The 57,671-nt window shown below is 57.9% G+C and carries 49 protein-coding genes and 1 tRNA gene (2 of these 50 cut by a window edge); 27 read left to right on the top strand and 23 right to left on the bottom strand.

Going from position 1 to position 57,671, the window contains the following annotated elements:
- A protein-coding gene (locus Enr8_RS10175) for a tetratricopeptide repeat protein (RefSeq protein WP_146431063.1) crosses the window boundary here: on the bottom strand, positions 1–1,221 show its start. It extends 3,039 nt beyond the left edge of the window; the window shows 1,221 of its 4,260 coding nt (coding positions 1–1,221); the start codon lies at positions 1,219–1,221; its stop codon lies off the left edge, out of view.
- Between the two features lie 1,049 nt (positions 1,222–2,270).
- Here Enr8_RS10175 and Enr8_RS10170 point away from each other — a divergent pair.
- The 15 genes from Enr8_RS10170 to Enr8_RS10100 all read left to right on the top strand — a co-directional run bounded on the left by Enr8_RS10170 (position 2,271) and on the right by Enr8_RS10100 (position 22,016).
- Entirely contained in the window at positions 2,271–3,266 is a 996-nt protein-coding gene (locus tag Enr8_RS10170) for an exosortase/archaeosortase family protein (RefSeq protein ID WP_146431061.1), read from the top strand.
- Positions 3,267–3,315: 49 nt separating this feature from the next.
- Positions 3,316–5,742 carry a polysaccharide biosynthesis tyrosine autokinase gene (locus Enr8_RS10165; RefSeq protein WP_146431059.1) on the top strand — a complete coding sequence of 809 codons (2,427 nt, stop codon included), beginning with the start codon at positions 3,316–3,318 and terminating at the stop codon, positions 5,740–5,742.
- Positions 5,743–5,757: 15 nt separating this feature from the next.
- Positions 5,758–6,561 (top strand): exosortase-associated EpsI family protein, encoded by an 804-nt coding sequence (locus tag Enr8_RS10160; RefSeq protein WP_146431057.1) that lies wholly within the window; start codon positions 5,758–5,760, stop codon positions 6,559–6,561.
- A gap of 12 nt (positions 6,562–6,573) precedes the next feature.
- A complete protein-coding gene (locus Enr8_RS10155) occupies positions 6,574–8,106 on the top strand; it encodes an MraY family glycosyltransferase (protein ID WP_146431055.1) in 1,533 nt (510 codons plus the stop codon).
- 8 nt (positions 8,107–8,114) lie between these two features.
- A complete protein-coding gene (locus Enr8_RS10150) occupies positions 8,115–9,389 on the top strand; it encodes a glycosyltransferase (RefSeq protein ID WP_146431053.1) in 1,275 nt (424 codons plus the stop codon).
- 8 nt (positions 9,390–9,397) lie between these two features.
- Positions 9,398–10,711: a glycosyltransferase family 4 protein gene (locus tag Enr8_RS10145; protein WP_246120055.1), complete on the top strand. Its 1,314-nt coding sequence runs from the start codon at positions 9,398–9,400 to the stop codon at positions 10,709–10,711.
- An 8-nt stretch (positions 10,712–10,719) separates the two neighbouring features.
- Positions 10,720–11,910, top strand: coding sequence for a glycosyltransferase family 4 protein (locus Enr8_RS10140; protein WP_146431049.1), 1,191 nt, complete (start codon positions 10,720–10,722; stop codon positions 11,908–11,910).
- 306 nt (positions 11,911–12,216) lie between these two features.
- Complete coding sequence (locus Enr8_RS10135; protein ID WP_146431047.1) at positions 12,217–13,353, top strand: O-antigen ligase family protein; 1,137 nt, start codon at positions 12,217–12,219, stop codon at positions 13,351–13,353.
- Positions 13,350–14,483 (top strand): glycosyltransferase family 4 protein, encoded by a 1,134-nt coding sequence (locus Enr8_RS10130; RefSeq protein WP_146431045.1) that lies wholly within the window; start codon positions 13,350–13,352, stop codon positions 14,481–14,483. Before Enr8_RS10135 ends, Enr8_RS10130 begins: the two co-directional genes overlap by 4 nt.
- On the top strand, positions 14,477–15,685 hold the full coding sequence (locus tag Enr8_RS10125) for a glycosyltransferase family 4 protein (protein ID WP_146431043.1): 1,209 nt from the start codon (positions 14,477–14,479) through the stop codon (positions 15,683–15,685). Before Enr8_RS10130 ends, Enr8_RS10125 begins: the two co-directional genes overlap by 7 nt.
- 85 nt (positions 15,686–15,770) lie before the next feature.
- Positions 15,771–16,949 carry a glycosyltransferase family 4 protein gene (locus tag Enr8_RS10120; RefSeq protein ID WP_146431041.1) on the top strand — a complete coding sequence of 393 codons (1,179 nt, stop codon included), beginning with the start codon at positions 15,771–15,773 and terminating at the stop codon, positions 16,947–16,949.
- Entirely contained in the window at positions 16,946–18,481 is a 1,536-nt protein-coding gene (locus Enr8_RS10115) for an oligosaccharide flippase family protein (RefSeq protein ID WP_146431039.1), read from the top strand. The genes Enr8_RS10120 and Enr8_RS10115 overlap by 4 nt, the downstream gene beginning before the upstream one ends.
- Position 18,482: 1 nt before the next feature.
- On the top strand, positions 18,483–19,646 hold the full coding sequence (locus tag Enr8_RS10110; protein ID WP_146431036.1) for a glycosyltransferase family protein: 1,164 nt from the start codon (positions 18,483–18,485) through the stop codon (positions 19,644–19,646).
- A gap of 106 nt (positions 19,647–19,752) precedes the next feature.
- Positions 19,753–20,856: a glycosyltransferase gene (locus Enr8_RS10105; protein ID WP_186767551.1), complete on the top strand. Its 1,104-nt coding sequence runs from the start codon at positions 19,753–19,755 to the stop codon at positions 20,854–20,856.
- A gap of 2 nt (positions 20,857–20,858) precedes the next feature.
- Entirely contained in the window at positions 20,859–22,016 is a 1,158-nt protein-coding gene (locus Enr8_RS10100) for a glycosyltransferase family 4 protein (RefSeq protein ID WP_146431033.1), read from the top strand.
- On the opposite strand, the gene Enr8_RS10095 is transcribed toward Enr8_RS10100, so the two are convergent.
- From Enr8_RS10095 to Enr8_RS10080, 4 genes are all read right to left on the bottom strand, one after another.
- Complete coding sequence (locus Enr8_RS10095; RefSeq protein WP_146431031.1) at positions 22,013–24,055, bottom strand: acyltransferase family protein; 2,043 nt, start codon at positions 24,053–24,055, stop codon at positions 22,013–22,015. The genes Enr8_RS10100 and Enr8_RS10095 overlap by 4 nt on opposite strands.
- A gap of 135 nt (positions 24,056–24,190) precedes the next feature.
- Entirely contained in the window at positions 24,191–24,589 is a 399-nt protein-coding gene (locus Enr8_RS10090; protein ID WP_146431029.1) for a hypothetical protein, read from the bottom strand.
- A gap of 54 nt (positions 24,590–24,643) precedes the next feature.
- Positions 24,644–25,051, bottom strand: coding sequence for a hypothetical protein (locus Enr8_RS10085; protein WP_146431027.1), 408 nt, complete (start codon positions 25,049–25,051; stop codon positions 24,644–24,646).
- A gap of 16 nt (positions 25,052–25,067) precedes the next feature.
- Entirely contained in the window at positions 25,068–26,120 is a 1,053-nt protein-coding gene (locus Enr8_RS10080; RefSeq protein ID WP_186767550.1) for a polysaccharide biosynthesis/export family protein, read from the bottom strand.
- Between the two features lie 1,208 nt (positions 26,121–27,328).
- Here Enr8_RS10080 and Enr8_RS10075 point away from each other — a divergent pair.
- From Enr8_RS10075 to Enr8_RS25360, 4 genes are all read left to right on the top strand, one after another.
- The gene (locus Enr8_RS10075) at positions 27,329–27,910 is read left to right on the top strand and encodes an RNA polymerase sigma factor (protein WP_146431022.1); all 582 of its coding nucleotides are present in this window, start codon (positions 27,329–27,331) and stop codon (positions 27,908–27,910) included.
- 171 nt (positions 27,911–28,081) lie between these two features.
- A complete protein-coding gene (locus tag Enr8_RS10070; protein WP_146431020.1) occupies positions 28,082–29,932 on the top strand; it encodes a protein kinase domain-containing protein in 1,851 nt (616 codons plus the stop codon).
- A 308-nt stretch (positions 29,933–30,240) separates the two neighbouring features.
- Entirely contained in the window at positions 30,241–33,504 is a 3,264-nt protein-coding gene (locus tag Enr8_RS10065; RefSeq protein ID WP_186767549.1) for a right-handed parallel beta-helix repeat-containing protein, read from the top strand.
- A 462-nt stretch (positions 33,505–33,966) separates the two neighbouring features.
- Complete coding sequence (locus Enr8_RS25360; RefSeq protein WP_186767548.1) at positions 33,967–34,107, top strand: hypothetical protein; 141 nt, start codon at positions 33,967–33,969, stop codon at positions 34,105–34,107.
- Between the two features lie 151 nt (positions 34,108–34,258).
- Here the strand turns inward: Enr8_RS25360 and Enr8_RS10055 are convergent, their stop codons facing one another.
- From Enr8_RS10055 to Enr8_RS09995, 13 genes are all read right to left on the bottom strand, one after another.
- A complete protein-coding gene (locus tag Enr8_RS10055; protein WP_146431014.1) occupies positions 34,259–35,014 on the bottom strand; it encodes a tetratricopeptide repeat protein in 756 nt (251 codons plus the stop codon).
- A complete protein-coding gene (locus tag Enr8_RS10050; protein ID WP_146431012.1) occupies positions 35,014–35,616 on the bottom strand; it encodes a hypothetical protein in 603 nt (200 codons plus the stop codon). Before Enr8_RS10050 ends, Enr8_RS10055 begins: the two co-directional genes overlap by 1 nt.
- Positions 35,617–35,639: 23 nt before the next feature.
- Complete coding sequence (locus Enr8_RS10045; RefSeq protein WP_186767547.1) at positions 35,640–37,475, bottom strand: type II and III secretion system protein family protein; 1,836 nt, start codon at positions 37,473–37,475, stop codon at positions 35,640–35,642.
- Between the two features lie 156 nt (positions 37,476–37,631).
- Positions 37,632–38,033 carry a DUF192 domain-containing protein gene (locus Enr8_RS10040; RefSeq protein ID WP_146431008.1) on the bottom strand — a complete coding sequence of 134 codons (402 nt, stop codon included), beginning with the start codon at positions 38,031–38,033 and terminating at the stop codon, positions 37,632–37,634.
- Between the two features lie 4 nt (positions 38,034–38,037).
- The gene (locus Enr8_RS10035; RefSeq protein WP_146431006.1) at positions 38,038–38,952 is read right to left on the bottom strand and encodes a type II secretion system F family protein; all 915 of its coding nucleotides are present in this window, start codon (positions 38,950–38,952) and stop codon (positions 38,038–38,040) included.
- Positions 38,953–38,961: 9 nt separating this feature from the next.
- Entirely contained in the window at positions 38,962–39,819 is an 858-nt protein-coding gene (locus Enr8_RS10030; protein WP_146431004.1) for a type II secretion system F family protein, read from the bottom strand.
- Positions 39,816–41,201 (bottom strand): CpaF family protein, encoded by a 1,386-nt coding sequence (locus Enr8_RS10025; protein WP_146431002.1) that lies wholly within the window; start codon positions 41,199–41,201, stop codon positions 39,816–39,818. The genes Enr8_RS10030 and Enr8_RS10025 overlap by 4 nt, the downstream gene beginning before the upstream one ends.
- A gap of 4 nt (positions 41,202–41,205) precedes the next feature.
- Positions 41,206–42,432: an AAA family ATPase gene (locus Enr8_RS10020; protein ID WP_146431000.1), complete on the bottom strand. Its 1,227-nt coding sequence runs from the start codon at positions 42,430–42,432 to the stop codon at positions 41,206–41,208.
- 13 nt (positions 42,433–42,445) lie between these two features.
- Positions 42,446–43,495: a TadE/TadG family type IV pilus assembly protein gene (locus Enr8_RS10015; protein WP_146430998.1), complete on the bottom strand. Its 1,050-nt coding sequence runs from the start codon at positions 43,493–43,495 to the stop codon at positions 42,446–42,448.
- Positions 43,496–43,497: 2 nt separating this feature from the next.
- Positions 43,498–45,312, bottom strand: a complete 1,815-nt coding sequence (locus Enr8_RS10010; RefSeq protein ID WP_146430996.1) for a CpaB family protein — start codon at positions 45,310–45,312, stop codon at positions 43,498–43,500.
- A gap of 19 nt (positions 45,313–45,331) precedes the next feature.
- Positions 45,332–46,183: a TadE family protein gene (locus tag Enr8_RS10005; protein ID WP_146430994.1), complete on the bottom strand. Its 852-nt coding sequence runs from the start codon at positions 46,181–46,183 to the stop codon at positions 45,332–45,334.
- Between the two features lie 24 nt (positions 46,184–46,207).
- Positions 46,208–46,612 carry a prepilin peptidase gene (locus Enr8_RS10000; protein ID WP_246120025.1) on the bottom strand — a complete coding sequence of 135 codons (405 nt, stop codon included), beginning with the start codon at positions 46,610–46,612 and terminating at the stop codon, positions 46,208–46,210.
- A gap of 119 nt (positions 46,613–46,731) precedes the next feature.
- On the bottom strand, positions 46,732–47,082 hold the full coding sequence (locus Enr8_RS09995; RefSeq protein ID WP_146430990.1) for a Flp family type IVb pilin: 351 nt from the start codon (positions 47,080–47,082) through the stop codon (positions 46,732–46,734).
- A gap of 348 nt (positions 47,083–47,430) precedes the next feature.
- Between Enr8_RS09995 and Enr8_RS09990 the strand changes: the two genes are divergently transcribed.
- Together Enr8_RS09990 and Enr8_RS09985 are read left to right on the top strand one after the other, a co-directional pair.
- Positions 47,431–47,901, top strand: coding sequence for a Fur family transcriptional regulator (locus Enr8_RS09990; RefSeq protein ID WP_146430988.1), 471 nt, complete (start codon positions 47,431–47,433; stop codon positions 47,899–47,901).
- A gap of 197 nt (positions 47,902–48,098) precedes the next feature.
- Entirely contained in the window at positions 48,099–48,575 is a 477-nt protein-coding gene (locus Enr8_RS09985; protein ID WP_146430986.1) for a hypothetical protein, read from the top strand.
- 283 nt (positions 48,576–48,858) lie between these two features.
- On the opposite strand, the gene Enr8_RS09980 is transcribed toward Enr8_RS09985, so the two are convergent.
- Complete coding sequence (locus Enr8_RS09980) at positions 48,859–49,302, bottom strand: Fur family transcriptional regulator (RefSeq protein WP_186767546.1); 444 nt, start codon at positions 49,300–49,302, stop codon at positions 48,859–48,861.
- Between the two features lie 283 nt (positions 49,303–49,585).
- On the opposite strand from Enr8_RS09980, the gene Enr8_RS09975 reads away from it, so the two are divergent.
- Positions 49,586–49,777 (top strand): hypothetical protein, encoded by a 192-nt coding sequence (locus Enr8_RS09975; protein WP_146430981.1) that lies wholly within the window; start codon positions 49,586–49,588, stop codon positions 49,775–49,777.
- 505 nt (positions 49,778–50,282) lie between these two features.
- Here the strand turns inward: Enr8_RS09975 and Enr8_RS09970 are convergent.
- Entirely contained in the window at positions 50,283–51,128 is an 846-nt protein-coding gene (locus tag Enr8_RS09970; protein ID WP_186767545.1) for a type II and III secretion system protein family protein, read from the bottom strand.
- 616 nt (positions 51,129–51,744) lie between these two features.
- Between Enr8_RS09970 and Enr8_RS09960 the strand changes: the two genes are divergently transcribed.
- From Enr8_RS09960 to Enr8_RS09955, 3 genes are all read left to right on the top strand, one after another.
- Positions 51,745–52,365 carry an arabinan endo-1,5-alpha-L-arabinosidase gene (locus tag Enr8_RS09960; RefSeq protein ID WP_146430976.1) on the top strand — a complete coding sequence of 207 codons (621 nt, stop codon included), beginning with the start codon at positions 51,745–51,747 and terminating at the stop codon, positions 52,363–52,365.
- A gap of 159 nt (positions 52,366–52,524) precedes the next feature.
- Complete coding sequence (locus Enr8_RS25775) at positions 52,525–52,668, top strand: hypothetical protein (protein ID WP_222434840.1); 144 nt, start codon at positions 52,525–52,527, stop codon at positions 52,666–52,668.
- Entirely contained in the window at positions 52,665–53,126 is a 462-nt protein-coding gene (locus tag Enr8_RS09955; RefSeq protein WP_222434839.1) for a class I SAM-dependent methyltransferase, read from the top strand. Before Enr8_RS25775 ends, Enr8_RS09955 begins: the two co-directional genes overlap by 4 nt.
- Here Enr8_RS09955 and Enr8_RS09950 read toward each other — a convergent pair.
- The 3 genes from Enr8_RS09950 to Enr8_RS09940 form a co-directional block, all read right to left on the bottom strand.
- Positions 53,123–53,599: a hypothetical protein gene (locus tag Enr8_RS09950; RefSeq protein WP_146430974.1), complete on the bottom strand. Its 477-nt coding sequence runs from the start codon at positions 53,597–53,599 to the stop codon at positions 53,123–53,125. The two genes, Enr8_RS09955 and Enr8_RS09950, sit on opposite strands and share 4 nt — an antisense overlap.
- A gap of 10 nt (positions 53,600–53,609) precedes the next feature.
- Positions 53,610–54,014 (bottom strand): hypothetical protein, encoded by a 405-nt coding sequence (locus Enr8_RS09945; protein ID WP_146430972.1) that lies wholly within the window; start codon positions 54,012–54,014, stop codon positions 53,610–53,612.
- Between the two features lie 1,272 nt (positions 54,015–55,286).
- Positions 55,287–55,360: transfer RNA gene (locus Enr8_RS09940), tRNA-Met, on the bottom strand.
- Positions 55,361–55,662: 302 nt separating this feature from the next.
- Here Enr8_RS09940 and Enr8_RS09935 point away from each other — a divergent pair.
- Positions 55,663–57,186, top strand: a complete 1,524-nt coding sequence (locus Enr8_RS09935; RefSeq protein ID WP_146430970.1) for a CehA/McbA family metallohydrolase — start codon at positions 55,663–55,665, stop codon at positions 57,184–57,186.
- Positions 57,187–57,418: 232 nt separating this feature from the next.
- Positions 57,419–57,671, top strand: the 5' portion of a protein-coding gene (locus Enr8_RS09930) for an alpha/beta fold hydrolase (RefSeq protein WP_146430969.1). 629 nt of this gene lie beyond the right edge of the window; the window shows 253 of its 882 coding nt (coding positions 1–253); the start codon lies at positions 57,419–57,421; its stop codon lies off the right edge, out of view.

The raw sequence follows: 57,671 nt of genomic DNA, 5'->3' as shown, positions 1-57,671 counted from the left end.
CAGATGGTAGCCCTGTTTGGCGATCTCGGGCGATTCGATCAGCCCCGGCAGGCACTGGTCGAGGATGTTCACCGCGTCGCGCCATTGTCGCTTCGCGATCGCAACCCGCGCATCCAAGAAGCGGGTGCGAGCCGGTTCGTAATCGGCGTCATGCAGCGACTGAATCACTTTTTCGGCTTCTGCAATCGCTTCGTGGTCGAGCAGCGAGTTGCCCAGCGCCCAAACCAGGGCCGGGTTGCCTGCGTCGCACTGGATCGCTTTTTTCAGCCACTTCGAGGCCTCGGCGGGGTTTTCGGCGGCGGCCTCGATCTGAGCCAACAGCAGATACGAACCGGCCGAGAGCGGGGCGACTTTGATCGCCTGATCGGCCAATTTTCGGGCCGCTTTAAAATCACGTCTTGCCAGCGCCACCGAGGCGGCCAGGCGAATGGCGTCGACGTTGTTGGGATCTCGTTGGGTCGCCTGTTGGGCGTCGGCGCTCGCCTGGGTCAGCACCGCGTCGGCGCCAACGGCTCCCTCCGCCGCGGTCTTCGTCACCGCCGCCTGCGTCGCCTCGGATTCACGATACTGCAACCGCCAAGAGCCGCGCAGCACCAGGGCGTCCGCGTTTTCGGGATTGTCGGCGACGACCCGATCGATGGTCGATTCGCTGCCGGCTGGATCGTCGAGCCGCAAACGCTGCAGGGCAGCGAGTTGTTGATAGGCGACGACGTTGGCCCCGTCGATCTGAATCGCATCTTCGCAGGCCGCCGCGGCGGATCGCCATTCCCCATTGGCGCTGTAACAGGCCGAGAGCAGCAAATGCGTTTCCGAATCGTCGGCGGAAGCGGCGATGATCTGTTCGAGTTGTTCCTTCGCATCCGAAAACCGCCCCAGGGCGAGTGACGCTTCGGCCAGATGTTGGCGGGCGGAAATCCGATCGGGGTCGCGACGCAGCGTTTGCTCCAAGACCCCAAAAGCTTCGTTCCAGCGACCTGATTGGGCGAGCAACTCTCCCAGTTTCTGCATCGCCTCGGTGTCGTCCGGCGCAACCTCGAGATACCGGGAGAGGTGATCGATCGCCTCGGCTGAATTGCCAGCGTCCTGAGCATCTTTGGCATGCTGCAGATAAGCGTCGGATTGACGCGCGACCTGGTACGCGTTTAAACCATAAACGGCCAGCGATGCGACTGCGAGTCCCGCCAGCAAGATCAAGAGAAGTCGATAGTTAATAGAACGCATGTAGGGTAACGGCTCGATAATAGAGGGCGACGCGTCGGTGACGGTAGAAGCTGTTTCCCCTCCAATTGGAGATGGACGAATTACCTCCCGGATTGGAGGTGTGGGCAGTTTAGGGGGTTGCGGGGCGGATATCTAGTGCGAGATCGATTGATCCGAAAACTTCGTAGCGCCGCGATATCCTCTCGATTCTCGCAGACGCATTGTAGTCACAGTTTTCCAAGACAAGGAAAGCGAGGCGAGAAAGCCGGATCCGGATTCATGTTTTTCAAGAGACGAAGTCGAACCTGCTGCGTTGGGCGCCGGCAATTTCTCGCTCGAGATGCGCCGTGAGAAATGCGACCAGGCGGATTTCGGTTTGCGGGTGGAGCGTTTCATCCGCTGCACGACGCGGTAGCTCGGCGGGCGGTTTGCATGGATCTTCCGAAAAGAGCAGAGCGGCGAAACGAATCGGGGCAGCGAGCGATTCCCCACATCGGATGTTCTTGATTCATGCTGTAGTCGGGGGCGACTACAAACATAAGAGGTGGTGCAAGTAACGACGGCATTTAATTTCGCGCAATACTCTTCCCTAGCACATTGACTTTATCCGTTTAGTGCTTATCCTCAAAGCCTAAAGCCGTGTCTCAGTAGCCCCAGGCGCATTAGCCAGCCTCTATCATCAAGCTATCGTGACACCCGCCCTAGCGCTCGTTGGATCTGTTGTTTGGGCAACTATGGTGGGGAAGAATTTGAACTTCCAATCACGTCAACTAGCGAAGGGAGATTCGTCAATCGCACTAGGATGGTGATGCGGATGATAATCCGCCGTGGCGAATCGGAACAGGGATATTTCACTTCGCAAATTGCTCGTTGACGCGTTTGACCCTTAGCGTCGGTCACTTGGTTTTGCAAGCTAACTGCAGGAGCACTTGTTGTGCAGGGCAGGTAGGTTGATTATCGCCGATATTCGAACCTGCTGAGTTTCCCTGCGAATTGTCGGTTGTTCCCCCACCAACGGACTTTGTCAGGGTCGCTCGTTTCGCTTTGAAACGTGCGGCGCCGGGATATAGATGAATAGACTGTTAAAACCGCTCGCAAGAGTCGAGCGTTTTCGAGATTCCGATCACGATGTGCGACCGCCGGGCGGCGTGCAAGCGAGGTTGGAAGGTCCGGCGTTTCTATCGGTAATTATCGGTATCGCAGTCGTTCTGCTTTGGTCTTATGCAGGATCTTTTTACAGCTTGGGCCAACGCTGGCTGAGCGAGCCCGATTATTCGCACGGTTTCGTCGTCCCCCTCTTTTCGATTTTCTTGCTGTGGCGTCGTAAAGAATTGCTGACGCTGACGCCTACCGTTTCGCCGAGCGCCGTGCTGACCGGATGCCTGTTGGTGGTGCTCGCTGGGCTGATGCGATGGGTCGGCATCTATCAACAGTTTGACTTGCTTGGTCCCGCTTCGCTGTTGCCGGCGCTGATGGGCGTCTGCCTGGTGATCGGCGGGTGGTCTTGGGGCAAATGGTGTTGGCCGGCGGTTTTCTTTCTGCTGTTCATGATTCCGCTGCCAGGTTTCATTTCTGGCCAGCTCAGTCATCCGTTGCAGCGCATCGGCACGATACTCAGCACGTTCTCTTTGCAGACGCTAGGCATCCCCGCCATTGCCCGCGGCAACGTCATTTACTTGACCGAAGCGCGGATCGGCGTGGTCGAAGCTTGCAGCGGTTTGCGAATGCTTAACGTCTTCTTCGCGATAACGATCGGGGCTTCCCTTATTCTGAAGCGTCCGCTGTGGGAAAGAGCGGTGCTCGTGTTGAGCGCTCCTTTGATCGGAGTCGTCACCAACGTGATGCGCATCACGATCACCGGCATTGCCCATGAATTTTTCAGTCGCGAGTTGGCCGACCACTTGTTTCATGATCTGGCCGGCCTGCTGATGATGCCAATCGCCATCGGCCTGTTGATCGTCGAAGCTTGGCTGCTCAAGCGACTCTGGCTTGAGGAAGAGGTGGATGCCAAGGTCGATTTAGGGTTTGGCGATCGTAAACGACTACACGCGAGCGAAGCGACCTGACGCGGAATGCATTTAATCAACTTTCGATACTAATACGTTGTCGAAAATCATGGCGATAGAACCCAATTCAGATCGAGCGGGCGATTCGGACGAACCAGTTCGTCGAACGGATCGCGCCTATACGGATCGCGCCTATGACGTCTCGCCGGAACCGGTCGCTGCGTATATGCGACGCCAGACGATGCCGATGGGAGAAGAGCCCGAGGATCGCACGTATGCCGCGGTGATGCACTCTTTGCGGCGACGCTGGCCGCTGGCGACCGGGATCGGCATGATCCTGGCGGTGTTGGCCAGCAGTTACGTTTGGAACATGCAGCGCAACGTCTATCGGACCTCGGCGCTGGTGCATATCGCCTCCGATCATACGCCGCTGGTCTTCAATACGGTCGATCGCGCCGGTCGCAATCCGTATGAAGTGTTCAAGAGCACGCAGCAGCAGATGATCACCACCCGGTTTGTGCTCAACAACGCGCTCTCGCAACCGGAGATCGCCGAAATGCCGGTGGTTCGCAGTCAGGTCGACCCGGTGAAGTGGCTCGGCGGTCAGTTGCAGATCTCGTTTCCCGGAGAAGCCGAAATCATGCAGGTTTCGATTCAAGGGGGAGATCCGGCGGTCTTGGCCAAACTGGTCAACAGCGTCGTCGACTCTTACTTAGACGAAGTCGTTATGGCCGATCGCAACCGGCGGCTCGATCGTCTCGCCGACCTTGAGAAGCAACAGGGCGCCCAGGAAGACTTGATCCGCAAGTCGGGGGAGTCAATTTCGAAATTGGTCGAAGCGCTCGGCACCAGCGATGAGGATCAACTGACGATCGCCCAGCAAGGCGTCATCGCGGACCTCAACATGACCCGCAATCAGTTGACCAAGGTGCGACTGGCGCGGATCGCCGCCAGCGCCGAACTCGGATTGCTGCAATCGCGTTTGCAGGCCGAGGCGGAAACGCCGCTCATCGAAGAGGCGGCCGAAGCGGTTGCGTTTGATCCGGCCGACGTGAAAGAGGACGGAGACGAAGCGACCGACGGCGACGTCGAGCTGGCGGAAATTACGGAGCAGGCGGATGGCGTTGCGACGAAGCTGCGCGACTATCCCGACACCTACGTGATTCAAGCGATGGCGACCGATCCCGAAGCGTCGCCGTTGCTCAATAAAATCGATCGCCTGGATGCGAAGGCGGCCATGGTCGAAACGCGGTTCGACGAAGAGACCGCCAAGGCCGAGTTGCCGGAAATTCGCGCTGAGTTGGCCGAACTGCAAGAAAAGCTGGAAGCGCGCAAGGCGGAACTTCGCGAAGAGCTGCGGGCCATGCGCAGTGGCGAAATGCCTCAATCGACCGAAGAGCGGATGGAGTTGCTGACGCTGCAGATCGTGCTGGCCGATGAGCAAGAGAAAGAACTGCAGAAGTCGCTTGATAAGCTGGATGGCGAGGTTCGCAACTTCGGACGCAAGTCGATCGTGCTGGAAATGGAGCGGTCCAAACTATCGGCTCACAAGCGGATCAGTGAGCGTCTGACCGAAGAAATCTTGCAACTGCAAGTCGAAATCAACGCCGATCCGCGGATCCGCTCGCTGAGCGCCGCGGTCGAGCCGAAGAGCTTTGAGCACCAGTCGAAAATGCCCAAGGCGATGGCGGCCGGCGCCTTCTTTTTCCTGTTGCCGGTCTGCGGGCTGGTGTGGCTCGACGTTCGCAAGCAGCGAATCGGTTGCATCAAAGATTTGAGCCAAAGAACGGGCGTCTCGATTCTGGGGGCCGTGCCGCCGACGCCGCGGATTGGCGCCCTGCGTCGTCAATCCGAGATCATTTGGCGGGAAAAACTGAACGACTCGATTAGTTCGATCGCGGCGACGCTGATTCGCAAACAGCATCGAGAAGGTCTGAAGACGGTGGTGGTAACCAGCGCCGTAGAGGGCGAAGGGAAGACGACGCTCGCAAGTCATCTTTCGATGTCGCTTGCCGCCGGCGGCAACCGCGTGTTGTTGATCGACTTTGACCTGCGGCGACCCTCGTTGGACGAGCTGTTCGAGGTCGACGCGACGCCCGGCATTTGCGAAACGCTGCGAGGCGAAGTCGCCTGGACCGACGCAGTCAAACCTACCGAGGCGGCTGGCGTCTTTCTGCTGCCGGCCGGACATTGGCGAGGGCATGTTCTGGAAGAGCTCGCTTCGCATCGCATCCAAAAACTGTTTGATGAATTTCGCAGCCAGTACGACTTTGTGCTGGTCGACACCAGCCCGGTAGTGCCGGTCGTCGACGCCCGCTTGGTCGCGCAGCATGCCGATGGCGCGTTGTTGTCGCTGATGCGAGACGTCAGTCGCTTGCCGCTACTGGAATCGGCCTGCGAAATCCTGGAGTCGTACAACGTTCCGGTGTTGGGCGCCGTGCTGACGGGCATCGAAACCGAGACCTACCGCGCCAAGACGCGTCGAGTTGATGCGGCACGGAGCGAAAAACCTAGTCAGCCGCGAGCAGGGAAGTAAGAGGCGACCCCACTTATGAAAATCTTGCAATATCGAATACCTGGTCTGCTGATCCTGTTGGTAGCGGTCCAACTAGTGTCGGTCTTAATGTACCGGCAGTATTCGCAAGTGAGCGTCCGACCTCTGACGCAATCGTTGGAAGGATTGCCCGACGTTTTGGACGGTTGGTCGGGAGAATCGGCCGAGAGCGATCCGAATCTGTTGCGGGCGATCGACGCCGACGATTTGATCAATCGCCGGTATCAGAAGGATATCGAGTGGCCGATCGCGCTGCACTGCGCGACGTTTTACTCGCTCGACCACTGGATGCCGCATACGCCGCTAGAGTGTTATCCCGGCGCCGGTTGGCGCTTAAAGCGAGATGCAGTCGTCCGTGACGAAACGAATCCCGAGCAAGCGATGCATTGGGTCGAGTTCGGCAACGAAACGGGTTCGGTGCAAGTCTTGTATTGGTATCAGCGCGGCGAAGACGTTTACTTCACCCGGGAAGGCGCCCGGGACTCGCGTCAAAATATTTGGGGACTAGAGACTTGTCCTCCGTTGGTGAAAGTCATTCTACAGACGGATGGTCGAGCCGGCGAAAAGGGGAAAGAGAATTTGCTGAAGCTGTCCGGAACTATCCGGCAATGGATTAAAGATCATGGATCGTCTCCCGCAATGTCGTCTGGCGACGCGCTGACGGTCCGCCGCTCTCTCATGCCGGGTGGGCATTCCCGCTCAAACCCACCCACCGACGCCCCTGTTGTTGTCGCAAGAGAAGCTGGTCTTGGTGCGTCGCATTTTGCGATGGTCCCATACCACGAATGGATTTGTAATTAGGGAGAATGAGCCATGAGCATCGCCATCTCGATCGTGACCATATCGCTGTTGGTCGCAATGTTGGCGACGCCGCTGGTCGCAAAGTTGGCATTTCGTTTTGATTTGCTAGATCGACCGGACGGCCACCGCAAACTGCATAGTAAGGTGACGCCGCTTGGCGGGGGGATTGCCGTGCTGCTTGGCTACGGCGCCGCCTTGGGATTGATTTTTTACTACTGCGTCGCCGATGGAGTCGCAGGGTTCGACGTCAAATCGTTCATCGGCTTGATCGTCGCCACCATGGCGATCGCGGTGATCGGCGTCGTCGACGACAAATGGGGAATTCGCGGACGCCAGAAATTGGCGGGACAAATCATGGCGTCGCTGGTGGCCGTCGCATTCGGCTTGAACATTCAATCGGTCCAGCTGTTTGGGATTCCGGTCGAACTGGGGATTCTCGCGATTCCATTTACGGTCGGATGGCTGGTCGTCACGACGAACGCGTTGAATTTGATCGACGGCGTCGACGGACTCGCAACGACGTTAGGCATCGTTTACTGTCTCGCCTTCGCCGCGATGGCCTGGCTGACAGGCAACGTATTTGACGCCTGCTGCGGTCTGGCGCTGGCGGGAAGCCTGGCCGGTTTTGGCGTTTTCAATCTGCCGCCTGCTCGCATCTTCTTGGGAGACGCTGGCAGCATGCTGATCGGTTTCACACTCGGCATCTTGTCGATTCGTAGCAGTCTGAAGGGGCCGACCAGCTTTGCGATGGTTGCTCCTTGCCTGGTGTTGGCGATTCCGGCGTTCGACGTTTGCATGGCGGTCTTGCGCCGCAAACTGACTGGCCGCAGCATCTATGCGACTGATCGCGGACACCTGCACCACGTCCTGCAGCGGCTTAACTTTGGACCGCGCAAAACGGTGCTGTTTGTCGGCGGCTTGGCGGCAATTTGCTCGCTAGCTGCGGTCGTCAGCGTCTTGATGCATAACGAGTGGCTGGCGGCGGCCGTCATGTTGGGCATCCTGGCGGGACTCGTTTTGTCCCGCACCTTTGGTTTCCATGAGTGCAAGTTGCTGCTGACGCGTTTTGGTCGTGCGGGCGGATCGTTGCTGGCGTTCGGTTCGTCGAAGCCGCCGGTGGCCACGCCGATCGTCACGCAGATGAATGGCCGACTCGAGTGGGAACGACTGTGGTACGCCCTGGTTGAGTTCTCGCAGGTTTGCGGCATTCAGACGATCCAGTTTAACGTCAGCTCTCCTTCAATAGGCGAAGAGTACCACGCCAGTTGGGAGAGTCCCCACAAGCTGGCGGCCGATCAGCGTCAATGGCGAACCGAAATCCCATTGTTCGCAGACGATATCAACGTCGGCCAGTTGGTCCTGACCGGACAAGCCTTAGATGGAGCGACATTCCAATGGTTGAGCGAACTGCTGGAAGGGCTGCGGCCGTTTGAGATGCAGATGCGCGACCTGCTAGAGATGGATCGATTCGATGGACCGGAGACGGAGACGTCCGCTTCGCCCCCGCTGGTGCGGTCCAACAGCCAATCGACGACTCCTGTCTAGGACAACCGGTGACCGCTTTGTCGTTTCAATCGAATAGCGCCCTTCCGACCGTTGGGAGTCCCGCGCCCACACAGGAGATCGCCGAGGAAGGAACTGTCCATTCTGCGCGACGACCCACCGTCGTTCACTTGGGCAAGTATTATCATCCTTCGCGAGGCGGCATCGAAACGCATGTCCGCGATCTGGCCCGAGGATTGGTTCGCAACGGTTACGCGACGAAAGTGGTGTGCATCAATGATCAGTCGGCTGATCCGCGGCGTCGCTTCGGCGTAATTACGAGAACGCCTGACGCCCGGACCGAGGATGAAGGGGTATCGATATTTCGCGCCGGACGAATTGCGAACGTCATGCGGCTCGACGTTTGTCCGCGGTTGACGTGGGCTCTCCGTCAAGAGATCGAAGGTTGCGATCTGATTCATCTGCATCTTCCTAATCCAACCATGATGATCGCCTTGGCCAGGCTTCGTCCTCAGGTACCGGTCGTCGTGACGTGGCATAGCGACATCGTCCGGCAGCGAATTGCGGCGAAAATTTTGTATCCGCTAGAGTCGTGGACCTTAAGAAACTGCCGTCAAATTCTGGTTTCCAACCCGCGGTATGCGGAAGGTTCGGAGTCGCTTCGACCCTATGCCGACAAATTGAAGGTGGTCCCCTTTGGCATGCCGCTCGAGCGGTACCTTTCCCCTTCGCCCGAAGTCCTGTCGCGTGCCGATCAGTTGCGGGCACAATGGCCGGGCCCCATATGGCTGTCGGTCGGACGACTCGTCTATTACAAGGGGATGCATGTCGCGATCGAGGCGCTGCGCGATGTACCTGGGACGCTGGTGATCGTTGGCTCGGGGTCGAAAGAAGCGGAACTACGTGCGTTGGCCGAGAAACAGGGCGTGCAGGATCGGATCGTCTGGATGGGCAACGCCGATGACCAGACGCTGCAGGCCCTTTACCAAATCGCGACGGCGCTATGGTTCCCCAGCATTGCCCGGAGCGAAGCGTTTGGGCTGGCGCAAGTCGAAGCGATGGCGTCGGGATGCCCGGTCATCAATTGCGAGATCCAGCACTCCGGCGTTCCCTGGGTTAGCGCCCATGGCGAGTCGGGGCTGACCGTGCCGGTCGAATCGGCTGAGCAATTCGCCGCGGCCGCGAATCAGATTCATAGTTCCGAGACGCTACGTGCCGAGTTGTCGAGCGGCGCCCGACGCCGCGCCGAGGAACTCTTCAATCTGCAGGCGATGGTCGATCGCACTGGTCGTGAGTACGAGACGCTGCTTAGGAAACGATCGTGAGTCCGCACATGTCCAGCGTTTCCCGCAACCCTTCGCCCCGAGTCCTTTACGTCAATGCGTCCGCAGGACTAGGGGGCGCCGAGCGCGTCCTGCTCGGGCTGCTCAAAGCCTGCGGATCGGCGTTCCCGGATGCGGAAATCACGCTGATCCTATTCGAAGATGGTCCCCTCAGGGAACTTGCCGAGCCGCTGGTAGGCGAGGTTATCATCGTACCTCTGCCCGAGCGTTGGGCGCAGTTGGGCGATGGGGGACGCTCAGGAAGTTCCTGGATGTCGCGAGTCTCTTTTTGGACGCGACAGTTCTCCTCGGGGACGTTCTCTCTGTGGAAGTGGGGCCGCGACTTTCGCAGGAGAGTCGCGAAGCTGCGGCCAGAGATATTACACTCCAACGGCATCAAGGCGCATCTGCTGACGTCGCTCGCGCGTCCCCGCGGGTGTTCGCTGGTTTGGCATCTGCACGACTTTGTCGGCGAGCGTCGATTGGCAAAGCGATTGTTGCAAGTCGCGGCGAAGCGGCTCACCCTGGGATTGGCGATCTCCGAAGCGGTAAAGGCCGATTTCGAGCAGTCGATCGGCAAACAACGTGTCGAGGTTCTCTTCAACACGGTCGATACTGAGAGGTTTGTTCCGCAAGGCGGGGACGAAGTGCGAACACGCTTGGTTGAACTCTCCGGGGCAGAGGGCCCGGCGGATGACTCCGTGGTCTTCGTCGGTTTGATCGCCACCTACGCCAATTGGAAAGGGCACTTCCTTTTTCTCGACGCGATCGCCCAATGTCAGCATCGAGCCCCGGAACAGAATGCCTGCTATTTCATCATTGGCGGGCCGATTTATCGCACCGAGAACTCGCAAGTAACACGTGAGGAGTTGCACCAACATGCGGCGGCGCTGGGGATCCAGGATAAGGTAAATTTCGTTCCGTTTCAGGATGCGATGCCGGACGTCTACGCGGGACTAGACGTGGTCGTGCATGCGAGCATTCGGCCGGAGCCGTTTGGCCTGGCGATTGTCGAAGGGATGGCTTGCGGCAAGGGAGTCATCTCGACGGCACTGGGCGGAGCGGCGGAGATCTTTGAGGACGGCGTGGAGGGTATCGCATTGTCTTCCTGCGACGTCAATGCATTGGCAGCGGCGCTGGAAAAGGTCGTTGGCGATTCGAAGCTGCGAGCCGATCTTGGGAAGAATGCCCGGGGGGCCGTCGTTGAGCGGTTCGACCAACGACAACTGCCCGTAAGACTTCTCGCGACCTATACGAGACTTCTTGTCGCGGGGGATTTATCTTCTTCCGAACTTGACTACTGCAGCGCGACTCAGGGAGAGTGAGGACGACCATGGACCACCCGCAACACGAGACGCAACCGCTGAAGGTCTTGCACGTTTACTCCGGTAATATGTACGGCGGGATCGAGACGGTTCTTAGTACGTTGGCCCAAAATCGCGTTGCCGCTCCGCAGATGAAACCAGAGTTCGGGTTGTGCTTTTCCGGACGACTGCGGGAGGAATTGGAGGAGGCTGATTGCGTCGTCCATGATCTTGGCCCGATCCGCATCAGTCGTCCCTGGACGTTGCTGCGCGCCCGACGTCGGTTGGTGCGATTGCTGCGACAAGGAGAGTACGACGTGGTGGTTATGCACGCCTGTTGGGTTCAGGCGCTTCTTGGCGCGACGGCGCGGCGACTAAGTCCGGTAGTCTATTGGGGACACGACATTAGCTATGGCGAGCATTGGCTCGAGAAATGGGCAGCTCGCTGCCGCCCGACTTACGTGATCGCCAACAGCGAAGCGACGCGCGAGTCGATCGAGAAACGCCTGTATCCAGGCACCCCAGCCAGTATCGCACGCTACCCCGTTCTGCGTTCCGATGGATTTGGCGCGGATGATCGCAAAGCGATTCGCAAAGAGTTCGACTTGGACGACGAGACGCCGGTGATCATTCAAGTGGGGCGTCTTGAGTCGTACAAGGGGTTGCATATTCACCTAGAAGCGTTGGGTCAGCTGCCGGCAGATGAGCCCTGGGAGTCGTGGGTCGTGGGAGGTCCGCAGAAGGCGGAAGATCACGAGTATCTGTCGAAGCTAAAAGCCATCGTGGAAGGTCATGGCCTGACCAATCGCGTCCGGTTCTTGGGACAGCGATCGGACGTCGCACGAATCTTGCGTGCCGCCGATCTGTTTTGCCATCCCAACGTACGGGCAGAGCCATTCGGCGTCGTTTTCATCGAAGCGCTTTTCGCCGGCCTGCCGGTGGTGGCGACCAACATCGGTGGCGCCAAGGAGATCGTGACGGACAACTGCGGCCAATTGGTCGCTCCAAACGACGTTAATGCTCTGGCAAAAGCGCTGAACGAACTGGTGCAAGATCTGGCACTCCGCAAGTCGCTTGGCGTCAACGGCCCGAATCGGGCGACGGAGTTGTGCGATGTTGGCGCGCAGATATTGAAACTTGAGAAGGTTCTTCGGTCGGCGGCGAGTTTAGAACAAGACGGCCTGCGTCGCGCGCCGGCGGCGGTGACCGGCGCTCCGTAAGCCGATCGTGGCGACGTGCGCCTTACGGAGATACTCTCCGGTAATCAAATTTGGGCAATGGAAAATAGTCTGACGATACGCAGAGAAAACTCGGATACGAAGCTCGTCGCGCCTGTTGGCCTAGCGTCGAAGGATCGGGCGCTGCGCTGGTTGCTTGGCTTTCTCGCTTTGACGATTGTCTGCCAACTGGCTCTTTTGCTTCCCGCGCTCGGAGCAGGACGCATTATTTTTCGCTCAGCCGTATTTGGGGCGAGCTTGCTGCTGATCGGACTTCCTGGGAACGGCCGATGGCATCCAGCGGCGGTAATGGTACCGGTCATTCTGGTGATCCTGGGCCTCCAACTGTTCCATCCCAATACCAACACGATTACCTCGGCCCTGGCCCAGATCGGAATCAACTTTGCTATTTTGGCGCCGTTATTGTGGGTTGCGCGACTCCCAATTCGGGAACAGACTTTCACCAAGCTAATCGGTGCATTTTGGGCCTTTCACTGCCTCAGTGCGTTTGTCGGACTTCTGCAGGTCTATTTTCCGGGAAGATTTCAGCCCCCGGTCTCGCAGGTGATTGGTGAACTGTACCACGACTCGTTGAAGATTTCGCTGAATAGCGGCGCCGACGTTTTTCGTCCGATGGGACTAACTGATATGCCAGGGGGCGCTGCGACTGCAGGCATGTATTCGACGATATTCGGACTTGTTTTTTTCTTGACCGGGAAAAGTACTTGGGTTCGTGGCGTCGCACTTGGGGGAGTTGCGATCGGCCTGTTCTGCATCTATCTGAGCCAGGTCCGATCGGTTCTGATCATGACCGGCATTTGTTGCTGCGTCTTTCTGGCATGCATCGCGTATCGCGGGGATTGGCGAAAAGCGTTATTCGCCGGCGGCATGTTCGTCGCCGTTTTGCTTTCCAGCTTTGCTTGGGCGGTCGCCGTGGGGGGCGAGGCGGTCACCGATCGGCTATCGACCTTGGTCGAGGCCGATATGGGAGAGGTCTACTACTCGAATCGAGGCCGTTTTTTAGAGACGACGGTGAATGATCTGTTGCCGCAGTATCCACTGGGCGCCGGCTTGGGGCGATGGGGGATGATGCACCGCTATTTCGGCAATTCCTACGACCCGAACTCGCCTCCTCTCTGGGCGGAAATCATGTGGACTGGCTGGCTGCTTGACGGAGGAATACCGCTGCTGCTGGCCTATCCTGCGGCGATCGCGATTGCCTGCTGGTTCGCATGGCGGACGGCGATCTTCTCGGCGTCTGGACAGTTGTCGACGCAAGCCGCCGCTATTTTGGCCTACAATGTCGGCGCAATTGCAATCACGTTTAACTATCCCTACTTCATTGGACAAGGAGGCCTCGAGTTCTGGCTGCTCAACGCAGCCCTATTCGGAGCGGTCCAACATGCAAAAAAGCGGGCCGCTTGGGAGGCGTATCTAGCGTCATGAACTCACATTTGATCGTCACCGGAGACTTTGTGCGGACTGGAGGAATGGATCGCGCCAACTATGCGTTGGCCGACTATCTTTCTCGCACCGACGACGTTGTGCATTTGATCGGACATCGCGTCGATCCTACGTTGGAAGAGCGCCCCAACGTGGAGTTTCATCGCGTACCGAAGGTTGCCGGGTCCTATTTTCTTAGCGCTCCGCTCTTGAATCGTTATGGACAAGACTGGTCGCGACGCTTGGGAGCCAGAGAGGGGTTGACGCTGGTCAACGGCGGCAACTGTCTGTTGCCGGCCGTCAACTGGGTGCATTACGTTCACGCCGCCTACACGCCCAAGCGGCGCGGTTCGTTCCCTCGCCGGCTGCTGCAACGCTGGAAGATTCGTAAGAACGAACGGACCGAGCGAAACGCGCTGGCGATGAGCAAGCTGATCATCGTTAACTCCGAGCGGACGAAGACCGATCTGATTCAGCGGCTCGACATCCCCGAGGATCGGATCCGATTGGTCTACTACTCGGTCGACCTGGACGCCTTCTATCCAGCCGACGTAGGCGAACGCGCCGCGACGCGGGAAGAATTACAATGGTCCAGCGACAGAAAGTACGTCTTGTTCGTCGGTTCGCCGAGCGATCCTCGCAAAGGGTTCGAGACGGTGCTCGAGGCCTGGAGGTCGTTGGACTCCAAGGCTCACGACGAATTGACGCTGGCGGTGTTCGGGCGATTTGAGCCAAAACTGGAGCAAGAGATCAACGCGGCGGGGCTGGGAAGCAGCATTCAGTTTTATGGTCTCCGGTCCGATCTCGGGCGCATCCTGCGGGCGAGTGACGCGCTCGTGTCGCCGACTCGCTACGAAGCGTACGGCCTTGGGGTGCACGAAGCGCTTTGCTGCGGATTGCCGGCGTTCGTGTCGTCTGACGCCGGGGTGGCTGAGCGCTATCCAGAATCGCTTAGCGAGTTTCTCTTATCCAACCCCGCCGACGCGGTGGAGTTGACGCGTAAACTGCAACAATGGCATGCCGTCCCCGAGGCGAATCGCAGCGAGTGGCTCGGTTTGGCCAATACGCTGCGGAGCTATAGCTGGGACGACGCCTCGCGGATCATTCTGGAATACTCGCAGTCGCTATGTTAAACGTTGATGGAGAAAACCGAAGTCGCCTGCGAATCGTGCTGGTGATGATTGAGCCGCCGCTTCCTTTCGGAAACGCCGCCGGCCGCTGGTTCTACGCGCTGCTGAAGGGATTGGTCGAGCGTGGTCACCACGTCACGGCGCTTGCGGCCTGCAGCAATCCGGACGACATCGAGCGTTCGCGGGAATTGTTTCCGGCGCCTAAGTACGATCTGCGGCTCTTTCGATTTCCGCACCGACGCGGCCTGGCGACGAAGATGATGACGATTCGCCGGCCCTATTCGTACATGTTCTCGGACGAGCTGATCGCCAACTTGCGGCAGCGGCTGGCCGAGGGATACGACGTCTTGCATATGGAGCACCTCTGGTGCGGATGGCTGACGCCGGAGGACGCCGCCAAAACTCTGATTAACATTCACTATCTCTTTTCGATCGACTTGGCGGAGATACCGCGACAAGGTTGGCGGCAGTGGATCGACCATCAATTGATGTTGCGTGGCGAACGAATGCTGCTGCAGGGGCCTGCAAAGTTCTTGGCTCTCTCCGATCGGATCGCCGGCGCGATTCGTGATCGTTACCCGGCGGCCAGCGTCGACGTTGTGCCGTTAGGGATGGATCTCGACAAGTACGATTACATCGCGGACGAGGAGCGAACGGCCCAGCCGGTCATCAGCGTGATCGGCTCGATGGGGTGGTATCCTTCGCGCTCAGCGGCCGAACGCTTGCTCCGCGACCTCTGGCCGCGGATCAAAGAGCGCGTTCCCAATGCCAAGGTGCAGATCGTTGGTTGGGAAGCCCGCAGCGCCTTGGCGGAGTATCTCGACATGCCCGACGTTGAAATTCATGAGAACGTGCCGGAGATTCTTCCCTATTTTCGTCACACGGCCGTGCTGCTCTACGCGCCTGGGCGGGGGAGTGGGATGAAGGTGAAGGTCTTGGAATCGTTTGCGCTGGGCGTTCCGGTGGTGACGACGTCGGAAGGGGTAGAGGGTATTCCCGTCGAAGACGGCGTCCACGCGTTTGTGACCGGCGACGATGACGAAGAAGCGATGGTCGAGCGAACGGTGCAGTTGCTGCAGAGCGTCGAACTGCAAAACCGCCACCGCCAAGCGGCCCGGCAACTGCTAGAAGAACGCTGCAGCGACTCGGCGGCGCTCGATTGTTTGGAAGCGGCGTACGCCCGCTTGATAGCTACGCCTGCGTAGCTTCCATCGCCGGTCGCAGCTACAGATTTTGCAACAAGTTAGACATCATTGCTCCCCAGGAAAGATCGCACGGCTCACTGAGTTCATGGTACCGACGACCCAATCAGCTGCCGAAGTAATCCGAGTCGGATTCAATGCGAATTTGCTCGTCCATCCGTCGATGCGCGGGTGGAATCGCTATGCCGTCAACCTGTTGGAGAACCTACCCGGCGCTGGCGTCGAGCTTGTACTCTATTCGATGGAGCCGATCGCCGGGGCATTTCGCAGCCGGCTCGAGAGCGATGCCATCGCATTCTCCGTTTCCGGGAAGATGAGCTATTTCGGTTGGGAGCAACGCTGGTTGCCGCGTCAATTGCGTCGCGACGGGATCGACGCGTTTCACTCCCCGTTTCATTTCGGCGTGCCGTTGCTTAGTCCTTGCCCCTGCGTGGTGACGTTGCATGACGCGATCGGCCAGCGGCGGTGGCCAGCCATTGGCGGATGGCGAGGCCTCGCGAACGTGCGACAATGGCTCAATTTCGGCTCCCACGAAATTGCACGTCGTAAATCGACGAAGGTCATCACGGTTAGCCGCTTTTCGCAGCAAGAATTGGTTCGCCGCTTAGGCATCGACGCCGCCAAGATCATTGTGATTCCGGAGGCGGCGGATCCAACCTTCGCCGCGATCCCAAGCGAAGAGTTGGTCAAGTCAACGCTGCAGAAGTTTGAGCTCCCCAAGCCCTACTTCTTCTACATTGGCGGATTTGACGCCCGCAAGAATCTTCCTTTTTTGATTCGTGCGTTTGCGGCCGCTGAGATGTCGGGCGTCGACCTGGTTCTGGCCGGTGGCGACACTACACGTCAGGAAGAGCTGCGCGACCTGTCCGACCAGTTGGATGTATCGCATCAAGTCCGCTTTATCGGACGCGTCGATGATACCGATTTGCCGGCTCTCTACCGAGACGCGTTGGCGTTCGTCTACCCAAGTAGGGAAGAGGGGTTCGGGCTGCAGTTGTGCGAAGCGATGGCGATGGAAAGTCCGATTTTAGCTTCGAACGCGACAAGTCTGCCGGAGGTCTTGGGAGACGGGGGCGCCCTATTCGATCCGACGCAGCTAGATCAGCTGCGAGATTGGCTGCGCCGGACGGCTACGGATCCGGTGCTGAGGAAGGAACTTGCCGCGAAGTCGCGCTCGCGAGGCGCAGATTTCTCGTGGCGACAGACCGCGCGAGAAACCGCATCGGTCTATCGATCGATCGTCGCTTCGGCCGGAGGCGCGCGATGAGTCGTACGCAGCGGTCAATTTGGAATTTCGTCACCGGCGTCGGCTCCAGCGTTTTGACGATGCTGGTCGGTTTTGTCTCAGTGCCGTTGTTGATTTGGCTGTTGGGGGATGAGCAGTTCGGCGCGTTCCGCGCCGTCGCTGATTGGCAGATGATGTTGGGATTCTTGGAGCTAGGATTCGCTCAATCAGTTCGCGCAATGTTTGCGGAAGCTGCTGGCGAGGATTCTAAATACGATGCGCAAGATGTAATGGAATACGGAAGGTGGATTTACTATCGTCTTTCGGTCGTACTGTTCATTGCGGTCCTCGTTCTTGCCGCAGCGATTCCCTATCTGGTTATCGTTTCGCCCGAATACATCTGGGATCTGCGCCTTGGCGTACTCTCGTTTCTCCCTCTGGCATTCATTACCCCGTTGGCGCTCTATTTGTATTTTGCAGATTCGCGACAGCATGGTTACCTAATCAATTTTGGGCTCACATTCCAACTGTTGCTGATCACTGCCTTGTCGCTGACGTTTGCGTATTTTGACTACGGAATCGTTGGACAGTGTCTGGCGTTCACGATCGGTCATATGGTATTGCCGATCGCCATTTGGCGTACCTTTCGGCGAAAACTTCAAGAGACGTCATGCACCTCGGTATCGAATCCAGAGTCCCGAGAGTTGGTCCGAAGCAAGCTGCGGGAACTCAATACGGCGTCCATGTTGATGCAATTTAGCGGCAAGCTAGGCATGGAGTCAGACCGGATACTGGTCGGGTTTTTGCTAGGGGCGACGGCCATCGTGCCGTTTTTCGCAACCCAGCGACTTCTGCAAGTGGCGCAGCACCAAGTGTTGATGTTGGGCTCCTCGAGTTGGGCGGCGCTTGCGGAGCTTCACCATCAGGGCGAGCGACTTCGATTTAATCAGCGATTGATTGAGTTGACCAGTTTTACGGCGGTCCTTGCGCTGGCTTTTTGTATTTCTATCGGCGTCTTCTCCCACGAGTTTGTAGCCCTATGGGTTGGCGAAGAGCAGTTCGCTGGTTGGAGCGTGGTCGTTGCGGCCGCCACCATCGCATTCTTTCAGCCCGTCGTTGCTCAGTGGAAGTGGGCTTTCGCGGCCACCGGCAAGACGCCCCTGTTAGTAAGAATGAGTCTGACTTGGCTGGTCGTAAACGTAACGCTCAGCATTTCGCTGACCTATTCTTTCGGCCTGGCCGGACCGTTGATCGGAACCGCCGTCGCTAACACGTTCGTCTATTTTCTGGGATTGCCGTTCCTCCTCAAATCGGAGTTTCAGACGCCGCACGACGCGATCGTTTGGGCGGCGGCGAAACCATTGCTCCTCGGCATTCCCTATGCGGCGATCATCTGGTGGCTCGCACAATTTCGCCCCGACCCCGGTTGGATTGAACTCGCCGTATCGATGGCGGCGACGGCCAGCCTCTATCTGTTGGCCTGCTGGTTCCTGATCTGGGACGCAGAGATCCGCGAGATCTGGAGGAGCCGACTTCGCGGTCTTATCATCCGAAAACAAACAGCCGTTGAGTAGCATGAAACGCGCTACCGAGCAAAACAATTTGAACGTGCCGCTGCACATCATCACTGGTCAATATCCCCCGGCGTCAGGCGGCTTGGCGGACTATACACAGAGGCTCGCATTCGGGGTGTCGGAGTCCGGTGGCGACGCGATCGTATGGTGTTGCAATGCGAGCGTTTCGGAAACGCCTGCAGGCAAGTCTCTTCGGGTTTGTCGTCCCGCCGCTTCGTTCGGCTTTTGCGGAATTCTCAAACTCAATCGGGCGCTTGCGAAGTTCGATCGACCTCGCCGCCTGCTTGTTCAGTGGACGCCTCAGCTCTATGGCTGGCGAAGCATGAACGTGCTCTTTTGCCTCTGGGTTTTGGTTCGCGGACGCGTCTATCGCGATGAAGTCGAAGTGATGGTGCACGAACTTTTCCTGCCGCTTGTCGGTTCGCTCAAACAACGTGTTGCTGCGATTGTACAGCGGCTTATGGTGCTGATGATGCTACAGGGCGTTTCAAGCGTTTGTACAAGCACTTCCGCCTGGACGCCGGGGATCAAGCGGTACCTTGTTGGACGGCCGATCAACGTCACAACGCTGCCGATTCCCTCAAATATTGAGCTTGTTCAAGATAGCGATGAGGTGAATCGGCGACGATCCACCTTTCAAGGCCAACAAATCATCGGACACTTCGGTACGTGCGGAGATCTGATCGCCGAACATCTGGAGCCAATCATTCAATCCGGTTTGGCCGAATTTCCGGATGCTGTGTTTTTGTTGTTCGGAAGGAACAGCGATCGCTGGGCGAGCCAGTTAAGTTTAGGCGATCAAGCGTCACGCAAGCGAATCGTCGGTTTGGGGGAGTTGCCCGAGCGCGAGATATCCTTGTGGCTGCAGGCGTGCGACGTCATGGTGCTGCCCTATCCGGATGGCGTAACGACGCGACGCGGCACAACGATGGCCAGTCTTCAACATGGTTGTTGCGTCATTACCAATGATGGGCCGCTCACGGAAGGTTTCTGGCGAGAGCAGGATGCGCTAGTCTTGGTCGAAAAACCAGATTCCGTTCAATATGTGAACACTCTTCGCACGCTCCTCTCCGATACCGACTCGCGAGCCCGTCTCTGCAAGCAGGCAAGACGCTTCTACGGTAAGAATTTCTCGTTGAAGCACACAACGGAACGTTACGTTTAGACCAACTTTACTTTTGTCACTAGGACGCAACGTCCGCGCGATATTGAGCTAATCCATGTCCTCTCCATTTAAAGTCCTTTCCATCGGTCATTCCTACTGCGTAGCGATGAACCGAGGCATTCTCCGCAAGATCGCCGAAGATCCGGACTTTGAGGTCACCGTCGGCGGGCCCGCCTATTTTCATGGCGACTTGCGGCCGATCGAGTTTGAGCCGGAGCCCGAAGGTTCGCAGTTAAAGACGGTCGCAATCCCGACGCGCCTGTCCAAATACATCCATCTGTTTTGGTATCAGGGAAAGACGCTGCGGCAGTTGGTGCGTAGCAACGATTTCGACGTCGTGCACGCCTGGGAAGAGCCGTATATCTACGCCGGGTATCAAGTTTCGCAAAGTTGTCGCGATCAGCCGGCCCGCTATTGTTTTCGGACCGCCCAAAGCTTGAATAAACGATATCCGCCGCCTTTCAATTGGTTTGAAAAATCGGTCTTGCGGCACGCCAGCGGCTGGATCGCCGGCGCCAGTCTGGTGCACCAGCAGATGCTGGAGCGCGGATTTTCAGAATCGACCGGTACGATCTTAAACCTGGCGGTCGACACCACCGCTTTTCGACCTCTCGCCCCCGAGCACAAATGTCAGGTCCAACAGGCGCTTGGACTGCAGGGGCCGGTAATAGGATTCAACGGCCGACTCGAAACCGACAAAGGGATCGAGATCTTGCTGGCGGCGCTCGAAAAAATCAAGCACCGGACGTGGTCTTGCTTCTTCATGGGAAGCGGACGCTTGGAGGGGATGATTCGCCAATGGGCGGAAACGCATGAACTGACCAAGCGGATCGCCATCAAGTTGATTCCACATTCCGAAGTTCCCGACTATCAAGGCGCGATGGACATCATGGTCGCGCCGAGCCAGACCATGCCGAATTGGAAAGAGCAGTTTGGCCGGATGTTGATCGAAGCGTTCGCCGCCGGCGTTCCGGTGATCGCCAGCGATAGCGGAGAGATCCCATTTACTGTCGGTGACGCGGGGATCATCGTGTCTGAGAAAGATGTCGATGGGTACGCCGCCGCGATCCAGCGCTTGTTAGACGACGATCAGCAACGTCAGACGCTGATCGACAATGGTCTAAAACGGGCAGATCATTTCAGCGTCAACCAAACCGCCGAACGCTACAAGCAGTTCTATCGCGAACTAGCCAGCCGGGAGAAGGTGTGATCTTGTCTACGTCCAGTACCGAGTCGGCTTGCCTTGACCTTGGCATCCTCTGCGACTTTCGAGAAGAAAAATGGGCGAGCATGGACCTGGCGGCGGAAATGCTTGACCAGGAAGTCGGCAACCTCCCGAATTGCGATTGGCGGCCTGAGCGGATCGTGCCGAAATATCAGCCTCGGTTTACGTGGGCGAAATCTCTCGTCGGCGAAAAACGAGCCAGGAACATTGATCGGCTCTATAACCGCATGCGGGTTTATCCGCGACAGCTGGCGAAACTACGTCCTTACTCGTTTTATCATGTTTGTGACCACAGCTACGCCCACCTGTTGCACGGGCTACCGGCCGGCAAAGCGGGCGTGTTTTGTCACGATCTCGACACATTCCGTTGCCTGATTCAGCCAGATCGAGACCCGCGCCCGTGGTGGTTTCGCCGCATGACCCAATCGATTCTCGACGGGATGCGGAAAGCGGCGGTTGTGTTTCATCCCACCATGCAGACAAGGCGTGAAATTCTCGAGCATGGGCTGGTTCCTGCCGAAAAGCTCGTCTTTGCGCCCAACGGAGTCGCCAGCGAATTCAACGCAGAGGGACGAAAGGAGGACGGCGAACTTCTGCAGGCCGAATCCCCTTACTTGCTAAACGTCGGTAGCTGTATACCCCGGAAGCGAATCGATCTCCTGCTGCGAATATTCGCGCACGTTCAGCCGACGTGGCCCGGTTTGCGTCTCCTTCAAATCGGTGGCCAATGGACGGTGGAGCACGAGACGCTGCTCGATGAACTACAGATTCGCCCCCACGTGACGCAATTGCGTGGGATGACGCGCGAACAGCTCGCCGAATACTATCGCCAGGCGGCAATCGTCGTCCAGCCAACCGAGGCGGAAGGCTTCGGCCTGCCGATCGTCGAAGCGATCGCTTGCGGCGCACTGGTGGTCGCCAGTGACATACCGGTGCTGCGCGAGGTGGGAGGGGAGGCCGTGACTTACGCGCCGGTTGGTGACGTAGAGGAATGGGGCCGCGCGTTGATGAACGTGAAGAACGGTCAATGCGCCGGCAGGTCTCAACGACAGTCGCAGGCCGAGAAGTTTACTTGGCAAGCCCAGGCGGAGATCATTGTGGGCGCTTGTGATCGACTAGCAAGTGATGTCGGTGGCCAGCGCTAATTCGCCCTTGGCGATTCCTTCAGCTGTTTTGCAAATTGGTCAAAAAAGTCGGTCAACAGATATCGCGAACCGTAAACCGAGAGATGATCCTCATCGTGATAGAGTGACGTGGAGCCATCAAATATCTTCGAGAATCCGTTGTCGTCAAAGCAATATGGATTGGGATCGAGCACGTTGACTCCTTCCGATTGAAGATGCTCGATAATTCGGTTCGCGTTAGCGTGTCGTTCACGATTCCATTCTCTTGACGTGCCTCTTGCGTCACCGATTCCAAATGCTTTCGCCAACACAATTTGCCGGTTCGTATCGTGCGGTTGTAACGGCACCTGTTTCATGATCCAGACTCGGACGCCGGCGATCTTCAATTCTTCGACCGTCCGCGTCAAGCTCCGCTCTACGGCTTTCTCGGACAAATTCGCTTCACCTGGCAGGGATTGACCGTCGTGAAGAAGATGACCCGTTTCGCCGGTTAATTCGCCTTTGATATAGAGGGTCCATCTCCCGATCAAAACCACGTCGGAAATGTCGTGTTCTTGAACATAGCGAACGACCGCTTGCTTCCACTGTTCTCTGTTTTGTCGCTCGGTTTCCGAATTTCCTTGGCTCCACGAGTTGATCATAAGAGGCGTTCCCCCCCGTGCAGCGATTGCGGCGGACATGCCATTTGTTTTGAACGCGTCATCCAAGACGCCCAGGACTGCGCCTAGGTGGCTATCTCCGCAGAAGACGATTTTTGGGGCTCCACTTGTGCGGTCGCCTATGATCGGCAGTTTCCCGCTCTCGGCCTCCGCCGTCGTCGAGTCAAGATTGATGGGGATATCGGTGCTGGCGAAACCTGCTTCCGGAAATTTACCCGGAAAGCCTTGGGACATAATTACGAAACTCGCAACGATCACGATCGCGCCGATCGAAGTTGCGGCGCCCATGAAATACCCATATGCGGGAATCCCCGGCTTCAGTTGGCGAATGGGCGTTTCGACAAATCTCCACGAGAGAACCGCGAGGGCGAAGCTGGCGGCCAGCACCGCGACCGCCACAACAATTCCTGGGTCGCCCAACCAATACCGGTAAAACGCAAACAGCGGCCAATGCCAAAGGTAGAGCGAGTAACTGATCAAGCCGACGAACACCAGTGGTCGGGTCGCCATCGCTTTGGCTGGCCAAGTGAGCTGTTCGGAGTTCACGTAGATCAGCGCCGCGGCCGCCAGACAAGGGACGATCGCCGTAAGGCCGGGGAAGGGCATCTCCGCCGTGTAGAACCAACCGGTTCCTAGAATCGCTCCTAACGAGATCCAACTGCATGCGGATAGCACCCGCGGACTGACCGCAGAAAGTCGCGGCAAAAAGCAGATCAGGCCGCCGAGTAGCATTTCCCAAGCCCGAGTCGGCAACAGATAGAACGTCGCCGCCGGCGAACGATTGACGAAATATTGGCTGAGCGCCAACGAGACGACCGCGATCAAGACCAAAACCGCAAAGGCGCCTTTGCGGAAGAAACGATGCAGCAGCATCAGCAGGATTGGATAGCCGATGTAGAACTGCTCTTCCACGCCCAGCGACCAGGTGTGGAGCAGAGGCTTGACATCCGCTGGGCCGGCGAAGTAGCCGGTGTTCCGCCAGAAGTAGACGTTCGACAGCATCAACTGCTGGGCGATCGCCGATTCGGCCAGTTGCTTAAATTCAGGCGATAAAAGCAGAAAATAACCGGCCGCCAAGACCAACACGACCATCACGGTCGAAGCAGGCAAAATTCGGCGAATCCGCCGAACCCAAAAATTCTTCAGGCTGAAGGTTCCAGCGTCCAGCTGCTTTAGCACGAGCCCGGTGATCAGAAAACCGGAGATCACAAAGAAGACGTCGACGCCAATAAAGCCGCCCGAGAAACCGAGCCCCGCGTGAAACAGCAAGACCAGCGTGACGGCAAGCGCCCGTAACCCGTCGACATCGGGGCGATATTTGAAATCTCGCGTGGCGGCGTCAGTGCGATCGGACTGCGGTGCTGAATCCGCAGCCGTGGTATGGGGTGCCGTCGTCGCCATGGTTTGCTGCTGATCGCCTCAATTCGGTGGTTTACGAATTGAGTATTGTAGCCGCTTAGCCCATGGTCCTTCTAGTAATTGACTGGCAGTTTCGTGGCCTGGCAGGCGTATGCAAGTAGTCGCGGATTGGGATGCCTACCGGCCAATCCCCAACCCACCTCCTTGCAAGTTGCCACCGCCAAAATACCCCCCCAGATTTTGGAACATCGAGCGATGTCCGGTGGGACTCAGCAGCGAGCTTTCGGCCTGGTTGATTTCACGCTGCTGCTTGTTGACTTCGTCGCGTAGTTGCGTGATGCGTCGCGATTGGTTGTTGTAGGCTTGCCGGATCTGATTTTCGGGACGGACGATGCGGTAATAGCTGAGCGCCGGATCGTACCGCGAGCTGCCCAACAGCAGGTACGGGCTGGTCGTCGGCAGCCGACTCGGTTGAAGGCGTGCCGGTTGCATCACGTCTTGCCCAAAGGACGCCTGGGCGGCGACCAGCAACAACAGTGACGCGATCGGCGCCAGGACTAGGACGTTGCGATTCATGCGAGTCGTTCCTTTCCGTGGGGCGAAGGAGATTCGGGAATTCGAGGGGCGTCGCTACGGTGCGATCGGCGTCTGGATGATCTCGACATCCATTTCGATCGTTTCGGCCGGTATCGGCTGGACGTACGAAGCTTGGAAGGGCCGCCATTGCGGCTCATAGTAACCATAGCCCGTGCCGCCATGCGGCGGACCGATCGGGTGCGCAAAACAATGTTTCGGCCAACGCATAATAAATCGCGTTGCGTGCTTGGCGTATTTCAGCAAGTAATTGGGGTGGTGCGGGCCGTCGCAATTATACCCGCTCGATCCGCACGACGCACAATCGGCGCCGCAGGTCAGCAGGGACGGAGCGGCCGGTTCTGATGCAATAACCAGGCGTTGCCCGCCAGGCTGTTGAGCTTGGACGAGGCTCGCCGTACCAAGCAGGATGGCAAAGCCGATCGCAGGAACAATTCGATTCATCATTATCCTTGATTTCCTAGAAGCCAAATCCATTGTTCGAGTTAGGATTGTCGATCTGCTGAACCGTGCGGGTTCCTAGCAGCACGACCCCCAGCACGCGTTCCACCGGCGAGATCAGTTTCGCCAACGCGTTGTCGACCGAGATCATTCGATCCGCTTCGACATAGATGCGGTCGCCGGGCAAAATCTGGTAGTTGGTCGTGGTGATCCCTTCGGCGACGATCTCGCTCCAGTGGACGTCCAACACCTGGGCGCACTGAGTACCGGCCGGGGCAGGGCGGACGACCCAGATATCGCGTGACGACACCTCAGACAGTCCCTGCACCTGGGCGATCGCATCCAAGACCGTCTCATTGCCGGTACAGGGCAAGCGAACGACACGTTCGCCGTAGCCGCCGCCGTCCATGACGACGTAAAAGGTCTTGCTGTTGTACGAGAGAACGTCGACGTAGAGTTCTGGCTGATGAATGTAACGCGACAGGTGCGCTTCAATCAGTGATTTGATCTCTTCCAGGGTCATCCCGGCGACGTAGACGCTGCCATAGACGCCCAGCGAAACGGTACCATCGGGGCGAACCAGATGCTCGCCATTGATCGCCTGTTTGCCGGCGACGTCGGGCAAGATCAACGTGACTTGCGGCTCTCGCAGACCAAACCGATCTTTAAGCGCCTGTTGCACCAATTGCTGGGCTTCGTCGACGGTTCGGCCGGCAACTTCATAGGCGCCGTAGTAGGGGCCCAGGTCGACGGCGCCGTTGGCGCCAACCAGGTAGATGGCGTTGATCGTCTTGAAGGCCTGCTCAAACTCGACGGCGGCTTGGTATTCCAGCGGGCTCGTCTCTTGCTCGACATCGGGCTCCAGCGGCAGACCGCGGGCGATTTGAACCAAGATTTGATCGCCAGCCTGTAGCGTGCTGCCGGGCGGACGAATGTTGTTAACCGCCTCGATCAACAAGATATCGGGCGCCGCGACGCGGTATTCTGGGTGGGTCGTCATCTCCAGCTCTCGCGGCACATCCAACAGCGGATCGCTGGGATGCGAGTGGTGAGCGAAAGAGGTGCAACCCACAGAAGTCGATAGCAATGCTAGCGCGAGTCCCCACGCGATTGGTATGTTGGCGTATCGAGGGGTCGAATTGGTGTTGTTCATAGTCCGAATCGATGCTGGCCAGCGGATGTGCTAGTAACGGCATCACTAGTATTCGGCAAACTCGGCGCAGGCCCTTTAGTTGAATTGTTCGTTACGGGCGACGAAATGGGAAAAGATTGCGCAGTCGGCAAGGTTTAACAGGCGCCTGCTGGGTGGATCTTTTGGCTGCTAGCGGCAGGGAGTAACCCGACGGCGTTTCGACGAGCGACTCGCGACGACGAAATACGCCTGGCTAAAGAGCCAAGAGAATCTCACCGAGAAACAGCAGTCGCAGTTGGACGAAGCATTCAGCCTGGGGCAAGGCCTAGGCGTACAAAGAAATGCTCCGCGATCTATGGCATCACGCCGACGCTACCTCGGCGACCGCCTACTTCGAAGACTGGTATCGCCGCGTGATCCACACCAAACTAAGGTCCTTCGGGGTTTCTTGTGGGTCGCCGCAAAAAGTGGGGATCTCATCAACAAAGGCAGGGCTACCTTCATCTGCGCCGACCATCAATCGCCTGTGAGGGCGAGCGATCGACGGTCGGCTCCGACGAAGGCGGCAACCACCGTTATTTTCCGAGTAAATTCAAGAGCCCAGCCACTTACTGGCGAAAGCTTCAGGCAAGCGATGGCGACGAAAATGCCTCCCATGCTTGATCGAAACTGGTCATCTGTTCAGACTGGCGACCCACAATAAAGTCGGATGGACCTCTTTTTTCCACTGCGGCGGACTGCAACTTTGCCCATGAAGAAGCCGGATGGGCCAAAAAAAGCTCGACCAACTCGTACACTCAGACGCGTAATCTGGGTAAAATCTGTCGGATCTAATACTGGCTACTACACGTTATTATTGCGACAGACTCACGGGTGAACCACTCGCGATTTACGGCTAGCAGTCCGTTGATTTTCTCGACGGACTGCTTGATCGCACGGATGCGCTCGCAAAATAACGACGTAAGTCGTTATTTTGCGAGCCGCGAAGAGCTATGCTCTGAGCCTGGCGAGGTTGAAAAATGCCACGATGGCATTTTTCAACAGGCAGCCTAGAGTATCGATTCTGCCAAGAAACGGATCGCAACTTTCCGACATTCGATTTGTGCCAGTCGATAGCGTCAAGAGAGCGTCAATAGGGTGCTACCATTTTGGATTCGACGTCTACCAGTCTGTTAGCGAGAGCCACTCTTCATGGCGATGGCGAATCTTGGCAGCGTTTTCATGATGTCTACGCGCCGCTGATCCGAAATTGGTTGTCGCGGCAAAACGTTTTTGGCAGCGATGCAGATGATTTGACGCAGGATGTTCTGATCGTTGTCCTGCGCAAGTTGCCCGCATTTCAACACAATGGCCGCTCCGGCGCATTTCGCCGCTGGTTGCGTTTGATCGTCGTGAATGTTGTGCGGGATTCGATCAAAAAGAAACGAGTTCAAGTGAGTTCACATGAAGGCGTTTCGCATCTTCTTAGTGAACTCGAAGATGAATCCAGTTCGATCAGCCAACAATGGGGTCGTGAGCACGATTTGGAAGTCACCCGGCGGATGCTTGACCAGCTGAAAACGTCTTTCGAACCGAAGACCTGGGAGGCGTTCGACCTTCTGACTCGTGAAGAACTCCCGGCAAAAGAGGTTGCAATGCGGCTGTCGATCTCTGTCGCCAGCGTTTACCAAGCCAAGTCTCGCGTGCTTTCCCGGCTCCGCCAATCCGCTGGCGATTTGCTTGAAGAGTAGAGAATTCACCGCAAATCCCCGCTCCGCTTCGCAAGCATTTCTTTGCTGACCCGCAAAATACTTTGAATATTGCTGTCAGACTTTTTCGCTTGCTTCCATCTATGGGTGCAAGCCGGTCGAATAGGCTCGAAACACTTCCCGAATCGACTTCGCTCGGAACGGAGAAACCGCATGTTGGCTGAAGACATCACGACAGATTGCCCCGATGCGAGAAAGTTGAGTGACTTTTTGCTGGGGTTGTTGAGTGATGAAGAATCATCGTTGATCTCCCAGCACATCGATCAATGCGATGTATGTTGCAAGGCGCTCGAGCAAATCCCCGATGATCACCTGGCGTCACTTGCGCGCCGAGCCACGCAAGTCGATGTCGAGACGCTGCACAACTGCAGTGGCGACACTGACGCATTGGGCGGAACGATCGCAGCCAAGGCCGGCGCGCAGCAACCGAATCAGTTTCCCGCTGAGCTAATCGACCATCCGCGTTACCGACTGATCCAGCTGATCGGTTTTGGAGGCATGGGCGAAGTCTATCGTGCCGAACATCGAGTCATGAATCGTGAAGTGGCTTTGAAGGTCGTGCGAAAGGATTTGGTTTCCAGCCCCGAAGCGATCTCGCGATTTCGCAACGAAGTTCGTGCGGCTTCGATGTTGTCGCACCCGAACATCGTCACCGCGCTGGATGCCGAGAGAATCGGGCAAAGTCATGTTTTGGCGATGGAGTTGGTCAACGGATCGAACCTCGCCGAAGTTGTCGCGGAAAACGGGCCTCTTGATGTCGATAAGGCCGTCGACATGATCCGTCAAATCGCGAGCGGACTGGATCACGCGCATTCGCATCAGATGGCGCACCGCGATTTGAAGCCGATGAATGTGCTGCTGGATCGCGATGGTCGAGCGAGAATCCTCGATTTTGGGCTCGCGACGGTTCGGCAAGATCTCGATGGCAGCGGCGAGCTACCGCAAGCATCCGTCGGGCTGACGTCTTCGATGATGCGGATGGGCACGCCCGATTACATGTCGCCCGAGCAGGCAAAGGACCCGCGCAGCGCCGATATTCGGTCGGACATTTACAGTTTGGGTTGTACGTTCTTCTTTCTGCTGTTCGGTAAGCCGCCGTTTGACGAAGCGACCGCGATCGAGAAATTGTCGTCGCATCTGCTTGTGGAGCCAACGATTCCGGAAAGCCTTCCGAGCCATATCGCCGACGTCTTACGAAGAATGTTGGCGAAGTCGCCCGAACAGCGATACCAAACGCCATCACAGCTATTGCAGGCACTCGATCAACTCTCAGCGGCGCCGATTCCTAGCAAACCAATCAGAGCGGCCCGTGTACCCAAGCCACTTGTGCAATCTGTATTGGCTGGGATCCTGGCACTTGTCGCGCTCGGATCAGTTGGATTGCTGGTGAACAACTTCCGTTCAGATCCTAACGCACTCGGTGTTCCCGCTTCGCCCACCGCGACGCAACGCGTTTTGGTCGTCGCGCCCATGCTGACTTACTTGCCTGACTATACCTCGGTAAAAGAAGCCCTCGCAGACTTTCCGAATATCGAAGTGGTGACGGCGTCCGACGAACTGAATTTTGAAGCGGAAGGCGATAACGCTCAGCTGATTTCGGTTCAAGCCGACTTAACGCTCGCCCAAGTCGACGCTCAGCAATTCGATGCGGTCGTGTTTATTGGAGGCGACATCAAGACGTTACTGGTTGACGAATCAGTGCGGTCCCAAGTCGAACGAATTGTCGGAGCGATCCGCCGCAAGCAAGGTATCGTCGCAGGCATCTGCGGAGGAGTCCACGTGCTGGGCCAGCTTGATGAACTGACTGGATTCCGAGTCGCGGGTAACAGATTACCGGAAGTACCTGATCTCGAGGCCGCTCGAACCATCGCAGACTTCCGCAAACAGGTTGTTGCCGACCGAGGCGTTGTCACAGCGACTGATCCCGAATGGGTAGATCGATTTGCGGGCGAACTGGTCCGCAGTATGGGTGGGTCCCAATCGAAGAGTAACACAGCTGACTAGTGCTGCATCTATCTCAATTTTGGGGTCGCGACGAAAGTAGCTCGGCTCTCCGAGCCGAGACTTCACGACTCGGAGAGCCGTGCTACAAAAAATGCCAAGCCTAATATTTTGAATTGACAAGCCGGCAGTACGTTTTGCGGAAGAGTAGCCTGACCACTTTTCTGCACGGCCTCCTGTTCCGCAAGAGATTGATTCAAAGAGCGACGCCAGTCAGCGCGCTCTCAAACGAGACTAAAGCACGGAGCAAACCAATGCGCCGATTTCGGCTGCGACGGCGCGTTTCGATATCGCTGTTGAGCCTAGGACTGATGTCGCTGTGCACCTGCGTATGGCGGGCCCAGCGCGATGATTCACGGCAACTTTCCGCTTTTATCTTCCCGTCACAATCGGAGTCTACGATGCTCTTTTCACGCTCGCGAAAAACAAAAAACAATGCCCCATCCTCAAGAAACCGAAGACTGGGAATTCTTCAGAAACTGGAGGATCGCCAGTTGCTTGCGGGGGATGCGTATCCTGATTCGCCCATGGAAGATCAAGCAGCCGAAGTCGGCTCGCCGATTGCCGGTGATACGAGTGCTGGTGACTCCGGCTCGGGGGCAACGCAAACAGAGGGCACGTCCATCGATGGCAGCCAACTCTCGCTTAACGCTCCCAACCTTCCAGCGACACCTGCGTCCGGCGGAGCATCCTTGCGAGTTGCAGCGGACGGATCGGCAGAATTCGCCTCCATCCAGGAAGCAATTGATGCTGCGTCGGCCGGTGACACCATCACCATCGCCGAAGGTACCTACGCCGAGGCTTTGACGATCAACGGTAACGACCTCACCGTCGTGGGAGAAGGAAATGTGACGATCACCGACGGCGGCGCGGGCCACGGGATCTACGTTGGTGGATCGCGGATCGAAATCAACGGCGTCACAGTGTCCGGAGTCTTGAGCGAAGGGACGAATGGCTATGGAGCTAGCGGTGTCGTGATTGCTGGTCAAGACATTCGCTTGATCGACGTGAATGCGAACAACAACGGCACAGCTGGTTTCCAAACGCTCGAGTCGGCATCGAACGTCTTGATTCAGGGAGGCGTAGCCTACAACAATTCGTACGCCGGACTTGCGTTGGGGGGTGGCAATCACATCACGGTTCGCGGCACCGAATTCTACAACACCGGGACGTCTGATTCTGGCGAAGGCAACTTTCAGTACTACGGAATCGTGGCGGACAATACCGGGAACGTTCAACTCGTCAACGGAACGCCGACATACATCGAAGACCAACTGCCGATGTCCGACATACGACTGGAAGAGATTAACGTTCACGACCACCTTCGATACGGCATCCGCATTTCGGCCGAGAACGGGTCACTCAGCACTCGTCCCAGTGGCCGCATCGACACAAGCAACTTCGCGCTCGTTGATTCGCTGATCACCGACAACGGTTCGGAAACTTCGTCATGGGTTGGCGGCCTGTATCATCATGGTGGCGTTCTGCTGCAGCACATTCAAGGCGGTTTCGTTGCCGGAAACGTCATCCAAGGAAACTACACCTGGGGGGTCGACGTCTACAACAGTTCTAACGTTGCGTTCGTCAGCAACATGATCGTCGCCAACAATCGCGGCGACGCGACGCCTGACGTGACGATCCAATCGGCTGGCTTGGAAATCAACGGTGGCCAAAGCAATCAAGTCATCGGCAACGTGATTGCTGGACATAACGCCGGGGTGTTTTCCAGTTGGATTCCCGATACGGGCGATGACTTTTCGACCGAGTATGCGGTCGGTTCGATCGTGATTCGCAATAACATCATGGCGGCGAACGCAGAAACCGATTTCGAGCTGATCGTTCCAGAACGGATCGACCGGACGATCGAAAACAACTTGATTCAATCCATGCCTGCGTGGTTGATCCAATACATCGAAGACGACGCCGTCCCTGGCTTCACACAGAACAACTATCTGTCGGTCGATCCGCTGTTCGTTGACGTGGCAGCAGGCAACTTTGCGTTCCAAGATGGAAGTCCGGCGAATGAGATCTTGGCTGGTGCGACGCTGGCTGATCCTGGTTCTGGTAACACGGATCCAGGTTCAAACACTGACGATTCATCACCGCAAACCATTCGGCAACTGATTCTTGGGCATAGCCTGATCAATCACTTTGTCGATGGCGACGACCCGCAAAACATGGGTGGCACTGCTGTGCCGTATTGGATTCACCAATTCGCATCGGCCGGCGACAACACTTATTTAGTCGATGGCCAATGGTACTCGGCGGAGTCCTTTAATAGCGGCCAAGAATTGTCGGTTCAGTGGGGATTCCAAGGCGGAGCCGAAGGCGTCTGGGATTCTGAAACGCCACTGGGCGCCGCAGATTTCCAATCCGTTGTGCTCTCGCCGTACAACTACATCCAGCAGCACGCGCCGGCTGACGACGTAAGCGAGTACTTGCCGCTGATCGATTACTTGACGGCAGCTGAGCCGGGTATTGAAGTTCAGATCTATGAAGGCTGGCCTGACATGTCGCCATTCCTCACAGCCTTCCCGGCGACCGATGCCGAATTCGCCAACTACGCTGAATACTCGCTGGGCGATTATCAAGCGTGGTTCGATACCCTGATCGATTCGCTTCGCGCGGCCCGCCCCGATGTGACATTCCGTCCGATCGAAGTAAACGAAGCACTGATCGGATTGCTGAACGATAGCGAGCTTGGCTTGCAAGGACGTCTGTCCGGCGTAACTCAGACCGACTTGTTCTCCGACGACGCGCCACATGGAACGGAAACGACTTACTTCTTGGCTGCGATCGCGACGTACAGCGAGAACTTCGGCCAGCCGATTCCTGCGGACTATGTAGCACCCGAAAGCATCCACCCGCTGGTCCGGGCGAACCTTGCCGACATCAGTGAGTTCATTTTCCAAACCGTCACGGATGGCTCATCAACAGGAATTGGCGATCCGTCCGATGATCCGGGAACAGGCGATCCCGCCGTGGACGCTGGTTTCGGAGATTACTTGTTGACGCTTGAGAACGCGATTGCCGAAGGAACTTCTGCGGATCAAGCCAGTGTCCGGGCGGCGTTGGAAGCATCGCTGGCCGAAGTAACTCTGCCCATCAGTGCCGATCGATTCTGGAGCGACATGGGCGATGTGGTTGGTCGCGCGATCGACACCTTGGGTTTGCCGGACGCTGAAGCCGACATCGTTTGGGAACAGCATGACTTGATTGGCAATCAGTATTTGACGGGCGAAGATCTTTCCGATGCGACGGAAGACCCGTATCCCGCCGTGGACGCTGGTTTCCGAGACTACTTGTTGACGCTTGAGAACGCGATTGCCGAAGGAACTTCTGCGGATCAAGCCAGTGTCCGGGCGGCGTTGGAAGCATTGCTGGCCGAAGCAACTCTGCCCATCAGTGCCGATCGATTCTGGAGCGACATGGGCGATGTGGTTGGTCGCACGATCGACACCTTGGGTCTGACGGATGCTGAAGTCGACATTGTCTGGGAACAGCATGACTTGATTGGCAATCAGTACCTGACTGGCGAAACCGTGTACAACGGAAGTGAAGATACCGTCGATTAAACGCCCGTTGATGGCGATGTAACAAGCGAAGAAACTGTCGATGGCTCGGCGAGTGACAACTCCGACACACGGTACGAAACCGCTGACGCTTCCGTGCGTGAATTCTTGATTGATTTTGAGACAGCGATTGCTGCTGACACTAGGTTGGACAACGAGACCGTACGCAGCGGGCTCAGCCAATCCTCTTGTTGCAAGCGACGTTGCCGATCGAAGGCGAACAACAATTTCGCGCAGAGATGGCGAACCTGGTTTACCGAGCCATCGACAACTGGGGATTCACGGATCAGCGGGCCGACCGCACCTGGGAAGCTTTGGAAAGACTGGCGAATCAACGCTTCGCGGGATCAGATGGCGACTCTTTGGCAACTGATGACTCTTAGAACGTGTTTTGAAATTGCCTGATTAAAGAAAAACAGCTACAGCTCCCTCTTTGGGTTCACGGCCTGAGGAAGGAGCTGTAGCATGAAAACGGAAGTCAAGTATTCCAGTGATTTGACAAATCGGCAACGGCAATTGATCCGGCAACTGCTGCCGGAGAAATCAAAGGGGGCGGGCCATTTCGATCAAGCATGGGAGGCATTTTCGTCGCCATCGCTTGCCTGAAGCTTTCGCCAGTAAGTGGCTGGGCTCTTGAATTTACTCGGAAAATAACGGTGGTTGCTGCCTTCGGCGCAGATGAAGGCAGCCCTGCCTTTGTTGGTGAGATCCCCGCTTATTGCGGCGACCCACAAGAAACCCTGAAGGACCATAATTTCTAGCGATAGACCGCCATGCCATCTTCACTGGTCGCCAGTCTTTGCTGTGCGCGAGCGGCGTCTAACTTTTGTTTTTCCAAGCTGTTCAGAAACGCGTGGGCAATCTTCGTGTTTGGCTCTAGTCGAATCGCGTGATTGAAGGCGGTTTCCGCCTCGGTCGTTCGACCTTGCTTGGCGAGCAAAACGCCAATGTTCTGATGCGCGGCGGCGGGACCGACAATTTTCTCGAAGCGCTCGTACGCTTCCGGCAGACGGTCCATGCTGACCAACGCGACCGAGAGATTCATACTGGCCTTCTCGTGCTGTGGATCGATGCTCAGCGCTTGGCGGAATGACTTTTCGGCTGCGGCGAATTGATTCTGGCGATATTGAAAATAGCCGTAGTCGTTCCAGAGATCCGCGTCTTGGGGCGATGCGGACAGCGCCAGTTGGTACTCCGCTTCCGCCTTTTCGGCAATCTCCAGGTTGCTATAAAGCGCCGCCAGATGACGCGAATAGTCGTAACCCTTGGGCGCCAGCGTTCGTCCTCGTTCTAGCATCGCCGCGGCTTGGGCAAATTCACCCCGCTGGTGCAGCTGTTTGGCAGTCGAAACGCAAACTTTGGCGGCGTCCTTCGGCGGCAAAGTTGAATCGCCCAGCGCGGTTGACGTCTTACCTGACAGCGGCGACTTCAGCGGAATGGCGGAACAGCCAACGCTACAAATAGCCAACATGCTGAAGATAAGAACGGTCTGTTTGGTGAATGGGTTCGTCATTAGTTGTAACCGCCGAAGCCTCCATATCCGCCCCCCACGCCGCCGCTGGTGAAGCCACCACCGAAGCCGCCGCCCAAACCGGAGTTCGCGCCGCCGAAGCGAGAGCCGCCGGTTCCTCGGCCTCCCTGGATGCCGCTGCGGATCGCTGGGGCGTTAAATCCATAGAGGCCTTCGCCAAGGGGATAACCAATCACGACGCGCTGGTCGGGCTCGGGGATTTCCATTTTCGCCAAGACAATCACCAGGTGGTCGCGACGGCGGGCGTCCAGCTCCGAGTCTGCCGTCTCTTCAACCACCAGAACCTGGCCCGCTTCCATGACCGCCGGCAACACTTCGCCCAGGTGACGTTTGCCCCCTTGGCTCAATTCGAGCGAGTCGCCGACCCATTCTCGACGAAAGATGACGTAGTTTTCCTGGTTGGCCAGTTCCGCTTGGGACTTCTGCCAACTGCAGGTGTAGGATCCCAGCGGTTGGGCGATCGCGCCGCTCGGAAAATCATCGCAGCAATGTCCCCACGACCACTTACCGCAACGATCACAGCAGCAACCGACCAGCGAAAGCGCGAGAACCGCCAACAGCGAAAGCGAGATCTTTCCGTTCATTCTTCTAGTCCTTCGTCGCTTCGCTATTTGAACAGCATCGGTTGATTGCAGCAGTTAAAGCTTTGACCGGTCGGGCCGATTAAGAACTGCGCTTCATGACATCGCTCTCCGGCAAGCTGTTTGCCGAAATCGGTACGAACCGAACTTCGGAAATCGCGGGCTCGATGACTCTCCAAGCGATTTCCGAGGAAGAATTCGATATCGGTCGGTTCAAACACGTCGGCGCCGGGCAGCGGCGGCGTCATGCACTGTTCCAGCGGATGAACCAACTGCGGCGTGACGATGATCACCAGCTCCTGCTCTTGGGCCGACGTCGACTTATTGGAGAAAAGCGTGCCGACAACCGGTATGTCGCCCAAGAAAGGGACTCGCTGATCGTTGGTTTGCAGCGTCGTTTGCATCAACCCGCCGATCGCCAGGGTCTGCCCATCGCGAAGTTCGACCGTCGTCGAAAAGTCGCGGGTGTTGGTGCCTGGTACGTCAGTGCCGCCGACGTTGGCCGACGTTTGATCGTCACGGGCGCTGACGCTTCCTTGGATGATTAAGCGAACGCGATCCCGATCGGTGATATACGGAATGAAGTTGACGTCAACGCCGACAAATTCCTGCGAGACGCCTTGGGCGGTTCCGCCAAAGCTCGATTCGGCCAGGGGAACCGGGAAGGTATCGCCAGCCCGGAACATCGCCGCTTGGCCGTTGAGCGTCGTCAGGTTCGGCTCGGCCAGCGTGCGGGCGTAACCCATGTCGCGGAGGGCGTTGAGCGCCAGTTTGAAGTCGGCGGAGTCGACCGCTAGGTTGCCGCCGGTAATCGACCCCAAGGTCGCTGGAAGGAGCAGCGAGAGAAAGCTAACGTCTCCTGAATTGCCGATCTGCATATCGGCGCCAATTTGACGTAGCGCGTTTCGATTGACTTCGGCGACGGTTACGCGGAGCATTACCTGCTGTTCGCCGGGAATTTTCATCAGATTGACGACGTTGGCGCGGCGTAGACGCTGACCGAGATCTTGGATCTCGTCTTGTACCAACTGATCGGTGGCGTTGCGGATGTACTGCTCGCGAATTTCCAAGGGGTTCGCTTCGTCGTAGGAGGCTTGGCTCGTCGGGCTGTTGACCGCCAGGACCTCCAAAATTTGCGTCGCCTCGACCGCGTCTTTCGCTTCGCCGCGAACGATCAGGCGGTTGCCGATGAAGCTAAGCTGCACGTAGCTTTCCGGAAAGCCTTTATTGATTTCCTGTTCGAGTCGCTTATACCTTTGTTCCAGGCTTTCCCTAGACGCTACCTCAGGAGCGACGCGGACAAAATAGCTCAGCACGCGCTGCTTGTCGGGGGCGTCGGCGTCGGGGACCCAGATGTTCAGGACCGTTGTGCCGGCGTTATTGCCGACGATTGAGATCTCCCGATCCGAGATAACTTGGTAGGTGGCGACCCGTTCGTCAGGCAAATAGATACGGATCGGCGTTTCGTTGAAGACCAGTATTCGCGGACGCCCAAGCACTAACTCGAGAACGTTCTGAGAATCGATGATCTCCCGGACGAAGTTGCCATACAGGCGTTGCGTATCGGCGTTGGGGGTTGGCGCTCGCAGTCCTGGCGGAAGTTCTTCGAGTTGTTCCAGGCGATCGATCGGCGGTTGGTTGACGGCGGCCGCAGGAAGGGGAGGAATTGACTCAATTCGCTGGGGACCGGTCGCTTGTGCGATCCGAACCTCTTGATCCGGCTGGGAAGCAAACTCATAGAGTTTCCCCGGATACCGTGGCGCCTGCGCTGGATATTGGGCGAAGAGCGGGCTGATCAAGAGCGCAGCGCCGACCATCGTGGCCAAGAAGAAACCGTTCTTTCGTCCTGGGCGATTGATCAAGGGATATCCAGCATGCGGAACCAACTGAGGAGGATTGCCGGCGGTGATCCGACGAATCCGGTAATACCGATAGTGGCGCTTCTACAGAAGTTATCGGCGCGAACCGGAGCAGAAAGTAACGCAATTGGATGGCCGCAAACGAATTGCAGTCACCTGCTAGCAGGAGCGAAGAAGCTCGACCGGGAGATGGCGGGAATAGGCGGAGTTTAACGCCACTTGGACAGGGCGATCGGGATGAAAGCGTCGCTGGCAGCGCGAATTGGTCTCGATCACGATCGCCGCATCCCGTACTCCGGCACTAGCCCGAAAGGGGCGAACGTTGAGCTGTTCTCCCAACCAGCGGCCATTGCTAGCAAAGAAATGGAGGTCAAGCGAGAAGCGAAGAAAGCAGGTGTGAACCGATCGGCATGGATAGAGGAGGAGGCCTTCGTCGTCTTCGAGGGGACGATGCAGTTGCAGGCCGCGAAAGCGATGCCAGAAGTCGGCCGCCAGATAGAGCCGCGGCAACAGGATCTCACCATCTTCCGCGTCAACGAGTTGTCCCGTGGAGAATCCCATGACGCTAAAAGTCTCGGACCCGTACGAAGGCGTCCGCCATTTGAATTAACTCAATAAAGACCGGCCCCAATGTCCAAACAAAAAGTCCGGGCAAAAAGCAAATCACGAGGGGAAACATCCGCTTCGTCGCTAGGCTGAGCGCGAACATGTTTGCCTTCTCACGGCGTCGCGAGCGCATGTCAAGCGCTTGACGCCGCAACACTTCAGCGATCCCCATGCCAATCTGTTCCGCTTGCACCAGCGCCGACGTCAGGATGGTGACGCCGCTGACGTTGACTCGCCAGGCCAATCGCCGCAGGCACTCGATGCGCGATCGCCCGGCCAGCAGGTCCGCCTGGTAGCTCCGCAGTTCTTTTCCCAGTGGGCGATCGCCGAGACGCGTATCGAGTATTCGGGAGATCGCAACGTCAAACCCAAGCCCCGATTCGCTTAGCGTCGACAAGAGATCGAGAGCGAGCGGCAGATCTTGATCAAATTCTTGTACCCGCGTTCGGCGCGCTCGCCGGACGTAGAGCCAAGGTAGGCAAGCGGTAGAGATTCCCAAAATCCAAGGGGATAGGTACGCGGCTGGCAGGAAAACTTCCCCGGTTCCGCCTGGGATCAACTGAACGCTGGCGACAAACGTTTCCTGAAAGCCTGCAAAAACGAAGAGCGTGGCGGCGCCAATGCCAAACAGGATCGAGAACGAAGTCGCCGTCAGAAAGATTGTTGGATCGGACGCTCCGCGAAATCCGGCTCGATACAACCAGCGACGAAACAGGCCCATCTGCCGCAGATCGGTCTGGGCGACTTCCGGCGAATCGGCGGCGCTGGCGAATAGACGCTGGCGAGCCGTTTCGGATCGCGTAAAGCGACTCCAAACGACCCAACCGCCGCCGGCAAGCAACATCCAAATGGTAAAGAGATAGAAATATGCCATGATCTTTTATCAGAACTTTGCGCGGCTCATCAAGTACATCCAGACGATGCCGACTGCCTGCAGCAGCATCGACCCGGCAACGAAGAACTCGCCGGTTGGGGAGGTGACGAACTCAACCGTTGGCTCGGGACTATTGCGCCACATCACCGCGGCGATGAAGTAAGTCAGGCCGATAATCGCGACGGTCGAAATGTTCGACTGAGCGATGTTTGAGCGAATTTGACGTGCGATCTCGATCCGGTCGCGAATTGTCCGTCCGACCGAAGCCATCGTCGGCGCCAAACTTCCGCCGACATCCCAGTGGACCGAAAGCGCCGAGGAAAAGAGGAGAAACGTCTCCATCGGTACCCGCGCACTGACGTCTTGAAAAACGACTTCTGGATCGTCGCCATACCGGATTCGTTCGATCACGTCCCGCAAGAGTGAACGGAGCGGATCGCGAGTTTCTTCGAGAGCGACGCTCATCGCCGTGTTGACGCCAGCTCCGGCGCCAAGGGCGCCAACCATCAAGTCGATCGCTTCGGCCAATTGGGTTTCCAGCTTCGCTCTCCGAAACTCGGCGATCTGGATTTCCAGCATGAACGTCAGCAGGGCGGCGATGATGCCGATCGTGCTGGAGATGACCAAACTGGCGCCGACCAGAAAAAAGAGGACGATCGCCGCCAAAATGCCGGCGACCAGCGAGACCCAATAGAAGCGACCGATGACAGGCCGCAGGTTTCTCCGGCGAATCGGCGCCGCGTCGGCATCGTCCGGCGGAGCGGCGAAACGATCCCTGGCGATCGACTGCGTCCGCGCATACTGAAACCGCCACGCGATGCCGCCGATCGCGCCGACCAACAGGACGAGCAATCCGAACGGTATCACGGTGTGCGCCTTTGAAATAAGTCGATGGGCGCTTCCAAGCCAAGTCGCCGCATTTGGTCGACGACGCGGGGAATGATCCCTGTCGGCTCAAACGAACCGATGATCCGTTTGCCGTCTCGTCCGGTCCGTTGGAACTGGAAGATCTCCTGAAGTTGAAACACTCCACCTTCCATCCCGACGATTTCGGCGATCGACTCGATCCGCCGCGTTCCATCTTCGTAGCGGCGAACGTGCACGACGACTTGAATCGCCGACGCGATCTGTTCTCGAATCGCGCGGGAAGGAAGTTCAATCCCCGCGGTTAGCACCATCGTTTCCAGTCGCGAGAGCGCATCACGCGGACTGTTGGAGTGAATCGTCGTCAAGCTGCCGTCATGGCCAGTGTTCATCGCCTGCAGCATGTCGAGCGCTTCGGCTCCGCGGACTTCGCCGACGATGATCCGGTCAGGCCGCATCCGCAGCGCGTTGATCACCAAGTCGCGGGCCGAGATTCGGCCTCGTCCTTCGATATTGACGGGCCGCGTTTCCATCCGCACGACGTGCGTCTGGTCGAGCACCAGTTCCGCCGCGTCTTCGATGGTGATGACCCGCTCACGCCTCGGGATCGCTTCGGCGACGGCGCCCAACAGCGTCGACTTACCGGAACCGGTACCGCCTGAGACGAGAATATTGCGGCGGTTTAGCACCAGCCATTGCAAGAACGAGTACATGTCGTCCGAAAAGGCGCCGAGTTGCAGCAAGTCCTGACAGCGCAGTCGGCGACGGCCAAAGCGCCGAATCGAAAGGGTCGGGCCATCGATCGTCGCCGGCGGAAGAGTCGCGTTCACACGACTCCCATCAGGAAGCCGGGCGTCAACCATCGGCGAACCTTCATCGATTCGTCGGCCCACGCGCGAGGCGATGCGCTGGATGATCCGAATCAAGTGATCGTCGTCGCGAAAGCGGACGCTGGTCAGCTCCAACAGGCCAAAACGCTCGACGTAGATCTGAAAGGGACCATTAACCAAGATATCGGTAATGGCTGGATCAGCCATAAGCGCCGCCAGCGGACCAACGCCCAGCGTCTCTTCCAACAGGTCGGCGGTCAGCCGCTCCCGTTCAGCATCATTCAGCGGCAGATCGCCTGAATCGATCGCCTGGTCGACGAAGTCTTGCACAAGCTCGGCAAGTTGATCTTCGCCAGCGCCAATCAAGTTGCGGCGATCGAGATCATCCAGCAACGATTGGTGCAGGTTCGACTTGACGTTCAGGTAGTTGACTGCGCCTCGCTCTTCGATTAGCGGGGCAGGGGATTCTTGCCCAAACTTTTCACGAACGCGGATCCGTTCCAGCGGTAAGTTGGCGGACTGAGAGCCGAGTAGACGGCGAGCGTCGTCTTTCATGGCGTTACTCTCCTTCGCCCAGCGTTTGCACAAATTCGGCTTGGAAACGTTCCAGCGTCGATCCATTCGAATTGGCGTGGCCAACGACCTCTTCCATCGAGTCGACCAACTGGGCGAGCGTCCGCCGAAATTTGAAAAAGGTTGGCGAGTATTCGATGATCGGCCTTCCCAGATTGGCGGCCGAGATCACCCGCTTGTCGTACGGAAGAACCCAGTCGACGTTGCGGCCGATGCGGGCGGCGATATCTTCACGCCCCAGACTGCCGCTCAAGTTTTGAAATCGGTTGATGATCACTTCGACATGGTCGGAGGGAAACGCAAGCTGGTCGAGCAGTTCGATCAAACTCGCCGCGCCCAGCAGCGTTGGCACCACGTTTTCGCTGACGACGTAAGCGCGGGTCGTCAAGTCGAGCAGCGCCACCGTGATCGCGTCGAAAACCGGAAAAGTATCGACGATGACATAGTCGTAAGTGCGACGTCCCAGGGTCAGCACCTGCGTCAAAATCTCTTCGGTAACGCGGGTCGCTTCGATCGGGTTCTTCGGCGCTGCCAGCAAGTGAAGTCCGCTCGAATGGCGAATCGTCAATTGTTCCAGCAGCGTCTGGTCAAGTCGGTTCTGCTCCCGTGCGGCGTCGGTCAGCGTCGACGTCGGTTGCAAATCAAGCAGCGATGCCGCGACACCCAATTGTAATGAAGCGTCGACCAGCAGCACGCGATCCGGATGGCGCTGCGCCAGGGCCGCCGCCGCATTGACCGAAAGAGTTGATTTGCCGACGCCTCCCTTGTTGCTGATGAAGGAGAAAACCGCGCCCAACTGGGCGGGACTGCGGCGCGTCTCGTTGCCAAGCCGGCGGATCAGTTCTTCCAGTTCTCCCTTGGAAACGGGATAGTTCAAAAAGTCTTTTAAACCGCTCCGGAGCGAGTCAATTAACAGGCGACTTTCCGACGGGGCGCTGGCGAAAAACTCCGGCTTCAGCAGGCCCACGACCATCGTATCGGGAGCGACCGCCGACATCTCACGCGCGAAAGACTGCGCCGGAACCGTGTTGGCCGAAAGCTCCACGATCGCCAACTGCGGAGAACGTGTCCTGGCCAGTTCCAACCCCTGGCGATTGTCCGATGCGACCAACGGCGCCGACCCGACTGAGTCAATCGACTTCAGCAAATCGCGCAGCTCGGTACGCAAGCTTTCGCTGGGAGTGACGATAAGGACTTGGAGTTTCTCGGACATGTTGGACGGGGCGTTAGGGATAGGGAGTTGGCGAAGGGGCGAGGACGGGAGCTTTTAGGAGATAGTTGTTGCTTTTTAGGTAGTCGAACTTCGTTTGAAATGCGTTCCGAGCCGCCTCGCCCTCTTGAGTCCAAGACTTCACAATCGGTTGCGGTTTTGCCGTCGAAAAGTGTGCCGGTCCCCGCAGAGAATCCTGTTGCTGCTGTGAATCGTCGCTCCAATATCCGAACCCGACGACGCGTTGATCATTCGGCTCACCTTCTTCCGCGGAAGGAACCGATTGGTAGAAAACGACGTAGCCGTCTTCTTCCGGAGTCCCATCGATCAGCGTCCGTTCGAACGGTAATTCGTCGGCGATGCGGTATGTGAAGTCGCTCGTATTTCCCGTCAATTCTTCGTAGACCCAAGGCGCCGACGGATCGGCGTCAACCGTTGCGATATCAACGGCGTAGCGTACTTCAGGGCTACCCGTCAGCGTCGTCGAACTTGCGAGCGTCGTAACTGGTTGCAGGGTCGCTTGGCTCTCCGACCTAAGGGGAATTCCAATCACGCCCTCGCTGGGGCGGACGGACGCTCTGGCAAATAGATAGGGAGACCGTGGCCCAAAGTTGTTGGCATCGGTTGGGGTTTGGCCGTCACGAATCAAGTGTGCGGTAAACTCCGTCTTTTCGTCGTTGTAGTAGAGATCGGCCGAACTGTCGTTGGTGCGCGGATAGGGAACCCAGCGACGCCCCGTTGGATCTTCAATCAGCTGGCTCGCCAACAGGTCTTCTCCTCCCAGCCCTCCCGAGAAAACGATTTCAGCCTGATTGTATTCCGGAACCGATTCGCCGATCTCGTGAAGGAAATTGGCTGTCGCGATCGATTGAGCTTTTTCTTTGCCTTGGGCCGATTCCGCATAGCGCAATCCTTCCAGCGCCGCCGCATCGGTCGCATCTTGCATCCGCTGCTGCGTTACCCGGGCTAGTCCAAAGTCAATGACGAGCGCCGCCAGTCCGAACATCGCCCAGAGAAGCAACACGAACAACACCAGCGTATATCCACCACGATTCTTCCGGCGCATCCCTACTCCTCCTTCGCCGGCAGTAATCCCTGCAGGTCGAGCGGTTGGGCGGGGCCGGTTTGTTCGTCGGTCAGAAAGACCAGCGTCTGGCGTTTGCGGCCGACGACCGCGTCAAGCGTTCGTACGCCGTCCAGTGGGTCGGCCGCTGGCGGGATCTCGCTCTCGTCGTCGCGACGGGCGACGGCGGTCAGGTGCATCTCGGACGCCAGCGCCTCGGTCAGTTTTGTCGTTTCGGCAGGGGAAAGGGCGATCACCATCGGTTGGGCCGCCTGTTTGCCATTGCTGCTGATCTTCGAGCCGTGATATCGCAGCGCGGTCGAGCCTGGTGGAGCGATCACGATCGCATTGCGGAGCAGCGTTTCCATCTGCACCGAGCCATCCAGTTTGAGCGCCCCGTCTCGAATCGCCGTCGCCAGCATGATGTCGCTACCGCCGATCTTTTGGGCGACCTTTTGGAAGTCGATCGACCGGCTGGCGATCAGGTCGAAGCGATCGCCCAACTGCAGCGCCGCAATACCGTCGAGGAGCGCGGCGTCGAGCGTAAACGCGCGATACCCGGTCGGCACCGCCGCCGTCAGTCCCGCGGTCGTGCCGATCGGATAGAAGTCGGCTTCGGTGAAAAATGTACCCGGCGGCTTGGCCGCTTTTAATACGCGACCAACGATCTCATTTGGCTCGGTCAAAATTCCCATCCGAGCAACTTCTGCCTGCGCGATGAGTATCGTGCGGGGAGTACGCGTGCCGGTCGGCCACAAGTCAGCCTCTTGAATTTGGCTGTAAGGAATCGCCCGCCGCGGATTCAGCGGAACGCTTACCATGCCTTCCGGCGGCGCCGCTTCCTCCGGTTCCGGACGGGCCGAGTGGGCGATCACGGCGATCTCGCAGTCCATGACGCTTGCTTCGGTCACGGCCGGAACATCCGCCTCGTGCACCGCCAGCGTCACTTCTTCCACCGGTACGTTGCGCCCAGTCGTTCCTTGCGTCAGCGAAGAGGATGTGACCACTTTCGCGCGGCGAAAGACGGGCGAAATCACCTGCGCGTCGACCGCGATCAGGCGGGCCTCTTTCGGCCCATCCTTTTTCGCACCCCGCTTGTCGCTGCTGCGCGGAAGCGAAGTGGCCGAAGTTCGAGAGCCGAGCGAACTGTTGGGGCTCAACCGATCGACATCAAGCGTCGCCAACAGATCGATCCGATCTCCCAGGTTCAAGCTATGGACGCCAGCCAGCTTCGACGCCAGCAGCGTGATCGCCTTCATACCGGGCGGAACGCCGCCGACGAGGCCGGGACGGGTTCCCTTCGGCAAAAAGTTCGATTCGGTGAAGCCAAAGCCGGGCGACTTTTCGTTGGCGACGACTCGGCCGATCACGTCTTGTGGATTCAAATAGGCGCCGCCGATTTCGTCGGCATTGGGAAGCGGAATCTCGCCACCTTCGGCCAAGACGAAGAAGGGGTAGACGTTGCCCTGGTATTCGCGCTGTTCGACGCCCGCAACGCGCCCCGTGATCTTCTCACCGGAAAGATTGGCGCCAACGATCTGGGCGCCGATCGCCGAGTTGACCGGCATCTCCAAGTAGTGGATTTGCCCTTTCTCGGGATGGATCAAATCGTTACGGCTCACCCGCTCGTAGGCGGCGATCGGCCGTACCGACGACGGAATCCGGATCATCGGCGGCTTGGCCGCCTGCAAGAAGGGCAACTCCACCCCCATCGCCGCCAAAGCGGCGACCGAACCGCCGACGGCCAGCAGCGATACGCCCCCCAGCAGAAAAAGGGGAAGCCAGATGGAGCGACGAGCAGGTGGTGCGTTACGAGCCATGAATCTCTTGAGGAGTTAGCTATTGAGCCGGGGGGATAAAAACTTCCCGGCGATAGACTGCCTGGCCGGAGAGGATGTGACGGTAAGGGCGGACCTGGGTACCCCAGGCATATTGGCGACCGAGTCCATTGGTGCCGCCGTAAAGTTCGGTTCGCGGATCGAGAGGTTCCGGAGCAGCGACGTCAAACTCCGTGACGTCCGCTTCGATGTATTCGCCCATGTTTGAGTCGCCGAACACTTCCGGCTTCCGCATCGCCGACATAGAGGCCGAATGGAAGGGATAGTTGATTCGTGCGGCGACGATTCCTCCCGTTTCTGGATCGGGAGAAAATGGAAATTTACCGCTGCTGAAATCTTCAACAACCGGTATCCACTCGACAGACTCGCCGTCATTGGATTGAGCGATGTAGAAACCGGGGGACTCTCCCATTGGATCCCTGACTGCGCCAGGAAACCGGAAGTACGTTCCATCGTTGATCATGACGACCGATAGCATCTTGTTGACCGTCGGCCAATCCTCGTCGATGTGTTGACGCAGAGTTTTTCCCGCTGGCAAATTCGCGTCGACATCAAAAATCAGTAACTCCGGATCGAAGACGCGGGAAGCGAACGCGGCTTTTCTGCCTGCAATGTCGTCGCTGTCCTCGTTTCGCGGATAGATCCAATCTTCGACGTCTTCGATTTCCGGCTCCTCTGGGATCTCCGCCACCGAGATCTCCCGCGCCAGCGTATTCGCCGCCGACTGCACCACCTGCGCCGTAAAAAACAATTGACCGAACGTCAAAATCGCCGCCAGCAGCATGTAGGTGACCAGCGCGACCAGGGCGAATTCGACGAGCGATTGTCCGCGGCGTTTTATTCGAGGGGTCATGATCGATTCGAAGGGGTGAAAAGACTACAGCAAGGAGCGGGCGCCAAACCAGTCGTAGCCGACGCACAGGAACCATCCGGCCAAAATCGCCGGGACATAGGCGTAGTCGGCTTGCCCACGCAACTTGGCGACAATCGCCAGCACGCCGCCGGCCAGGGCCATGCCGAACAGCGTCACGATCAATCCAAGCGGCCCAATGGCGAACCCGAGTGCGGTGATCAGCTTGCCATCGCCGCCTCCCAGTCCGCCCAGGTAAAAAAGCAACAGTCCCAGACCGAGCCCGATACCGCCGCCGACCAACATCCCGAGCCAGGGTATGTGGCTCCACCCCGCGAGCTTCGCGATCACGCCCCAGGAGAGGAGAGCGAGCGATAGCCAGTCAGGGATCTCTCGCGTCCGCAAATCGCAAGCCGTGGCGATAGTTAACACGATAGTTGGAATGAGCCAAATCATTCGCAAAATGCAATCGGGTTGCAGGGAAAAGTAACGATAAGAAAACCTCGCCGCCAGGTTTTGACGGCGAGGTTCGTATCGCAGAGAAGCAAATGTTATTCCGCTTCGAGGATCAGACCGCCGAATCCGCCGGTTGAAGCAGAAGCAACACCGACGTTGTTTCCGAGACGTTCCGTTGCAGAGTTGGTAACGATGGTGGCAGCGTCCAGCGAGATGGCGTTCGTCGTGCCGTCTTGAGCAGTTTCGATCAGCTTGCCGCTGACGATCGGACCGTTGTCGTCCGCATGAGCGCCGGGGATGATAGTCGCGACAGCCGAAATCAGATCGCTGGTCTTGTGACCAAAGACCGAGACGGCGGCGGCGCAGATCAGGGCGACGCCGGCGATGATCAGACCATATTCGACCAAGCCTTGGCCTTTGCGGTTACGTACGAACTTGCGAATCATAATAAACTCTCCTGAGGGGATAGGGCCGCAACTTGGGGAGGGGCGGCCAATTTCAAAACTGTAAATCGTGTGAACGCGTGCGTCGCGGTTGTAGCGCTGACTGGTCGCGACTCACCAGTCGCATCTCATCAAGGGAACAAATCCCGGGTCGCTTTGCGTGAGCTTGGCAAGTGCGACCCTGGTGAGCTCGCCGTCGCGAACTTCCATTTCCTTGATTCTTCTTCAAGAGCATACGCACGTCAACAGAGGATGGTTTGCAAAATGCAAAACTTTTGCAATATTGGCAAGGAGAAACAAGTTTCCGCCGCGGCGCGGCCACGATCTAAAGTACGCTGATTCACCAAACTCATGCCGCACCGCAATGGTCGACAGATTATCGAACGGGTTTTGCTAACCCCGTCGCGCCTCGCTCGGCTGCTTGAAAAGGCGAAGGTGCGCGTCACCGAAGCACGTATGGACGTATTGGCATGTCTTGTCGCCGCAGATCGACCGCTGACGCACCACGAGATTGCCGCGCGACTTCCGCAATATGACGCTTCAACCGTATTTCGCGGGCTCACGGAGTTCGCCGCCGCGGAAATCGTCTGGCGAATCGAGACCGGCGAAAGCGATCGCTTCTTTGAGATCGCCGACTTTCGGTACGATGGCGAACCTGCCGTTCGCCATCCCTATTTCTACTGCGTGAAATGCGGCGAATTGCGCTGCTTGCGCGAGGTGTCGGTGCAGCAGAGCGTCGCCGTTCTCGCAGGGGCGAGCGACATCGAGGCGACCGACATGCTGATCAAAGGGCGTTGCCGAGTCTGTCGACCCCAGGCATAACAAGCGAACGCAATGTCCCTGTCGCGGGGGCTTCTGGCTGTGTGCAATTCAATTGCGATTTGTACACGTTCTGTGCAGGTGTACGGACTGATTATCGCACGATCCGCGGCAAATATTTTTTCGCCCCAACCGCCAAACGCGTGCTATATTCTCACACCGGTTGGTTACCCCCCCAAGCTCTCGATTGGAGATCGAAAATGACTACTTCCCATTATGCCTGGCTGTTGATGGGCGCTCTATTGTTTGCCCCCGGGATCGCGGTTGGCGCCGATGCTGAGCATGAAGAGATGCACGAAGAGCATCAGAAGGATGTCGCCGATCATCAAAAGTGGATGACGCAGATCGGCAAAATGCGGATTCAGCACAAGGAGGCGCTCGCCGCCTTGGCGATGCTCGAGGCCGAGATCCTCGCCCATGACGCCGAACTGGAAGAAATGGCGGAAGAAATCCGCGTTCATGCCGAACACATCGCCGAACACGAAGAAGAACTCGACTCGCACGACGAAGATTCGCACGACAAGCTCGAAAAGTCGCACGAGAAATTGCAAGCCGAGCATGCGGCTGTCGGCAAGAAGCTGACCGAAATGGAAAAGGATCACGACGACCTGATCGACGGCCTGCTGAAGTTCGTGAAAAAGCATCTGAGCAAGTTCCACGAGCATTCGCACGACTAGCAACGCGCTATTTAGCGGCGAGTAAAACGAACAGGACGCCCGGCCAACCGCCGGGCGTTTTTCGTTCTTTGGCGCTCGATCGCGTGAAGATGAGGAGGGAAAAGGCCATCCCTGGCCGACTTTGGAAGATCGAATCCATTCTTGTGCTGTACCGCTCTAGCAGTCCGTTGATTTTCTCGACGGACTCCGTGATCGCACGGATGCGATCCGCGAAGAGCTATGCTCTGAGCCTGGCGAGGTTGGAAAATGCCACGCTGGCATTTTTCAACAGGCATCTAGCCGCCTAGCTGCAGGAATCGCAACGACCTTTCAGCAGAACCTCGGTTAACTCGCCCGGCAAGTCTTGCAGGTTGTCGTCAGGCGTCACGTTGACATGAAAACCAGGTAAGCAGATCAGTTTTCCGCATTCGGTACAAAGGAAATGAGGATGCGTACCGCCGTCGCTCTCCGGGAACGGCGTTAATTCAAACCGCCGGCTCGAATTCCCCAATTCGAGCATCGCGACGAGACTGGCTTGTTCTAGGTCGATCAGCGTGCGATAGATCGTCGACTTGTCAAATCCAAACTCCGCCAGATCGTCGACGACGTTGTTCATGCTCAACGGGGCTTCGGAATCGCTCAACGACTGGATGACTGCGATTCGAGCGGCCGTGCATCGCATTCCGGCGCCGCGCAGCAAAGACCTGACGTTTTCAACCGAGTAAGCCGATCCGCGGGGCCGTGTCATGGGTGTTTCCTTTTGCAATAGAATGTCTATTGTAGTGCAGGTGCAAAAGAAATGCAAAAAGGAAATGTCGGTAGGAGGTAACCGTTCGGCCAACCGCATCTTCCCGCCCATGATAGCCTGATCTCATCACAGGCGGTTTAGCAGTCCGTTGATTTTCTCGACGGACTGCGTGATCGCAAGGATGCGAGCCGCGAAGAGCTACGCTCTGAGCCTGGCGAGGTTGAAAAATGCCACGAGGGCATTTTTCAACAGGCAGTTAGATTCAAGTGGGGAGAAAAAAGCGATGACGAAAGGGCCGCGACGGGATGTTGCGGTGGAAGTGGTGGTTGACCGCGAGCGGTGTGCAAACAACTTGATCGTTGCGGGTGAGCCGTTGCGGATTCACTTCGCTGGCGTTCGCGTGGAAGTGCCGCCCGGCTTTGACCGCGCGACGCTCGCGATGACATGGGAACTGCTGCGAGGCTCTGCATGTTAAGCGTGCCTGGCTCGTCAAAAATCTTCGTCGCGTCTGCGCCGGTCGATTTTCGCAAGAGTCATGACGGGCTCGCCGCGATTGTCGAGCAGGCGATTGGTAGAGAAAAGGGGACGGTAGAGAAAAGGCCCGCGTTGTGAATTTGACCCCCGTCCCTTCAGATTGCTCCCAAGGTTCGACGTCTTGACCAAGGGATCGCCGTACGCACCCAGGTCGCAGTTCATATCGTCAGCCGCAATGAACAGCACATTGGGGCGCTTGGCGCCAGACGTAACAGAAGCGGCAACCAGGCAAATCGCGGCCGCTAAAAAGATCGATCGAAGGGGGCGTTCACGGGATGGTTACTCGCTGTAGGCAAGCAATGGTGGGTGGGTACCGTTAGCCTACACCAAGAGAGCACGCCGCGAAAGTTTTTCAGTGTTAGGAGTACCGTAGGCTGGGTCAAGACCCAGCAACTTGCAGCTGGAACGAAGAGCTGGGTCTCGACCCAGCCTACGTGCCTCCGCGTCTACCGCAACAGCGGATCAACGATCTCCGCCTTCACGATCACGACCAACTCGATCTCTTCCGGCTCGCCGTCTGCGGTCTTGTTCTTCCCTTGCTGCACCAGGCCTGACAGTAGATAGGTCTGCCCGCTCTTCATTTCGATGTGGGTGCGGATCCCCCGGCTACGTAGGCCAGGTACGGTGACGCCATTGGTCGTCACGTTCAGTTTGGGATCGAGTTCGCTAACTTCGGGGTGCAAATCAAGTTTGATCTTACCGTTGCCGAGCACTACCGGGGTGATGTCGACGTGGGTGCCATAGCGGCGATGTTGCGTCGCCGTTTTGCCGTCCGCCTGGGTGGCGAGAATCGGAAATTCACCGCCAGAATGGAAAGCGGCGGGGCGACCGCTCAGGGACATTACCGTCGGCTCGGCGATGAGTCGAACGGCGCCTGCCTTCTTGAGATCGGCGAGAACCTTGTCTAGCCGCTGATCGTTTTCGAGAAGGTGCGCTCCGGTCGATACGTCGCCGCCGACCTGTTGCGCCTGGCCCGCAGGGAAGAGCAGCTTCGCAAACCGGAAAGGCTGCAGCGTTTTCGTATCGACTCCTTCAATCTGTAAGTTCGCCCGGCGGGCCTCGTTCAGCGACAACTCGAGAAATTTCACCGAGACGCACACCTGCTGAGGCAGGCCGGCCGTCTTTCGCAGGCGATCAATCTTGGCCGTCAGCGCATCCCGCGCCGTGACCAATCGCTGCAACTCTTCCGCCGGCGAAATCTCCGCTTGGTCCACTTCTGGCCGTGGATTTTGACCCCAGCTGATCGCCGGCAGACCGAACAGCAGCAGTAACGAAAGGGGACGGACCAACATCGCAAATCTCCAGCGCTGGCAGGGGAATAAGGACAGCTGAATCGGGGGGAAGTGTACCGGCCCGACGCCGTGGTTAGAATGGCAATTGAGGCTGCTAGCAATCGGCGGCGCCATGGTCACTGCCTTGAGTGGCCATGAATGCGGTCCGCCAACACCGTTTGTTCGAAACGTCGCGAATTTATAGCAAGTCCGCGTAGGCTGAGTCGCGACCCAGCAACTTGCGGCTGGAAGGAAGAGCTGGGTCTCGACCCAGCCTACGACGCTCCGGTCATGGCGACCGACAAGAAGAGTCTTCATCATGCGCAAGAGAACGATCCTCGCCGCCTTCGTCCTACTACTCGGCTGCAACACGTTCACTCTCGGAAAAAAACGCCGGCAAATGACTCAGACGCCGCGATCCTAACGCAACACGGCAAACGCAACATCAGCGTCCACGATCCCTCTTCGATCGTAAATTGCAACGGCGAGTATTGGTGCTTCTCGACCGGGCGGGGCGTCCCTTCCTGGCGGTCGACCGACCTACAGACCTGGCGGCGAGGGCCACGCGTTTTCCCAGAGATACCGGCCTGGGTGACCGACGTGGCGCCCGATCAGCGCGGCCACTATTGGGCGCCCGATGTCATCCGTCTCGGCGATCGCGCTCGCTTCCAATCCAACGCTTGACCCCGACGATCCCCACTATCGCTGGACTGACGAAGGAATTGTCGTCCGGTCGCACCGCGGCGACAACTTCAATGCGATCGACCCGGCGGTGATTCGCACCGACGACGGCCAGTTGTGGATGACTTTTGGTTCGTTCTGGAGCGGTATTCAGCTGATCCAGCTCGACCCGCAGACGGGGCTCCGTCTGGACGGCGACAAGACGATGCGCACCATCGCCAGCACCAAAGAGATCGAAGCGCCTCACCTGTATCAGCACGACGGTTGGTACTACCTGCGTGTGAATTGGGGCAAATGCTGCCGCGGCGTCGAAAGTACCTACAACATCCGCGTCGGCCGCAGTCGCACGATCACCAGCCCCTATCTCGACCAAGAGGGCGTTGACCTGGCACAAGGAGGCGGCACATTACTGCTAGAAACCAACGCCCCCTTCATCGGCCCCGGCCACGCCAACATCCTGGAGCAAGGGGATGACTATATCTCCTCAGCTGCCACTTTTACGACGGCACACAGCGGGAACGATCGATGCTGGCGATCCAGGAGTTGGTGTGGGGCGAGGGTGGTTGGCCAGAGGTAAAGCCGTAGGCGTCGTCATCAACATCGGCTTGCTTGACGCAGCGCAAGAGTTGCGGTAGCGTGACCTCCCACCGTCTCCGCTCTTGTGCCGGTGGTTGGTATAGGGAAAAAAGCGGCGTTTTGTAGCAATGCACGTTGGTTACGGAAGCGGAGTGAGACGATGAAAGTCTGGTTTTGGCTGATGCGGCCGAACATGGCGATTGCCCGGGTCCGTTACTGGTTTTGGGAGCGGGCCAATCCCGACAAGCCGTGGCTCTGCCCCGGCACAGTCGACTTTGCGAGGCCCATTTGTCCAAATCGATGACCGCCATCGAGTTCGGCAGCGGCCGCAGTACCCGTTGGTTCTCGACTTTGGTGGGGCGCCTGATCAGCATCGAGCATAACGCTGACTGGTACGCCGAGGTGCGAGATCAGCTTGACGACAACGTCGACTATCGGCATATACCGATGAGCCACCCCGTGACTGATCCCGAGCGGCCGACGTACGACGAGACGCCTGCTTATGTGGCGGTGGCGGACGAACTGGCCGATCAGAGCATCGATTTCGCCGTGGTGGACGGGGCCTACCGCACGCATTGCGTCTGGCATCTGATTCCGAAAATCGCGCCCGGCGGATACCTACTCTTGGATGATGTCGGCATGTGGCCCTCGCTGGACGAACTGGCCATTCCCGCCGATTGGTCGATCGCCGACGACAGTACCAACGGCGTCAAGCGTTGCATCATCTGGCAAGCGCCCCCGGCGGAAACTGCCGCAGGCTAAGAACCAAGACTAAACAACGCCGTATACAGCAAACCAGTCACGCCGCTTAATCTTCTCCCCACGCTCGGGAAACTAGCGCTGGTCGCGCCGCCGACAAGGCTCGCGGTCGTGACAACGTAAGCCGTGTGGTCCAGCGACTGCAGCCCACTGAGCACCAGCACCACACAAACAATCGCCGCCACGATCGAACCAAAGGCGCACCCAATCAGCAGCGCCGCCAGCCGAGATAGCGAGGCGTGCAAAATCGGTTCCGCCTCGCGGTTGATCCATTGGTCCAAGCGGGACAAGACGTCGAAGGCCGCCAGAAACGAACCGACAATCCCGGTCAGCAGCAGATAAGCCAGGCCTGCGACATACCCAGCCGTCGCCACTGCGGCCGCCACGCTCGTCATGAAGAGGAGCAGGTCGAAGAGGGAGAATTTCCAGGCGCCAGTTGGCGGGGCGGCGTTGGGTGGCTCGTCTTTTAGTTCCATGGTGTTGGCGTTAATCGGTCAGCGGCGCCTCTTGCTCCCAGGCGCCAATGCACTGCAGCTTTCCGACAGCGAACAAACGGGGCGCAGCGTCGTCGGCAAGCTTCGCATTCCAAAGTAGCAGAATGCAATTCGCCTCGGCTCGCGGCGAACGCCGGACGATTTCCTCGATCAGTTCGTCCGGCTCCATCTGATTTTGGCGGCAGAGTTCGGTGATCGTTATCGCGGTATCGCTCGCCTCGGCCCAGATGAAATCATGATCGTACCAATCTCCCAGATCACGCCCCAACGCCGAGATCGGCTCCCCATACGCGGCGCCCCCTGGTTCGTCGAGATAGGCCCGCAGTTCTTCTCGATTGAGATCGCCGATCCAAACGATGACGTGGTGGTCTTCGAGGGCGTGGAAGGGGTTTGGCATTTTTGGGTTCGGCTTGGGGGGAAAAGGAGCGGCGAGGGCTATTTTACGCGAGACTTGGTCCCGTGTCGTAGTTGGTCGAATTTGCATCGAGGCGCCGCGGAACGCGTTCCCTATCTTTCCCTTGACAAAGCGCACGCAATTTTGGTCGATTACAGGGTGGCGTCGATTTCGCCTTGTCGGCGCAACTTATGGGTCGGCGAAAAAAACGTGACGAACTGGTCCAGTCCGGCGTCAGCGATTGGTGGCTCATCGCGGACCGCAGGGCTACATCGCCTTTCTGGCGATTGCGCCGCTGGGCTAGGTTGGCGGCGCCCCGGCCGAGGCCGAAAAAAACGCGCCGGTCCAGTCCTGTTTGTTGGGGGGCAATCAACGCACTGGGCGGGACTTAGTAACGGAGCCGGGTAAGTGGTTGCAGGCATAGAAGTTGGGGCGGCGGATTAGAAAAATGAGTTCGGCGGTCCAGTCGTGGGCTGGGGCGGCGGTGGAAAAAAACGAAACGGTCCAGTCCTGTTGCTGAATCGCGCCGCAAGGCGTGATCGAGCTGCGGTTTAGATCTTTCCCATGGGGCCGAAGAAAAAAACGAGTTCCGCGGTCCAGTCCGGCGGCTCGTCCTTCGGGCTTTCGGATTGGATTCGTCGTTCGCTCCTTCGGCATTTGTCATTTTTTGAAACGGTCCGGTCCGGTTTTTGGGTTCCGGCCGCAGGGTGAGGCATCTTGTCGCTGCGCGACCCGCCTGGTCTCGGAGAGCCCGAGGGGCCGCCCGTGCGGAAAAAAATGAAATCGTCCGGTCCAGTCAGTTCGGCAAACGCTCAGGGTTGCCTAGTTTGCCAGTTGGGCGGGGGTGAGGTGAAAAAGATGGTGAGCGGTCCAGTTCGTTGGACGGCAGCGAAACGGGACAGCCCCACGTCAGCCCCAAGGGGGCGAACTAAAGTAGCCCGGGGTGGAGTCGCGCCAAGCGACGTAGCCCCGGGTAAGGCGATGTAGAAAGAGGGAAGCCCTGAAGGGGCGCGCTAACGAGACAGATTCACGTTAAAAAACGAAACGGTCCGTTGGTCCGTCATTGGGGCATGCGAATTTGATTCGTCATTCGGATTTCGAAATTCGTCATTTGGTGCCGGGACCAAGACATGCTCATCCGGCGAAAACGCCGCAAGAGCATGGCACTAGGCTTGGAGAATCGTGGTACCCAAGAGAAATAGTTGGCGCAGGAAAAAACGAGCCGACATTTCTGCCTGCTCGTTTTTGTAAGTGGTTGCTGAGAAACAGCTTAAGTAGCGGCAGAGGGACTCGAACCCCCGACACGCGGATTATGATTCCGCTGCTCTAACCGACTGAGCTATGCCGCCAGAAGATCGTTAAATCTAAGCGTCGTCTTGATATAGGTCAAGGAGGGTGCAGGCCGCGTAAAGGTTCTCGCGGTTTTTTGGGCTAGGATTGTTCGGTATGGATGGAGATTGTTCCCCTAACAGTCCGTTGATTTTCTCGGCGGACTGCGTGATCGCACGGATGCGATCCCAAAATAACGACGTAAGTCGTTATTTTGCGAGCCGCGAAGAGCTATGCTCTGAGCCTGGCGAGGTTGGAAAATGCCACGATGGCATTTTTCAACAGGCAGCTAACGTTTGGTGCGGACGTGCGGAGATTGGTGATGCGGACTCGACTTACGACTTGGGCGGCTTTCGCTTTGGTGCTGCTAGCGGCGGCGCCGGCGCTCGCGGCGAAGGGGATTTTGCATCTGAAAGTGGTCGATGCCGAGACCAAGGCGCCGCTGGCCGCCAGGATGCATCTGATCAATCCCCGCGGCAAGCGGCAGCGGATCTCCGGCGTGCCAAACCTGGGGGACCATTTCTCCTTCATCGGAGAGCTAAACCTGGAGTTGGCGCCGGGACGGTACACCTTTGAACTGGAGACCGGGCCCGAATACAAGAGCCGCAGCGGCTATTTCGAGCTGAAAAGCGGCGATGAAGACAATCAAACGCTCGACATGCACCGCTATGTCGACATGGCGAAGGATGGCTGGTGGGCCGGCGACTTGTTCATTGCGCGGGAAGAGCGAGACGTCGAAACGCTGATGCTGGCCGAAGGTTTGCACGTGACGGTCAATCACGCCTGGGACAACAAGCAAAACGCCTATGAAGGAAAGCCGATCGACGATCCGCTGGCGACCTTCGGCAATGACCGGGCCTGGTGGAAACTGGGGGGCCGCGACGAAAGAGCAGGGGGGCGGATGATCGTCGCCAATGCCAACTCGCCGCTGCCGGTGCAGTCGGCCAAGCCGGAGTTTCCGGCGACGCTCCGCTATTTGCAGGAACTCAAGGGAAACGCCAACGTTCATCGGGCGGTCGACGCGGCGGCGTGGGACTTGCCGCTGTGGGTCGCCAGCGGCGTGGTCGACTCGGTGGTGATCGCCGGGCCCGAATTGGAGCGAAACGGCGTCTCGAAGATCGCGCCGCCAGGTTCGCGACCGGCCGATCGACTGCTGTACCCCGGCGCCCATGGCAAGGCGCGGTGGGCGCAGAAAATCTATTTCCATCTGCTTAACTGCGGGCTGCGGATTCCGCCGTCGGCCGCCAGCGGCAGCGGGGCGAGCGATAATCCGCCTGGCTACAACCGGGTTTATGTGCACTTGGACCAGCCATTTAGCTACGACGCCTGGTGGCGCGGGCTGGCGGCTGGGCATGTGGTGGTGACCAACGGGCCGATGTTGCGGCCGATGGTCGAAGACAAAATGCCGGGCGACGTCTTCACCGCGGCGGCGGGGCAGACGTTGGAGATTGACCTGGCGCTAAACCTGGGCACCCGCGGGAAGATCTCGTATCTGGAGGTGATCAAAAACGGCGAGGTGGTCGAGGAAGTGTCGCTGATCGACTACGCCAAGAATCAGGGGCATCTGCCGAAGCTGCGGTTTGAAGAGAGCGGGTGGTTTTGCATTCGGGCGGTCGAAGAACTGCCGGAGACCTATCGGTTTGGCCTGACTGGGCCGTTTTACGTGCAAATTGGGGATCAGCCGCGGATCAGCAAGGCGTCGGCCAAGTTCTTCTACGACTGGGTGTTTGAGCGGGCGGGGAAGCTCGATTTGACCGACAGCGACCAGCGGAATGAGGTGCTGGACCTGCACCGCCAGGGACGCGACTTCTGGCAAGCGATCTATCAGAAGGCGAACGCCCCCTAACTGCCGGTTGGAAAATGCCCTCGTGGCATTTTCCAACCTCGCCAGGCTCAGAGCATAGTTCTTCGCGGCTCGCAACATAATGACTTACGTCGTTATTTTGGGATCGCATCCGTGCGATCACGCAGCCCGTTGAGAAAATCAACGGACTGCGAACAGCCGGATGGGGGCGCCATGAAGCGGCGATTGTTCGTTATACTGGGGGTTTTCACCCCACTTGAAGCTGATTGCCTGTATGCTCGCGCCGGCCGACTGGCGGAAGTTATATCCATTCGTCACCAACACGCTCGACCTCGACGGTCAACGGTATCACTACGTTGACGAAGGGGACGGGAAGCCGATGCTGTTTGTGCATGGGAACCCGACCTGGTCGTTCTATTGGCGGAATCTGATCACGGCGTTCAAAGGAACGCACCGGACGCTGGCGGTCGATCACATCGGCTGCGGGCTGAGCGACAAACCGCAGAACTACGAGTACACGCTCGAGC

The sequence above is a fragment of the Blastopirellula retiformator genome, from assembly GCF_007859755.1.
In the GTDB taxonomy this organism is placed as follows: domain Bacteria; phylum Planctomycetota; class Planctomycetia; order Pirellulales; family Pirellulaceae; genus Blastopirellula; species Blastopirellula retiformator.
The sequence above is the reverse complement of the archived record's forward strand: the minus strand, read 5'-3'. Positions and strand labels throughout refer to the sequence as shown.

Coding starts and splice junctions, on each gene's coding strand:
- Enr8_RS10090 (WP_146431029.1), bottom strand. CDS start 24,589: ATGAATCGCAACGTCCTAGTCCTGGCGCCGATCGCGTCACTGTTGTTG.
- Enr8_RS09985 (WP_146430986.1), top strand. CDS start 48,099: ATGACTACTTCCCATTATGCCTGGCTGTTGATGGGCGCTCTATTGTTT.
- Enr8_RS09970 (WP_186767545.1), bottom strand. CDS start 51,128: ATGTTGGTCCGTCCCCTTTCGTTACTGCTGCTGTTCGGTCTGCCGGCG.
- Enr8_RS09955 (WP_222434839.1), top strand. CDS start 52,665: ATGACCGCCATCGAGTTCGGCAGCGGCCGCAGTACCCGTTGGTTCTCG.
- Enr8_RS10165 (WP_146431059.1), top strand. CDS start 3,316: ATGGCGATAGAACCCAATTCAGATCGAGCGGGCGATTCGGACGAACCA.
- Enr8_RS09935 (WP_146430970.1), top strand. CDS start 55,663: ATGCGGACTCGACTTACGACTTGGGCGGCTTTCGCTTTGGTGCTGCTA.
- Enr8_RS10135 (WP_146431047.1), top strand. CDS start 12,217: ATGGTACCGGTCATTCTGGTGATCCTGGGCCTCCAACTGTTCCATCCC.
- Enr8_RS10120 (WP_146431041.1), top strand. CDS start 15,771: ATGGTACCGACGACCCAATCAGCTGCCGAAGTAATCCGAGTCGGATTC.
- Enr8_RS10140 (WP_146431049.1), top strand. CDS start 10,720: ATGGACCACCCGCAACACGAGACGCAACCGCTGAAGGTCTTGCACGTT.
- Enr8_RS10010 (WP_146430996.1), bottom strand. CDS start 45,312: ATGGCTCGTAACGCACCACCTGCTCGTCGCTCCATCTGGCTTCCCCTT.
- Enr8_RS10105 (WP_186767551.1), top strand. CDS start 19,753: ATGAACCGAGGCATTCTCCGCAAGATCGCCGAAGATCCGGACTTTGAG.
- Enr8_RS25360 (WP_186767548.1), top strand. CDS start 33,967: ATGAAAACGGAAGTCAAGTATTCCAGTGATTTGACAAATCGGCAACGG.
- Enr8_RS10040 (WP_146431008.1), bottom strand. CDS start 38,033: ATGGGATTCTCCACGGGACAACTCGTTGACGCGGAAGATGGTGAGATC.
- Enr8_RS09975 (WP_146430981.1), top strand. CDS start 49,586: ATGACGAAAGGGCCGCGACGGGATGTTGCGGTGGAAGTGGTGGTTGAC.
- Enr8_RS10020 (WP_146431000.1), bottom strand. CDS start 42,432: ATGTCCGAGAAACTCCAAGTCCTTATCGTCACTCCCAGCGAAAGCTTG.
- Enr8_RS10050 (WP_146431012.1), bottom strand. CDS start 35,616: ATGAACGGAAAGATCTCGCTTTCGCTGTTGGCGGTTCTCGCGCTTTCG.
- Enr8_RS10155 (WP_146431055.1), top strand. CDS start 6,574: ATGAGCATCGCCATCTCGATCGTGACCATATCGCTGTTGGTCGCAATG.
- Enr8_RS10025 (WP_146431002.1), bottom strand. CDS start 41,201: ATGAAAGACGACGCTCGCCGTCTACTCGGCTCTCAGTCCGCCAACTTA.
- Enr8_RS10170 (WP_146431061.1), top strand. CDS start 2,271: ATGAATAGACTGTTAAAACCGCTCGCAAGAGTCGAGCGTTTTCGAGAT.
- Enr8_RS10115 (WP_146431039.1), top strand. CDS start 16,946: ATGAGTCGTACGCAGCGGTCAATTTGGAATTTCGTCACCGGCGTCGGC.
- Enr8_RS10070 (WP_146431020.1), top strand. CDS start 28,082: ATGTTGGCTGAAGACATCACGACAGATTGCCCCGATGCGAGAAAGTTG.
- Enr8_RS10085 (WP_146431027.1), bottom strand. CDS start 25,051: ATGAATCGAATTGTTCCTGCGATCGGCTTTGCCATCCTGCTTGGTACG.
- Enr8_RS10065 (WP_186767549.1), top strand. CDS start 30,241: ATGTCGCTGTGCACCTGCGTATGGCGGGCCCAGCGCGATGATTCACGG.
- Enr8_RS10125 (WP_146431043.1), top strand. CDS start 14,477: ATGTTAAACGTTGATGGAGAAAACCGAAGTCGCCTGCGAATCGTGCTG.
- Enr8_RS09945 (WP_146430972.1), bottom strand. CDS start 54,014: ATGCCAAACCCCTTCCACGCCCTCGAAGACCACCACGTCATCGTTTGG.
- Enr8_RS09950 (WP_146430974.1), bottom strand. CDS start 53,599: ATGGAACTAAAAGACGAGCCACCCAACGCCGCCCCGCCAACTGGCGCC.
- Enr8_RS10160 (WP_146431057.1), top strand. CDS start 5,758: ATGAAAATCTTGCAATATCGAATACCTGGTCTGCTGATCCTGTTGGTA.
- Enr8_RS10110 (WP_146431036.1), top strand. CDS start 18,483: ATGAAACGCGCTACCGAGCAAAACAATTTGAACGTGCCGCTGCACATC.
- Enr8_RS25775 (WP_222434840.1), top strand. CDS start 52,525: ATGAAAGTCTGGTTTTGGCTGATGCGGCCGAACATGGCGATTGCCCGG.
- Enr8_RS10145 (WP_246120055.1), top strand. CDS start 9,398: ATGTCCAGCGTTTCCCGCAACCCTTCGCCCCGAGTCCTTTACGTCAAT.
- Enr8_RS10130 (WP_146431045.1), top strand. CDS start 13,350: ATGAACTCACATTTGATCGTCACCGGAGACTTTGTGCGGACTGGAGGA.
- Enr8_RS09980 (WP_186767546.1), bottom strand. CDS start 49,302: ATGACACGGCCCCGCGGATCGGCTTACTCGGTTGAAAACGTCAGGTCT.
- Enr8_RS10035 (WP_146431006.1), bottom strand. CDS start 38,952: ATGGCATATTTCTATCTCTTTACCATTTGGATGTTGCTTGCCGGCGGC.
- Enr8_RS10055 (WP_146431014.1), bottom strand. CDS start 35,014: ATGACGAACCCATTCACCAAACAGACCGTTCTTATCTTCAGCATGTTG.
- Enr8_RS10095 (WP_146431031.1), bottom strand. CDS start 24,055: ATGGCGACGACGGCACCCCATACCACGGCTGCGGATTCAGCACCGCAG.
- Enr8_RS10015 (WP_146430998.1), bottom strand. CDS start 43,495: ATGCGCCGGAAGAATCGTGGTGGATATACGCTGGTGTTGTTCGTGTTG.
- Enr8_RS10005 (WP_146430994.1), bottom strand. CDS start 46,183: ATGACCCCTCGAATAAAACGCCGCGGACAATCGCTCGTCGAATTCGCC.
- Enr8_RS09995 (WP_146430990.1), bottom strand. CDS start 47,082: ATGATTCGCAAGTTCGTACGTAACCGCAAAGGCCAAGGCTTGGTCGAA.
- Enr8_RS09990 (WP_146430988.1), top strand. CDS start 47,431: ATGCCGCACCGCAATGGTCGACAGATTATCGAACGGGTTTTGCTAACC.
- Enr8_RS09960 (WP_146430976.1), top strand. CDS start 51,745: ATGTCATCCGTCTCGGCGATCGCGCTCGCTTCCAATCCAACGCTTGAC.